This window comes from Tardiphaga sp. GW822-FHT04G09 (assembly GCF_058800725.1).
Window position 1 is genome coordinate 501,738 of sequence record NZ_JBXAMO010000001.1, and the last position, 57,671, is coordinate 559,408.

The window sequence follows — 57,671 nt, forward strand, 5'->3', positions numbered from 1 at the left end:
CGAAAGCCGCGCTGCGAGAGTTTCTCCGCGGTCGCCGGGCCGACGCCGTAGATAAAGCTGACGGGCCTGTCGGCGAGCATGGCCACGGCGTCGTCCTGATCGAGTGTGGCGAAGCCGCGTGGCTTGTCGAGATCGCTGGCGATCTTGGCGAGAAACTTGTTCACCGACAGGCCGACCGAGACCGTGATGCCGACAGTGCGCTCGATGTCGGCGGCGAATTTCGCCAGCACCTTGGCGGGGATCATGCCGTGCACGCGCTGCGTGCCGGACAGATCGAGAAAGGCCTCGTCGATCGACAGCGGCTCCACCAGCGGCGTTAACGCCTGCATGGCGTGACGGACCTCGCGGCCGACGCGGACATATTTCGCCATGTCGGGCCGCACCACGACGGCATCGGGGCAGAGATCGAGCGCCTTGAACATCGGCATCGCCGAGCGCACACCATAGGTGCGGGCGATGTAACAGGCCGCCGACACCACGCCGCGCTTGCCGCCGCCGATGATGACAGGCTGATCGACGATCGCGGGGTTATCGCGCTTCTCCACGGTCGCATAGAACGCATCGCAGTCGATATGCGCCAGCGTCAGCGCGGGCAGTGCGTGGTGCCGCACCAGGCGCGGCGAGCCGCAGGCGGTACAGCGCTTCACGCGAACATCCAGATCGACAAGGCAATCCCGGCAGAAGCAGCGCGGTCCGCTCAGCTCTGACGGGGAGGCGCTCACGTAAATTCCTGCCCGCGGGGATCGAGTGCCTGCCGCGCGGCGGCGATGGTGGTGGGGTCCAGTTGCGACGATGCCGAAAACGCTTTCACGGTCTCGTCATCGCGCAGCACGAAATCGAGCACGCTGACGAGGAACTGCGGGTCCTTTGCAGCCGACCGGAGGGTCTCCGGACCGATTCCGCTCTCGGAGAGGAACAGGCCCAGCCGATCGGGTTGCCCCGCGACAAAGGATAGCGCCTGAATCGCAACGATTTCAGCGACTTCGCTGGGGTGGCGCTTGGGCTTTTTCATCATGCGTGTTTGCCTTTCCGTAACTTATCGTCTCTATTTTGAATCATCATGCCCGAGTCACCGGGGCGATTCCAGTTGGTGGGATGCGCGCGGTACATGGGCACTTCGGCGGGTGGCCGAAGTGAATTCGGAAGTTCGCTTCGGAAATCGCAGTGCCGGTGACGCAGGGCAATCATGCCCCGCGCATACAAGACCGTTCAGTCGGGATTGGAGGGCGGGATGGCAAAAACCGTCCTGATCGTGGAGGACAACGAGCTCAACATGAAGCTCTTCCGTGACCTGCTGGAAGCCCATGGCTATCAGACAGTCGGCACGAGCAATGGCTATGAAGCGCTCGATCTGGTCCGCTCGCTCCGCCCCGATCTCATCCTCATGGATATTCAGCTACCGCAGGTCTCCGGTCTCGAAGTGACCGGCTGGATCAAGAAGGATCCTGCGATCAGCATGATCCCCGTCGTTGCCGTCACAGCCTTCGCCATGAAGGGCGACGAAGAGCGTATCCGCGAAGGCGGCTGCGAAGCCTATTTGTCAAAGCCCATTTCGGTCGGAAAATTTATCGAAACCGTTCGACGGTTCATCGGTTAGGGAGTTCCCTATGTCAGCGCGTATTCTTGTCGTCGATGACATCCCCGCCAACGTCAAGCTTCTGGAAGCCCGTCTCTCGGCGGAATATTTCGACGTCGTCACCGCGTCCAACGGCGCACAGGCGCTGGAAGTCTGTGCGCGTTCGGAATGCGACCTGATCCTGCTCGACGTCATGATGCCCGACATGGACGGCTTCGAAGTCTGCCGTCGCCTCAAAGCCAATCCGAAGACGCATTTCATTCCGGTCGTCATGGTCACCGCGCTGGATTCGCCATCGGATCGCGTGCGCGGGCTCGAAGCCGGCGCCGATGACTTCCTCACCAAGCCCGTCGCGGATGCCGTGCTGGTGGCCCGCGTGCGTTCGCTGACGCGTCTGAAGATGATGACCGATGAGCTGCGCATGCGCGCCATCACCTCGCTCGAGATCGGCGTACAGGCGCCCGAGCGCAGCGCCGTGGCCGATGCGGGCGTGGGCGGGCGCATCCTGCTGGTCGACGATCGTCCGTCATCCTATGAGCGGCTGGCGCCGATCCTGTCGGCCGAGCACACTGTCGATGTCGAACCCAATCCGACCGAGGCGCTGTTTCATGCCGCCGAGGGCAATTACGATCTGCTCATTGTCTCGCTCAGCCTAGAGAATTACGACGGATTGCGGCTGTGCAGCCAGGCGCGTTCGCTGGAACGCACGCGGCAGATTCCCATTCTCGCCATCGCCGATGCCGACAACAATCCGCGGCTGCTGCGTGGCCTCGAAATCGGCGTCAACGACTACCTCATGCGTCCGGTGGACAAGAACGAGCTCCTGGCCCGCGCCCGCACGCAGGTGCGTCGCCGTCGCTACACCGACCATTTGCGCGATAACGTGCAGAACTCCATCGAGGCTGCGATCACCGACGGGCTCACCGGTCTGCATAATCGGCGCTACATGGAAAGCCATCTGGAGACGCTGGCAGAGCAGGCGGCCAGCCGCAGCAAGCCGCTGGCGCTGATGATGCTCGACATCGACTTCTTCAAGTCGATCAACGACAATCATGGCCACGATGCCGGCGACGACGTACTCCGCGAATTCGCCGTGCGCGTCCGCAAGTCGATCCGCGGCATCGATCTGGCCTGTCGCTATGGCGGCGAGGAATTCGTCATCGTGATGCCAGAGACCGACATGCATGTCGCCAGCATGGTGGCCGAGCGTCTGCGCCGCTCGATCGCCGGCGAGCCGTTCTCCATCGACAAGGGCAACAAGCGCATCGAGGTCACGATCTCGATCGGGCTGTCGACGCTGGAGAAGAAGGGCGAGCCGATCGCCAACGTGCTCAAGCGTGCCGACGTGGCGCTGTATCGCGCCAAGCACGACGGCCGCAATCGCGTGGTCGCTGCGGCCGCCTAAGCCACTGTCACAGACGTGTTCGTGCCGACGGTTGCGACCATCGCGACGGCGGCGAGATTGGGCGTGATCCCGTATCGAAGGTCTGCGTGACCTGCCGGGCCGCGCAGTAAGCCGGGCGCGTCATGCGCGCGCGCAGATAGGCGTCGGCTTCTTTCGTCGGCAATTCCTTGTCGATCACGAGTTTGTCGAGCGCGCAGGCGAGGGCATCCGCGCCCGGCTTGGTGCCGGTGGCGTCGCAGGTCCAGCCGGAGAGGAACACAGCCCTGGTATCGAAGCGCGAGCTGAAGGCAAGGCACTGTTTCCAGCGGCCGTCAGTCTCGACGCGCGTTTCGACGGCATGGACAGGGCCGTAGCGCGTTTCCAGATCGAAGTGCGTGGAGAGCGTCTGGAAGCGCATGTTGCGCAAAAGCTTTGTGTCGCGCGGGTCGAAAGTCGGCCGCGTCTGGAGGCCGCCCGGGGGCGGGAACGCGATCGCCACGGTGAGATCGATCCCGCGATGATCAAGTGCCCCGTATTGCATGACCTCAACACGGCCAAGCAGTCCGCTGGTGATGATATCGGAGCTGACGGGTAACCGTGTGAAGCTGCCGTCAGCGATCCTGAAAGCTGGCTTGTCCTGGACCACCTGGACCCGATTGCCCCAGAGCCAGATCAACACGAAGGCGATGATCCCGAAGACAATCATTCCGAAAAAATAGAAGGCGTATCGGACGAAGACGCCGGCCAGCGACACCGCGGACGAGAGTTGGCCAGCCGTCGTTGAGTCGGTGTCGCGGAAAGACAAGGGATGCTCCCGATGCAAAATAATTGCGTCGAATGATACCTACTTGTCGCACGAAATGACGGGACTACCGTTTCAATTGCCGATCAATACCCGCCATAGTTGTGGCAGGGTAAATGCAGTGCTGCGCGGATTCTTAGAATTGGAGCGGTCGGGCCGAGCTTCTCGCTCAACCGCGCCCCGCGCCTTGCGGGGCGAGGCTAAAAGAAAACGGGGCCCGAAAGGACCCCGTTCAAAATCCGTCAGCAGTTGCAGTCAGCGCTTACTTGATCTTGGCTTCCTTGAACTCGACGTGCTTGCGCGCGACCGGGTCATACTTCTTCTTGACCATCTTGTCGGTCATGGTGCGCGAGTTCTTCTTGGCGGTGTAGTAGAAGCCGGTGTCCGCGGTGGAAACGAGCTTAATCTTGATGGTGACCGCTTTGGCCATGGTGAACCTCTGAATGTCAGGAATCGGGTGACAGCCAGAGCACTGGCCGTGTTGGGGCGCAACCTAGCCCCGAACGCCCCAAAGTCAAGGTTTTCCGGGGTGGTAAATCCGGGGATTTCCGGGTCCTAGCCCGGAAAGAAGCGGTTTTCGGGCCGCGGGAGGCCCAAATTCTCCCGGAGCGTCCGGCCTTCGTACTCCGTGCGGAAAATCCCGCGCTTCTGCAGTTCCGGGATCACCCGGTCGACAAAGTCGTTCAGCCCCTCCGGCAGATACGGAAACATGATGTTGAAACCGTCGGAGGCCTCGGTTTCCAGCCATTCCTGCATCTCGTCGGCAATGGTCCGGGGCGTGCCCACGAAGGCGGAGCCGCCATAGCCGCCGAGGCGCTGGGCAAGCTGGCGCACGGTCAGGTTCTCGCGCCGGGCGAGGGCGATGACGCGTTCCCGGCCGCTCTTGCTGGCATTGGTTTCGGGTATCTCGGGCAGCGGGCCATCTGGATCGAATCCGGAGGCATCGGTGCCGAGATTGATCGAGAGCGAGGCGATGGCGTTGGCGTAATGCACCTTGCTGTCGAGCAGCGCGCGTTTCTCCTTGGCTTCCTCGACGCTGTCGCCGACCACCACGAAGGCGCCGGGCAGGATCTTGAGGTGGTCGCGATCGCGGCCGAGCGCGGCCATGCGGCCCTTGATGTCGGCGTAGAGCTTTTGCGCATCGCCGATGGGGCCACCCCCGGTGAACACCGCTTCCGCTGTTTCGGCAGCGAGCTGCTTGCCGTCTTCCGATGCGCCGGCCTGCACAATGACGGGCCATCCCTGCACGGGGCGGGCGATGTTCAGCGGGCCGCGCACCGAGAGATACGGGCCCTTGTGATCGAGCACATGCATCTTCTCGGGGTCCATGAAGATGCCGCTCTCGACATCGCGGATGAATGCATCGTCGGCGAAGGAATCCCACAGGCCCGTGACGACGTCATAGAACTCACGCGCGCGCTTGTAGCGCTCGGTATGCTCCATGTGATCGTCCATGCCGAAGTTGAGTGCGGCATCGGGGTTCGAGGTCGTCACGATATTCCAGCCGGCGCGGCCACCGGAGATATGATCGAGCGAGGCGAAGCGGCGGGCGACGTGATAGGGCGCGTCAAAGGTGGTGGAGCCGGTGGCGACGAGGCCGATATTCTCGGTGACCGCAGCGAGTGCCGATAGCAGCGTGAACGGCTCGAATGACGTCACCGTGTGGCTGCGCTTCAGCGCCTCGACCGGCATGTTCAGCACCGCGAGATGATCGGCCATGAAGAAGGCGTCGAACTTGCCGGCTTCGAGCTTCCGGATCATCTGCTTCAGCAGCGGAAAATTGAAGTTCGCGTTCGGTACCGCGCCGGGATAACGCCATGCCCCGGTATGGATGCTGACCGGGCGCATGAAGGCCCCGAGCTTCAATTGACGCTTCGCCATCTGGAATTCCCCGTGATGCTGGTCGGGAACAGATAGGGACGCCAGCGCGTGCAGGTAGATGCTGCTCACGAGAAGATTATTGCGATTTGGAGATTGTCCGCAGAACCTCATCCTGAGGAGCGGCGTCTTCGCCGCGTCTCGAAGGATGGAGACGGGCGCTCATGGTTCGAGACGGCGCTAAAGTAGCGCCTCCTCACCATGAGGACGGAGCTCATCCCTTCTTCGGATTCAGCGTCGGGTCCATCGCGAATTGCGTTTCCAGATAGTCGATCATGACGCGGGTCTTTTGCGGCACGAAGCGGCGCGAGGGATAGACCGCGCTGATCGGCACCGGTTTCGGTTCGAACGCTTCGAGCAGCACGATGAGACGGCCCGTCTCGATCTCATCGGTGAAATGCCAGATCGGGACGAAGCCGATGCCGAGGCCGGACATCACGGCTTCGCGAACGCCCTCAGAACTCTGCGTGCGCACCGGTCCTGTGGCTTCGATGGCGATCGGGCCCTCAGGACTTTCGAAGCGCCAGGTCACGCCGGCGGTGAAGCGCGTATAGGGGATGCAGTCGTGACCTGCGAGGTCGGTGGGATGCGCCGGCATTGTCCTGCCGCGCAGATAGGACGGCGAGGCCACCAGGATACGGCGTGTCACGCCGATCTTTCTGGCGATCAGGTTCTGGTCGGTCACCACGCCGGATCGGATCGCGAGATCGATGCCGTCCTCGACGAGGTCGCTGAAGCCGTCATTCATCACGAGGTCGACATTGACGTCGGGGTAACGTGCCAGAAAGCCCTTCAGGTGAGGGATCACACGCAGCCGGCCGAACACCACGGGGAGGGCCAGTTGCAACGTGCCTGATGGTCTGGCCCGGCGTCGGCCAACCGCGCCCTCGGCCTCCGCAACGGCCTCCAGCGCCAGTTTGGCGCGCTCGTAGAAGCCGCGGCCGTCATCGGTCAGCGTCAGCCTGCGGGTGGTGCGGGTGAACAGACGGGTGCCGAGATGATCTTCCAGCGTGGCGATCTGCCGGCTGACCGTCGGCTGACTGGAATTCTGCTCTGCGGCGACACGGCTGAAGGACCCGGCCTCAACGACCCGGATGAAGGCTTGGAAGAGGGCGACAGTATCGGTCATTCATTCAAAATACGGATAAATGATATCCGATCAAGCCCATAACCACTCCACAGTGGATGGAGCATGTTCTCCTGGTCGGACGGCGATGGCGCCGCCCCCACATCAAATGGAGAGCATCATGACCCGCAAACTCGAAGGTAAGATCGCAGTTGTCACCGGTGGCAGTGCCGGCATCGGCCTGGCCGCCGCCCAGCGTTTCGTCGACGAGGGCGCCTATGTCTTCATCACCGGTCGCCGCCAGGCCGAACTCGACGCCGCCGTGAAGCAGCTCGGCCCGAAGGCCGTGGGCGTGAAGGCGGATGCTGCCAGGCTCGCCGATCTCGCGCATCTGTTCGATACGGTGAAGGCGGCCAAGGGCAAGATCGATGTGCTGTTTGCCAATGCCGGCGGTTATGAATTCAGCCCGTTCGGCCAGATCACCGAAGACGTCTATGACAAGTTGTTCGACATCAATGTGAAGGGCGTCCTGTTCACGGTGCAGCAGTCATTGCCGCTGCTGTCCGACGGCGCTTCCGTGGTTCTCACCGGGTCGGTATCGGGATCGAAGGGGATGGAGTCCTTCAGCGTCTACAACGCCACCAAGGCAGCGATCCGCTCGTTTGCGCGCAGCTGGACCGCGGATCTCAAGGCGCGCAAAATCCGCGTCAATGTGGTCAGTCCCGGACCGATCCAGACCCCCGGCCTCGATGTCTTCGCCAATGACGATGTGAAGGGCTATCTCAAGACCATCGTGCCGCTCGGCCGTCTCGGTACCGCGGACGAGGTTGCCAAGGCGGTGCTGTTCCTGGCATCGGACGACTCCAGCTTCGTTGCCGGTGCAGAATTGTTCGTCGATGGTGGCCTGGCGCAGATCTGACAATGGACTTTGTCCGACAGGAAGGCGCCGCGCATGCGGCGTCTTCCCGTGTCAGAAACTGTGCATGTGTGTGTTGGTGCGATACTCGCTCGCCATCAGTTCTTCGTTTTCAGCAACCTGAATCCACGAGATGGCAAGTTGTAGCAATGCGCGAACTTTCCGCGGGTCAGCTTCGACGCTTGCACGCTGGCTGAGTGCCGACGCCTTGCGACGATACTCCAATGACGTGCGGGCAAATGTCGAAGGCTGGCCTCCGGCGTCCAATTCATCTGTCCCACAACTGGGAATCCCATGAGCGAGAAGGTGGTAGCTGCTACTGCGTTGCACCAACTATCCCGCCAAGGAAACAGCAAAAATAGGCCGAACACGCGTGATCGGCTTATCTGATCTTCTCAAGCATCTCCCGGCAGCATGTCGAGTTGCATCTTGCCACTGTACCAGTGGAAGAAGGGCAGTGGCGCATCGTGACGCAACGGGCCAGTGGCGAGACGCTGCTGCAATTGATTGAGCACGTTCTTCGTCATTGCGTGCGCATCGGCGAGATGTGCGGAGCCAAGCTCGACCCAGACCAGTTCCACCAGTTCGGCATCCGCATGAATCACACCTTCGACGCGATGCGCGATGGCAGAGGCATCCGCCGTGAAGAAACGGGTATCGAAACGCTTGATGCGGCCGGGCGGTGTGATGGCGCGGGCGATCAGAAACAGGCCGGAGGGATCGGGCAGGAGACCGGCATCGCTGAAGGCTTCCCACGGGCCGGGGAGCTTCTTCGTCGTGCCGTCAACCTTGCGGCCGAGGCAGAGACCGGTTTCTTCGCAGGCTTCGCGGATCGCGGCGACAGCGAGCGAACGCGCGCGCGACGGCGGCGTCTTCGGGCTGCCCTTCATCAGGTTGGCTTCAAGCTCCGGCGGCAAAGGTGCAGCCACCGGAATCTTGTTGTCGGTCTTGTCGACACTGCCGCCGGGGAAGACGAACTTGCCGGGCATGAACACCACCTTGTCGTGGCGCTTGCCGACAAGCACTTTCGGAATCGGACCGGAGCGATCGACCAGCATCAGGGTCGCAGCGTCGCGCGGACGCTTATAGGGATGGTGGTCGGCTTCCTTGCCGATCTCGACTTTCTCGTTCATTCCGTCTCCTGAAATTCTTCTTATTACGTGCTGTTCAAGCAGACGGAGAATGTATCAGTCGGCCGGGCCGTCGCCAAATCCATGCATGCGGAATGCCCACTGCAATCCGACCACGGCGCCCTTGACCGGCTGCAACAACAGCAGCGACGCGATCAGTGTGATCGGTAGATAGATCGCAAGTTGCAGCGCGACCGATGGCGAATAGTTGGTCTCGATCCACAATGCGATCGGCACGACGATGTGACCGACGATGACGATCACGAGATAGGCGGGGAGATCGTCGGCGCGATGCGCGCTGAAATCCTGGCCACACTTGTCGCAGTGATCTGCGGTCTTCAGGAAGGCGCGAAACATCTTGCCTTCGCCGCAGTTCGGGCAACGGCAGGCGAAGCCGTGCTTCATCGCGGTCCAGACGTTGCGCTTGGCGGAGGAATCCAACGTCGCGCTCCAGATCTTCGGTGTGGTCAATGTCATCATGGCGTTACCCCTTTGTAGGCTTGCCGGGGTCGCGCCCGGAGCGAGCCTTGTCAGCTTTGGCAGCCTGCCGCGCATTGCGCCCGGGTTTGGCTTTCTTGGGTGCCTTCTGCTTCTTCGACATTTTGAACTTCGTCGTACCAGAAGGTTTGGCACCCGGATGACGCGGCCGGTCTGCAGCGTCATTGCTGCGGGCATGTTCGCGTCGGCGGCTCCGTGGGGCGGTATCGCCCTCGGAGAGCATTTCAAACCGCAAGGCACCAGCGACGGGGGCTGCCTCGACCAGACGGACGTCGACGACGTCGCCCAACCGGTGCATGGCACCGCTGCGTGTACCGACAAGGGCGTGGCGAGCTTCGTCATAGTTGAAGTATTCGGTGCCCAGCGTGCGGATCGGGATCAGGCCATCGGCGCCAGTCTCGGTCAATCGGACAAAGAGTCCAGCCCTGGTGACACCGGAGATCCGGCCCCGGAAGGTTGCGCCGATCTTGTCGGCCAGGAAATGCGCGATCAGGCGGTCGGATGTCTCGCGTTCAGCCTTCATGGCCCGGCGTTCGGTAGCGGAAATCTGCGCAGAAACCTCGCTCAGGGTTTCCATCGTTTCGGTGTCAGGCAATGCACCTTCGCCGAGACCGAGCGCGCGGATCAGTGCGCGATGCACGATCAGATCCGCGTATCGCCTGATAGGCGATGTGAAATGCGCGTAGCGCCGCAGATTCAGACCGAAATGTCCGTAATTCTCGGCGGCATATTCCGCCTGGGCTTGCGAGCGCAAAACCACTTCATTCACCAGCGGCTCGGAATCGTGACCTTTGACCTGTGACAGCACGCGATTGAATATCGCCGGCCGCAGCGCGCCCGCTTTCGCGAACGACATGTCGAGGGTCTTGAGGAATTCCTGCAGGTTGTGAACCTTCTCCACGGAAGGCTCATCATGTACCCGATAGATAAGCGGCAGACCCTTCTTTTCAAGCATCTCCGCTGCGGCCACGTTGGCCAGGATCATGAACTCTTCAATGAGTTTATGGGCGTCGAGACGCTCGGGCACCACGACACGATCGACGGTGCCGTCCTTCTTGAGCAGGATTTTGCGCTCGGGGATATCGAGGTCCAGCGGATCGCGTTCGTCGCGCGCGAGCTTTACCTGCGTGTAGGCCGCATAGAGCGGCTTCAGGATCGGTTCGAGCAGCGGGCCGGTGGTATCGTCGGGATGGCCGTCGATGGCGGCTTGCGCCTGCGCGTAATTCAGCTTCGCCGCCGAACGCATCAGGATGCGGTGAAAGCGGTGCGACTTCTTGCGTCCGTCGGCGCCGATTACCATGCGTACGGCCAGCGCGCCGCGCGGTTCGCCCGGTACCAGCGAACAGAGGTCGTTGGAAATGCGCTCCGGCAGCATCGGCACGACGCGGTCGGGGAAGTAGACCGAGTTGCCGCGGAGCAGTGCGTCACGATCGAGCGCAGAACGGGGACGCACATAGAAGGCAACATCCGCAATGGCGACGGTGACGATGTATCCACCTGCATTGTTCGGATCGGAATCGCGTTCGGCATAGACGGCGTCGTCGTGATCCTTGGCGTCCGGCGGATCGATGGTGACCAGCGGCACGTCGCGCCAGTCTTCACGTCCTTGCAGCGTCGCAGGCTGCGCGGCTTCCGCTTCCTTCAGCGCGTCGCGCGAGAACGCCTGTGGGATATCGTGCGAGTGGATCGCGATCAGGCTGACCGCTTTCTCGGAGGAGAGCGAACCGAGCCGTTCCTTCACCTTGCCGGAGCCGAGGCCATAGCCACGCGTGCGAATGAGATCGACGCTGACGAGATCGCCGTCCTCGGCGCCGTTGGCGTCTGACGCGGCGATGTTGAGTTCGCGACCGGCCTGCTTCTTGTCGACCGGGATCAATCGTCCTCCGCCATTGGGCAGCGCGCGATAGATGCCGAGCAGGCGCGTGCGGGCACCTTCGAGCACCCGTACGACGCGGCCCTGATAGCTGGCTAACTCGCCATCGTTCTCGATCTTCTCGATGCGCAGCAATGCGCGGTCGCCGACGCCGGCCGCGGTGCCGGGCAGGGGACGGCGCGGCGTGTGAATTCGGATTTTCGGCGCGACGCCGTCTGCCTCGTCCCATTCGACAGGCGTGGCAATCAACTCGCCTTCGGCATCCCTGGAGGTGATGTCCACCAGCACCGTCGGCGGCATCGCAGCAGGCTCGCGCACGCTGCGGCCCTTTTTGGCGATGGCGCCTTCGTCGGCGAGTTCGCGCAGCATGCGCTTCAACTCGACGCGGGCGGCGTTCTTCAGTCCGAATTCACGCGCGATTTCGCGGGTGCCGATCTTGCCGGGATACGCGCGAATAAACGCGACGATGGCATCCCTGGTTGGAAAGCTGCTGTCGCGTTTCTTGCTCACAATTATCCGTTCTATAGCGTTTTCAAGCGAAGTGGTTTCCGGTTCGCGCCAAGAAAACGCGTCAAAACAAAAAGACAGAGCCTTGGTTCTGATATCATCAGAACCGAAAAGGCTCTAGCCAGCGCTCTTCTTCGCGACCGTTTTCGCAGCCTTCTTCTTCGCAGGCGATGTCTTTGCCTTCACCGGCGCGCGTGCCTTGCTTGCCGCGGCCGTTTCAGCCTTCGGCTTTGCCGCGGCTTTCTTTGCAACAGCCTTCTTGGCCGCCGGCTTCTTCTCGGCTGCGTCGGCCTTCTTGGCGACAGCCTTCTTCGCCGGCGCCTTCTTGGCACCGCGCTTCGGCTTGATGCCGCCCTTGGCGACGCGCTCGTCGATCAGCGCGACGGCTTCTTCGAGGGTGATGGTCTCCTGCGTCTTGTCGCTCGGGATCGTCGCATTGACGCCGCCGGCGGTGACATAGGCGCCGTAGCGTCCACCCTTCACGGCGACGCCGCCGAGGGTCGGATGATCGCCGAGCGGCTTGCCGGGATCGGCGCCGAAGCGACGGCCTGACGGGCCCTTGGCGATCTTCTCGGCGATCAGCGTGACCGCGCGGTTGAGGCCGATATCGAATACCTCGTCGCCGGCCTCGAGGCTGGCATAGGTCTTCTCATGCTTCACGAACGGTCCGAAACGGCCGAGGCCTGCGGTGATCGGCTCGCCGCTCTCCGGGTGTTTGCCGATCTCGCGCGGCAGCGACAGCAGCTTCAGCGCCATATCGAGTTCGACATCGCTGGGCGATGTGTTCTTCGGAATGCCTGCACGCTTCGGCTTCTCGCCTTCCTCGTAATCCTTGGCGTCGCCGAGCTGGATATAGGGCCCGAAGCGTCCGGCCTTCACCGCAACTTCGAGACCCGACACCGGATCGGGACCGAGCACGCGATCGGCATTGGCGCCAGAGTCCGCGGCGAGCGGGCGCGTGTAGCGGCATTCCGGATAGTTGGTGCAGCCGACGAAGGCGCCGAACTTGCCGGCCTTGAGGTTGAGACGGCCGGTGCCGCAGGTCGGGCACTGGCGAGGATCGCCGCCATCTTCGCGCGGGGCGTAGATGTGTGGGCCGAGCATCTCGTCGAGGGCGTCGAGCACCTGCGCCACGCGCAGATCCTTGATCTCGTTCACGGCGCCGATGAAGTCGGTCCAGAAATCCTTCAGCACCTGCTGCCAGGAAATCTCGTTGTTGGAAATCCTGTCGAGGTTCTCTTCCAGCGCCGCGGTGAAGTCATACTCCACATATTTGGCGAAGAAATTTTCGAGGAAGGCGACGACGACGCGGCCCTTGTCCTCGCCATAGAGACGCTTCTTCTCGAGGCGGACATAGCCACGATCCTTCAGCACCTGCAGGATCGATGCATAGGTCGAGGGCCGGCCGATGCCGAGCTCTTCCATGCGCTTCACCAGTGATGCTTCCGAGAAACGCGGCGGCGGCTCGGTGAAATGCTGGGTGACGGCGAGGTTCTCTTTCTTCAGCGCTTCGCCTTCGTTCATGGCGGGCAGGCGGCGTGAATCCTCATCGTCGGCGTCGTCGTCCTTGCCTTCCTGATAGACCGCAAGGAAGCCGTCGAACTTCACGACCTGACCGGTGGCGCGCAGTTCCAGAATCCGCGATCCCGCCTTGGCGGCGATATCGACGGTGGTGCGCTCCATCTCGGCGGATTCCATCTGGCTGGCGATGGTGCGCATCCAGATCAGCTCATAGAGCCGCGACTGATCCGTATCCAGGCGGCCGCGCAGGCTTGCCGGGCGACGCGACATGTCGGTCGGGCGGATCGCTTCATGCGCTTCCTGGGCGTTCTTGGCTTTGCTCGTATATTGCCGCGCGGCGTCCGGCACATATTGCTTGCCGTAGTCTTCGCCGATGACAGAGCGCGCCTGCGTGATGGCGGAGGGATCGATCTGCACGCCGTCGGTTCGCATATAGGTGATGAGACCGGTGGTCTCGCCGCCGATGTCGATGCCTTCATACAGACGCTGCGCGATGCGCATGGTGTGCGCCGGCGCAAAACCGAGCTTGCGGCTGGCTTCCTGCTGCAGCGTGGAGGTCGTGAACGGCGCCTGCGGATTGCGGCGCGCGGGCTTGGCATCGACGGTGGAGACCGTGAAGTTGGCGGCTTCGATCGCCTTCCTGAAGTCTTCGGCTTCGGCACCGGTGCCGATATCGAGACGCTGGATCTTCTTGCCGTCGGCGCCGACCAGGCGGGCTTCGAAACTCTCGCCGCGCGGCGTGGCGAGCGTGGTCACCAGCGACCAGTATTCGCGCGGGATGAACTTCTCGATTTCCTGCTCGCGGTCGCAGACCAGGCGCAGCGCGACCGATTGCACGCGGCCCGCGGAGCGGGCACCGGGCAGCTTGCGCCACAGCACTGGAGAAAGCGTAAAGCCCACCAGATAATCGAGTGCACGGCGCGCCATATAGGCATCGACCAGCGCGCCATCGATCTCGCGCGGATTCTTCATCGCGTCGGTGACGGCCTGCTTGGTGATCGCGTTGAACACCACACGCTCGATCTTCTGATCCTTCAGCGCGCGCTTCTGCTTGAGGACTTCGAGCACGTGCCACGAGATCGCCTCGCCTTCGCGATCAGGGTCGGTCGCGAGGATGAGCTTGTCGGCGCCCTTGACGGCCTTGGCGATGTCGTTGAGCCGGCTGTTGGCCTTCGGGTCGATCTCCCAGATCATCTGGAAATTGGCGTCGGGATCGACCGATCCGTTCTTGGCCGGGAGGTCGCGGACATGGCCGAACGACGCCAGGACCTCATAGTCCTTGCCCAGATACTTGTTGATCGTCTTGGCCTTTGAAGGCGACTCGACAATGACGAGATTCATGTGATTCCAATAACTTAAAGGGGGAATCCGGCTTGGGTCTGCGAGAGTCGCGCCAGCCGTTTCGCGGCGAACATGGGTGCGAAGGGGTCCCGTGTCAAATCGTGAGTTGTTGATGGCCGTGGCTGCGGGCTCCGAAACAATTACCAAGGGCTGTAAAATGCAACCAATAACGGTATGATTTGATGCTTCGTTGCCGCTGATTTCACCCGGAATGCCGGGCCAGGGAATACCCATGACATCGCCACTTCCGGATGATCCTGCGCAGGGCGATGGCGGACCGGAGGAAGCGGCACTTTATATAAAGGGTGCGGTTCGCGACCTGTCGCTGATGGCACGCTGCCATCGCCATGACATGCTCGCTTACCTGCTGGACATGGCGCATTTGGAAACCGAGGAGATTTTGCGACCGGGCGGCCTTTGCAAGCCGTCAAGCCGTTGATGGCTCGATCCGGGTGTCGCCATAGCCGAGCAGCGAGCCGTCGGCTGCGTGCAGCTCCAACTTCTTGATCTTCTTGCCGTTCTTGCGATCCACCATGATCGTCGTGGGCTCGCCGGGCTGGAAGGAGAATTCCTCACCCCACTGGCGCAGTGCCACCATGATCGGATGCACGGCCTCGCCTTTCGGGGTCAGCACATAGTCCAGATAGGCGCTGCCGTCGGCCGCCGGCTCCAGCTTCAGGATGCCGTCCTCGACCAGCGCCTTCAGCCGTGCGGCGAGAATGTTCTTCGCCAAGCCCAGGCTTTTCTGGAATTCACCGAAGCGCCGTGCACCCAGCATGGCGTCGCGGATGATCATCATTGTCCAGCAGTCACCGATCACCTCCATGGATCGTGCGACCGGACAGGTCGAATCTTTCAGACTGGTTCGTTTGGCCATGCGACTTTCCGGGGCGGAAAAGAAATCCAGTGATCGGGGGACATGTGGTTGCATTATGAAACCATCCGCTCTAAATGTCCATGTGGTTTTAAAAAGCAACCACTTGATCATCAGGAGATCATCATGCGTTTGGCTAACAAGACGGCTCTCATCACGGGCGGCAATAGCGGTATCGGATTGACCACGGCCAAGCTGTTCGTGGCAGAAGGCGCCAAGGTTGCCATCACCGGCCGGGACAAGGCCAAGCTCGATGCCGCGGTGGCCGAACTCGGCGCGAATGCCATCGGCATCGTGGCCGACGCGACCGATATTGCAGCGACCGAGAAGGCGGTGGCTGAAGCCGTGGCGAAGTTCGGCAAGCTCGACATCGTGTTCGCGAATGCAGGCATCAGCGCGCACACGCCGGTGGGTGGCACCGCGCTCGATGTGTTCGAATCCGTGCTGAAAACCAACATCACCGCGGTGTTCTTCACCGTGCAGGCCGCGGTTGCGCATCTCAACGATGGCGCGTCGATCATTCTCAACGGCTCGGTGATCTCCGTGCTCGGCAATCCCGGCTATGCCGCCTATGCCGCGAGCAAGGCCGGCGTGCGCGCCATGGCCCGCGTGATGGCGTCCGAGCTGTCGCCGCGCAATATCCGCGTCAATGTCGTATCGCCCGGCGGCACATCGACACCGATCTGGGATCGCTCTGCGCCGACGCCGGAAGCAAGAGCAGCACTTGAAAAGCGCATCTCGATGACCATTCCGCTCGGGCGTTTCGGCAAGCCGGAAGAAGTTGCGAAGACCGTGCTGTTTCTCGCGTCGGATGATGCATCGAACATCCAGGGCGCTGAGATTTTCGTCGATGGTGGCGTGACGTCGTCGCCCGCTGGCGCACCGGCCTATCGTAGCTAGTGAGAGCACACCGTCATCCCGGGGACCGGCGGTCCGCGTAAGCGGACGGCGGGAGCCCGGGATCTCCATTGGTTGAAACTCACTTCGGGATTCCCAGCCACTCCAATTGGAGTGGCTGGGGTTTGCGTGCGCGAAGATGCGCCCGCGCCCCGGAATGACAGTGGTTACGCCGCGCGTAGATCCGTGGCCGCCTGCAGGGCATCGGCGATTGCTTTCTCACGATGCTCCGGCCCGGCACCGATGCCGTCGGCGGCGATGATTTCGATATCGGTCACGCCGATGAAGCCGAACACGCTGCGCAGATAGGTTTCGACGTGTTCGTAGACGGCGGCGGGTTTGCCGGCACTGTAGAAATTGCCACGCGATACCGCGATGATCACCCGCTTGCCACCGGCCAGGCCCTGGACGCCGTCAGGGCCATATTTGAAGGTCTTGCCGGCCACCGCGATGCGGTCGATCCATGATTTGAGCTGGGTCGGGATCGAGAAATTGTACATCGGTGCGCCGATCACAACGACATCGGCGGCCAGGAACTCCTCCAGCACAGCATTGCCTTCGGCAACCTCAGCCTGGATCGCCGCATCGGCCGGGGCCCCTTGCGCCGCGGCAAGATGGGAACCGGACAGATGGCTCAACGGGGCAGCCGCGAGATCGCGGTAGATAATGTTCAGGCCGGGGCTGGCCTTGCCCAGCCGGTTGACGATGGCCGCCGTCACCTGACGGCTGACGGAGTTCGGGCCAAGCACGCTGGAATCGAGATGAAGGAGTTTCATATGGTCGCCTCATGGTATAAGTTTGTAACTGACGCTACATGAGTGACTGTCCGAAACTGCGCAAGAAGGCACAATTTTGAAACCCGAGCACAAAAAGGTGCCTGCTTTGCCGCCCGTTCCGCCGGGGCACAACGCCAACGACTGCCGCGGCGTCGCGTCGGTGCTGGCGCGGGTCGGCGACAAATGGAGCGTGCTGGTGATCATGCTGCTCGGCGATGGCCCGCGGCGTTTCAACGAGTTGAAGCGCATGATTGGCGGCATCTCGCAGCGGATGCTGACCCTGACACTACGCGGGCTCGAACGCGACGGGCTGGTGACGCGCACGGTGTTTCCGACGGTGCCGCCGCGCGTGGACTACGAACTCACACATCTCGGCCACGGGCTGAGCGATCCCGTGATGAAGCTTGGCGCATGGGCCAAGGATCATCTCTCCGACATCGACACGGCGCGGAAAGACTTCGACGGGCGCAATTCGGAGGACTGAGTCCTCAGATCATCGACACCAAGCCTCCGCCATGACGCTCCAGCCGTCCGGCAAGCTCGAGCTCCAGCAGTACGATGCGCACCGTGGAGGCCGACGTGCCGGCGAGGCGGATGAGATCGTCGATGCCGACCGGGCTCGGGCCGAGCAGAGCGATGACGCGCGCGCGGTCGCTGTGATCCGGTTCGTCGAACGACGAGATGTCATCAGGTTCACGGCTCGGCAATTCGATCGGCCGCTCCATGATCGGCGTAACGGCATTGATCACGTCGGCCGCTTCGGTCACTAGCGCGGCGCCTTGCTTGATGAGGTCGTTGGTGCCGGCAGCGCGGGGATCGAGCGGCGAGCCCGGCACGGCGAACACTTCGCGCCCCTGTTCGGCGGCCATCCGTGCGGTAATCAGCGAGCCCGAGCGATGCGCCGCTTCGATGACCACGACGCCGAGGGCTGCGCCGGAGATCAGGCGGTTGCGGCGGGGAAAGTCGCGTGCACGGGGAACATGGCCGAGCGGCATCTCCGAAATCGCGCCACCGTTGTCCAGCAGGGCGAACAGCAGGTCCTCGTGTTCGGGCGGATAGATTTTGTCATGACCGCCGGCCAACACGGCGACCGTGCCGCTGGTCGCACTGGCGCGATGCGCGGCCTGATCGATACCGCGTGCGAGGCCCGACACGATCACGAAGCCGGCGTCGCCGAGATCGCGTGCCAGTCTCTCCGCGAATTTCAGTCCCGCACCGGACGCATTGCGAGAACCGACGATGGCAATCATCGGCCGCATCAGCGCATCTGCTTTGCCGCGGATGCCGAGCAAAGGCGGTGCGTCGTCGATACCCGCCAGACGCAGCAGATAGCCGGGCTCACCAGGCGCAACGAGCATGATGCCCATCTTGCGGCCGAGGTCGATTTCACGCTGCGCATCGTCCGCGCTGCAGATCCGGCCGGCGCGGGCCGCGCCGCCGCGGCGTGCCAGATCGGGCAATCGTTCCAGCGCAACGCTGGCGCTGCCGAAGTGATTGATCAGCGACCGGAACGTGCGCGGCCCCACATTGTCGCTGCGGATCAGCCGCAGCCAGTCGAGCCGCTGGGCGTCGCTGAGGTGTGTATTGCCCTGTGAGATGTTGTCCAAAGCCATGCCCCCGGAGGAAAGCATCTATCAACTTAAGGATGTATTCAATTGACATTCTCGCCTGAGGTGCGAGAGTAGGGGCGAGCCCGAATGGCTTGTGTTCAGTGATGGCAATGCTTTGGGACGTGAACAACTTTCAGCGGATCGGGGCGTCCAGCAACGCCGCCGTCGGGCGTGAGTTCGAAGAGGCGGCGCAGATTTTCTTTCACTCCGAAGGCGTGCAGCTGGCGCGCAATTTCGTCGTTCCCGTCGGCCATCGGCTGCAGAAGAACAAGCGCTTCGATCTCGGCAGCGACAGTCCCCGCATACTGGTGGAGTGCAAGTCCTATACCTGGACCGTGTCGGGCGGTACGCCGAGGGCCAAGATCAGGGGCATGAACGAAGCCATGCTGCTCTTCAGCGCCGCGCCGCGGGACTATCGGAAAATATTGTTCGTGCTCAAACACCTTCACCCGCATTCGAAGGTGAGTCTGATCTCGCACTACATCAAGAACAACGGCTACCTGATCAGCCGCGGTGTCGAGATCTGGGAGTTCGATCTCGACGCGAAGCAGGGCGCGCGGGTGTTCTGATGGCGACTACTTCTGCCCGATCTTGCCTTCGGTGCCGTTCAGCAGTCGCTTGATGTTCTCGCGATGCATGAACCACAGCAGCAGTGTCAGCACGGTGGCCAGCACGGCGAGCTGCGGGGCCTTGGCCCACCACAGGAAGATTGGCGTGATGGCACTGGCGGTCAGGGCCGAGAATGACGAGTAGCGCGAGGAGAAGGCGCAGGCGAGCCAGGCGAGGCAGAACACCACGGCGGCCGGCCAGTACAGGCCGAACATGATGCCAATATAGACAGCGACGCCCTTGCCGCCCTTGAAGCCGAGCCAGACCGGGAAGAGATGGCCCAGGAAAGCGAAGAGGCCCGCGATCATGGCCGGGACGGGACCGCCGACGCTGCCTGCGATGATGACCGCGACGGTGCCCTTGAGGGCGTCAAGCAGCAGCGTGGCCGCAGCAAGGCCCTTGCGTCCGGTGCGCAGCACGTTGGTGGCGCCAATATTGCCGGAGCCGATGGTGCGGATGTCCTGCGTGCCGGCGAGCCTGGTCAGCACCAACCCGAACGGAACCGAGCCAAGGAAATAGCCAAGCGCGGCAGCAAATAGGTAGAGAACAATCATCGGACCTCTGCTCTGAGACGCGCTCCGCGCTTTCGGTGCTTTAAGACACGCTTATCGCGTCAGACGTGCTCGTAAACGGTACGCCCGCCGACGATGGTGCGCGCGACCCGGCCTGTGAAACGGGCCTCGTCGAACGGTGTATTCTTGCATTGCGACTTCAGGTCTGCGGGATCCAGCACCCATGGCACGTCGGCGTCAATAACAATGATATCCGCGACGGCGCCCGGGCGCAGCGTGCCGCAGGGCAGGCCGAGCAGTTCGGCCGGGCGTGTCGACATCGCACGGATCAACTGGGTGAAAGTGAGCTCGCCATTGTGGATCAGCCGCAATCCCGCCGACAGCATCGTTTCGAGGCCGATGGCACCCGGCGCAGCTTCGGCAAATGGCAGGCGCTTGGTTTCGACGTCCTGCGGATTGTGATCGGACATGATGACGTCGATCAGCCCGGAGGCAACGGCCGCCACCAGCGCCCGGCGGTCTTCCTCGACGCGCAGCGGCGGCGACAGCTTGAGATATGACCGATAGGGCCCGATGTCGTTCTCGTTCAGCGTCAGGTGATTGATCGAGGCTGAGGCGCTCACGCGAAGCCCGGCATCGCGCGCCCGCTTCAGGACCTCGATGGATTCTGCGCAAGTCAACGATGCGGCGTGATAGCGGCCGCCCGTGAGAGCCACCAGACGCATGTCGCGTTCCAGCATCATGGCTTCGGCCGCCGTGGGAATGCCCATCAGGCCGAGCCGCGAGGCGCGCTCGCCTTCATTCATCACGCCTTCGCCGACGAGATCGGGGTCTTCCGTGTGATGCACGATCAGAACGTCGAAGTCGCGGGCGTAAGTGAGGGCGCGGCGCATCAGCTGCGCATTGGTGATGCTCTTGTCGGCATCGGTGAAGGCGACGGCGCCCGCGGCTTTCAACAGGCCAAGCTCGGTCATCTCCTTGCCCTGGAGACCCTTGGTGAGCGCGGCCATCGGGTGGATGTTGACGATCGCGGTGTCGCGGGCACGGCGCAGCACGAAATCGACGGTGGCGGAATTGTCGATGGTCGGCGAGGTATCCGGCTGGCAGATGATGGTTGTGATGCCGCCGGCTGCGGCGGCGCGGCTTGCGGATGCGAAGGTCTCGCGATGGCTGGCGCCGGGTTCGCCGACGAAAGCGCGCATGTCGACGAGGCCGGGGGCCACGACCTTGCCGGCGCAATTGATGATGTCGGTGCCTTCGGGCACCCCGGCCGCGCCGATGCCACGGCGGGCATCGCGGATCACGCCGTCGGCGATCAAGACGTCACCGACGCCGTCGAGATCGGTGGATGGATCGATCAGGTGCGCATTGGCAAGCAGGATGGGGCGGCGGTCTGTCAGCATGGCGTCACGCGTTCGGGAGGTTGCGCGCGAGCGCTTCGAGCACGGCCATGCGGACCGCAACGCCCATCTCGACCTGTTCACGGATCAGGGATTGCGCACCGTCCGCGACGATGGAGTCGATCTCGACACCGCGATTCATCGGGCCGGGATGCATCACCAGCGCGTCGGGCTTGGCGTAAGCGAGCTTCTTCTGGTCGAGGCCGAAATACTGGAAGTATTCGGCTGACGACGGCACGAAGGAGCCGTTCATCCGCTCGCGCTGCAGCCGCAGCATCATCACGATGTCGGCGCCGTTGAGACCTTCGCGCATGTCGCGCGCGACCTCGACGCCCATACGCTCGATGCCCGGCGGCAGCAGCGTGGAGGGCCCAACCACGCGCACCCGTGCGCCCATGGTGTTGAGCAGCAGGATGTTGGAACGCGCGACCCGCGAATGCAGCACGTCGCCGCAGATGGCGATGGTGAGGCCTTCGAGCCGGCCCTTGTTTCTGCGAATGGTCAGCGCGTCGAGGAGGGCCTGTGTCGGATGTTCATGGGCGCCGTCGCCGGCATTGATGACGGAGCCGTCGACCTTGCGCGCCAGCAGTTCGACGGCGCCGGAGGCGTGATGGCGCATCACGAGAATGTCCGGATGCATCGCGTTCAGCGTCATCGCGGTGTCGATCAGGGTCTCGCCCTTTTTGATCGAGGACGATGACACCGACATGTTCATGACGTCGGCACCGAGCCGCTTGCCGGCCAGTTCGAACGACGACTGGGTGCGCGTCGAATTCTCGAAAAACAGATTGATCTGGGTGCGACCGCGCAGCGAGGAGCGCTTCTTGTCGACCTGGCGGTTCAGCTCGACATATTCCTCGGACAGGTCGAGGAGGCCGGTGATGTCCGCGGCGGAAAGGCCCTCGATGCCCAGCAAATGCCGGTGTCCGAGGACGAAAGAGGATTTCGTGGCTTGGGTCATTAAAACGAAAGCTATAGGCAGAGTTGAAAAGCGGAGCAAGCGCGATTCGCCCGCTTTTCGGTTATCCCCCGGTCAGTCCGGTGGCAGGGTAAAGATGACGGGTACAAATCGCCGTAAAGTCGTCCGTTTGGATCGCGAGCCCGCTGATGAGACATTTTCCAGATCGACTGTTGGCGGTGATCTCGGCGGGGCTCTTGCTGGCATCGGGCGCCCTGCCTGCGCGGGCGCAAGACCTGCCTGACGATTTCGTGTTCCTGCGGGATATCGATCCCTCGATCCGGCAGGACATCCGCTATGCCGGCGTCAACAATTTCGTCGGCCGCAAACTGAACGGCTATGACAGCGCGGAATGTGTGGTGAAACGCCCGGTCGGCCTCGCTCTGCAGAAGGTGCAGCGCGAACTGATGGCGCAGAACCTGTCGCTGAAAATGCTGGATTGCTATCGCCCGGCGCGGGCGTCGCGTGACATGGTGGCATGGGCACGCGATGGCAACGAGACGCCGGCGCAGAAGCGCTATAATCCCTCCTTCAGCAAGGCGGATCTGTTCAGGCTCGGCTATATCGCCGAGCGCTCCGGCCATTCCACCGGCGCGGCGCTCGATCTGACGCTGGTCGACCTGCGTGCGCCTGCGTCCCCGGCATTCGATCCCAACAGGGCCTATGCAAGCTGCATTGCGCCGGAAGCGCAGCGCGCGCCCGAGGGCGGCGTCGACATGGGCACGGGTTACGATTGTTCCGATGCCAAGGCGCATACCGGATCGCGTACGATTTCACCCGCGCAGCGGCGCTGGCGGAATCTCCTGATGGTGGCGATGGGCAGGCAGGGCTTTGTGAATTACGCCAAGGAGTGGTGGCACTTCTCGCTGCCGGATATCGGCACCAAGGCGTATGATTTTCCGATCCGGAGATAAAAGCCCGCAGCCGTAGGATGGGTAGAGCGAAGCGAAACCCATCATTCCGTCTTTGCGACAAAATCGCCGATGGTGGCCCTCCGGCGCTTACGCGCCTGCGCTCTACCCATCCTGCGGTGCCTCGTATTGAGGCAAAATCCGGCGTAAAATGATTCGCAATATCGCCTTCAGCCGGAACTGATTCATGACCGACGCCACCTCTGCCATTCATGCGGTGCTCAACCAGTCGCCACCATTCGAGGACGTCAATCTGTTCGAGCTGGACCGGCCGCTCGTGGAAGCGGTTGCGATGAATGAGGGCTCGTTCGCCCATGTCGACCACGCCAAATTCGGTCAGCTCTGGGGATCCGCCGAGATGGCGCAGCGCGCGCGGCTGGCCAACGAGAATACGCCGAAGCTGCGGACGTTCGATGCGCGCGGCAACCGGCGTGATGAGGTCGAGTTTCATCCGGCCTACCACGAGCTGATGGCGCAGAGCATTGCAGCGGGAATTCACAATTCGACATGGACGCGTGACGGCAAGTCCGCGCGCGGCGCGTCCGAAGTGGCGCGCGCCGCAAAATTCTTCATGGCCGCGCAGGTCGAGACCGGACATCTGTGCCCGATCACCATGACACGCGCCGCCGTCGGCGCGCTGGCGATGCAGCCGGATGTGCTGGCGCAGGTGATGCCTGTGATTGCCAGCCGCGATTACGATCCGAGCTTTGCGCCTTGGTCGGCCAAGCGCGGCATGACGCTGGGCATGGGCATGACCGAGCGGCAGGGCGGCACGGATGTGCGGACCAACATGACGCGCGCGGTGCGCGACGGCGATGCGTATCGGATCAGCGGCCACAAATGGTTCATGTCGGCACCGATGTGCGACGCATTCCTGGTGCTGGCGCAGGCCGAGGACGGATTGAGCTGCTTCTTCATGCCGCGGTTCCGGCTCGACGGCTCGCTCAACGCGCTGAACTTCCAGCGCCTGAAGGACAAGCTCGGCAATCGCTCCAATGCCTCGTCGGAAGTCGAGTTCAACGATGCCTATGCATTGCGCGTCGGCGACGAGGGCAAGGGCATCCGCACCATCATCCAGATGGTGCAATTGACGCGGCAGGATTGCGCGACCGCGTCCGCCGGATTGATGCGCTCAGGCCTCGCTCATGCGCTGCATCACGCAAGGCATCGCAGCGTGTTCCAGAAACATCTTGCCGATCAGCCGATGATGCAAAGCGTGCTCGCCGACATGGCGCTGCATGTGGAAGCATCGACGGCGCTGGTGATGCGGCTGTGCCGTGCGTTCGATGTGGCACCGGAGGATTCGTCCGAGGCGGCCTATATGCGTTTCCTCACGCCGGTGGTGAAGTACTGGGTCTGCAAATCGGCGCCGGGCTTCCTTTACGAGGCCATGGAATGCATGGGCGGCAACGGCTATGTCGAGGAGGGCATTCTGGCACGGCATTATCGCGAGGCTCCGGTCAATGCGATCTGGGAAGGCTCCGGCAATGTGATGTGTCTCGATGTGCTGCGGGCGCTGTCGCGCGAAGGTGACGCTTCGACCGCGGTGCTGCAGGATCTGATGCTGGAGACGCGCGGACTGCCCGGCGCGGCTGACACTGCGGCCTTCATCATCCGCACCTTGCTGCGGCCCGACAGCGAGTGGGTTGCGCGGCAGGCGGTGGAATCGCTGGCGTTGCTGGCGGCCTGCGCCGCGCTGAACATGGTGCATCCGCCCCATGCTGAACTGTTTGCGCGGACACGCCTCGATGGTGCGCGCAACGCGATCTACGGCACCGCTGAATTGACCGAAGCTCAGGGTCGGGGACTGCTCGAACGGGCGTTGCCGCAGTGAGTACACTGGAGACATCGATCGCTCCCGTTGTCCCCTCGGATCTGCCGCCCGCGACGAAGCCGCCGCGGGTGTGGAAATTCTGGGGTACGAGCCTCTGGGGGCTGTTCGCCTTTGCAGCGATGTTCGTCGGTCAGCTGACCGTCGTCGCCTATTACCTCTTGATCAAGGATGCGCCGCTCGATGCGACGCTGCTGATCAAGGCCATGAGCAGCGGTACGACCATCGCCGCGTCCGTTCTCATGGGGCTTCCGGCCGTGTGTCTGGCGCTGTGGCTGGCGACGCGCATGGCGCGGCAATCCTTTGCTGACTATCTGGGACTGCGCGGCACCTCCTGGAAAAACTACGTCATCGGCACAGTGGCGCTGATCGCGCTGGTCGGCGCCTGGGAGCTGGTCGCAAAAGGCATGGGGCGCGATTCTGCGCCGACCTTCATGCTGGAAGTGCTGAAGTCGGCCCGTGCCGACGGCGCGCTGTGGCTGCTCGTCATCGCGTTCTGCGTCGGCGCGCCGATGACCGAAGAGTTCTTTGCGCGTGGCTTCCTCTATCGCGGCTGGTCGGAATCGTTCTTGCGGCCATTTGGCGCCATCGTGGCATCATCGCTGGTCTGGACGGCGATGCATCTGCAATATGACTGGTTCTTCTTCGTCGAGATTTTCACCATCGGCCTGCTGTTCGGCTATATGCGCCATCGCAGCCACTCGACATGGCTGACGATCTATCTGCATGGCCTCAACAATCTGGCGGCGACTGTTCAGACGCTGCTGATCGCGAACGGTGTGATATCGCCCTAGAGCATGATCCCGAAAAGTGGGCACCGGTTTTCGGGCAAGATCATGCTCAAAAAAGAAAAACCTATTCCGCCAGCGCAATGAAGACGGGCATGGTCAGGACCGCCAGCATGGTCTGGATGGTGAGGATCTGTGCCAGGAGTGCCGCATCGCCGCCCATCTGCCGCGCCAGAATGTAGCCGTTCGAGGCGGATGGCACCGCGGCGCAGCAGGTGACCACCGCGAGGTTTGTGCCGGACAGGCCGAAGGCGATGCCGAGGCCCATGGCGATCAGCGGCATCACGGCGAGCTTCAGAACGACCGTGAGTGCTGCAGCCATGCCAGGTCTGTGCAGGCCTTCGAGCTGAAGACCGGCGCCGACGATCAACAGACCCATCGCCAGCGAACAGCGCCCAAGCGCATCGAGGAATTCGTGGGCGGGCTTGGGAACCGGCAATCCGGCCAGGTTGATCGCGAGGCCGATCACGCAGGCCCAGATCAGCGGGTTCTTGGCGATGGTCAGCAGCAGCGCCGGCCAGGACAGGCGCTGCGGCGAGGCGTAATGCGCCAGCACCCAGACCGCCAGAATATTCAGCAGCGGGATCATCGCGACCATGCCGACGGAGGCCAGCGTGATACCGCGGTCTCCCCACAGATTGCCGGCAACCGATAGCGCCACGAAGGTCTGCCAGCGCGTCGCGCCCTGAAACAGCGAGGTGAAGGCGGGGCCGTCGAGCCCGATGGCCCGCGCCAGCAGCGGGCGTAGCGCCAGACACAGTGCAGACATCAGGATGACGGAGAGCAACAGCGCGCCGCCAACGCCTGCGATCGGCACCGAGGACAGATTGGCGCGCGCCAGCGTGTCGATGAGCAAAGCGGGGAACAGGACGTAGTAGACGAGCTGTTCCAGCCCGATCCACTCGATGTTCTGTTTCAGCAGCAAGCGCCGCAACGCGTAGCCGAGCACGATGAGCAGGAAGACCGGAACGAGGGCACCGAATACCGTGAGCATTGTCAGCGAATATCCGGCGTGCGCAGCAATGCGGCGAGGCGGTCGAGCGCGCCCTGAAGAATGAAGATCGCCGCATGCTCATCGATGACCTTGGCGCGTTTGGCGCGGCTGACATCGTTGGCGATCAGTTCGCGTTCGACCGCCGATGTGGACAGACGTTCATCCCAGAAGGCGATCGGCAGTTCGGTCAGTTTCGAGAAGTTGCGGGCGAAGGCGCGTGTCGATTGCGCGCGCGGTCCTTCGCTGCCGTCCATGTTGATGGGCAGGCCCAGCACGAAGCCGCAGATATTTCGCTCAGCGGCAAGCTTGATCAGGCGCGCGGCATCGGCCTTGAACGCGGTGCGCTCGACGGTCTCAATGCCGGTGGCGAGACGGCGATCGGGATCGGATACCGCGACACCAATGGTCTTGGTGCCGAGATCGAGACCGATCAGCGCGCCACGGGCGGGCAGATGTGCGGCGGCTTCAACAAGGGGAAGGATGACTGCGGGCATCGCCCCGCATAACACGCGGAGCCGCCGTACAAAATGCCGCACCGTAATTATCCCGTGCCGCAGCGGGCGGATTGGCGCGTCGCGCTCCGGGTTGGTACAGAAGCGGCCTGAGCCAGAAACGCGAGCCCCGATTATGGATCACCTCAGCCTGTTCGGACTGTTTGCAGTCAGCGCCATGCTGGTTTGTTACGCGCTGGAAGCGCGCAGCCATTGGTTCACGCTGGCCTTTGCCGGCGCCTGCGGGCTGGGATCGCTCTACGGCTTCCTGCAGGGCGCCTGGCCGTTCGGGCTGGTGGAGGCGATCTGGGCCGGCGTGGCGCTGCGCAAGTGGATGCTCATCCCCCGCGCAACCGCATAGCTCGCACGGGTGCAGCCGTGGTAACCTCGGCATGGCCCGGCAACGACGCGCGTGCCGATCCCCCAACATCATGTGAGCGCAACCATGTGGCCTGACCGTAGACTGATCGACCTGTTCGGCACCGAGTTTCCCATCGTGCAGGCGCCGATGGCCGGCGTGCAGGATGCCGACATCATGATCGGCGCCGCCGAGGGTGGCGCGCTGGCCTCGTTGCCATGCGCAATGATTTCCCCCGAGAAAGCGCGCGAGCAGATCAACATCGTGCGCCAGCGCGTCTCCGCGCCGGTCAACATGAATTACTTCTGCCACACGGCAGTGAACGCCGATCCCGCACGCGAGGCCAACTGGCGCAAACGGCTGTTGTCCTATTACACCGAATTCGGGCTCGATCCGAATGCAGACATCAATGCAGCCAATCGTGCGCCGTTCGATGAGGCGATGTGTGCGTTGGTGGAAGAGCTGAAGCCGGAAGTGGTCAGTTTTCACTTCGGGCTGCCGGATTCGGCGCTCCTGAAGCGCGTCAAGGCGGCCGGCTGTCGGGTGATTGCCTCGGCGACCATCGTCAAGGAAGCGCTGTGGCTCGAGGAGCGCGGTGTCGATGCGGTCATCGCGCAAGGCGCGGAAGCCGGCGGTCATCGCGGCATGTTCCTGACCGAGGATATCGCCACGCAGCCCGGCCTGTTCGCGCTGCTGCCGCAAGTGGTGGATGCGGTGAAGGTGCCGGTGATCGCTGCCGGCGGCATCGCCGATGGGCGGGGCATCGCGGCAGCCTTTGCGCTCGGCGCCGCGGGTGTGCAGATCGGCACCGCCTATCTGCGGACGCCCGAATCCAAGGTGAGCGGGCCGGGTCGTGCGGCTCTCGCCGGGGCGTCGGATGCCTCCACCGTCATCACCAATGTCATGACCGGCCGGCCGGCCCGGGGGGTCATCAACCGGGCGATGCGCGAGGTCGGGCCGGTATCGCCCGATGCGCCGGCGTTCCCGCATGCGGCCACCGCGCTGGGGCCGCTGAAAGCCGCCGCCGAGAAGCTCGGCCGGACCGATTTTACCAATCTCTGGGCCGGACAGTCGGTCGGAATGGGCAGCGAACGGCCTGCGGCAGAGCTGACGCGGTCGCTGGCGGCGGCCGCATTGGCACGGATGGCCGAATTGCGGGGCTAGGACGCTGAAAAGGCGGAGGTGTCCGCCGGTTGCGGCGCGAAACCTCCGTCTGCTATACGGCGGACTGAATTTTGCCCTGAGGCTTCTTATATGTCCGTCGATGCTGCCACCGTTCGCCGTATCGCGCATCTCGCGCGGATCGCGGTCACTGATGCCGAGGTTCCCCATCTGCAGGGCGAGCTGAACGCGATGCTGGCCTTTGTCGAGCAGTTGCAGGAAGTGAATGTCGACGGCGTCGAGCCGATGACCTCGGTGATGCCGATGGAGATGAAGAAGCGCGCCGACGTGGTCAATGACGGTGAGATCGTCGACGCGGTGACGGCCAATGCACCTGAGTCCGAGGATCACTTCTTCCTGGTGCCGAAAGTCGTCGAATAGATTCGAGACGGGATCACGCCATGTGCCTGCTTTGCGACGATGAAAAGTCCTATCAACTCTATATGGACTACCTCGACGAGATGGAACGTCAGGGGAAGGTCAAGGACGTCGACGCGGCCATGGATACCATTCTCGACAAGGTTCAGGCTGCACAGGAAGCCGAGGACAAACTCCGTCGCGCCTCCTTCAAGAACGACGCGCCTGAAAACGACAAGACGCTCTCTCCCTTCTTTTGCAGCCCGGTCAATAAATAGATGACAGATCTGACGTCGCTGACACTCGCCGAGGCGCGTGACGGCCTTGCGACCAAATCCTTCACGTCAGTTGAACTGACCGACGCGCATCTTGCAGCGATGGAAGCCGCGCGCGTGTTGAACGCCTATGTGCTGGAGACGCCGGAGCAGGCGCGCGCCATGGCGCAGGCCGCCGACGCGAAACTCGCCAAGGGTGAGGGCGGCTGGCTTGGTGGCGTCCCGCTGGGCATCAAGGATCTGTTCGCGACCAAGGATGTGCGCACCACTGCGTGTTCGAAGATCCTTGGCAATTTCGTGCCGCCTTATGAGTCCACGGTCACGTCGCAGCTGTGGCGCGATGGCGCCGTCATGCTCGGCAAGCTCAACAATGACGAATTCGCGATGGGATCGGCGAACGAGACCTCGTTCTTCGGTCCGGTGATAAATCCGTGGCGGCGCGACGGCTCGGGCGTCAATCTCGTGCCGGGTGGCTCGTCGGGCGGTTCGGCAGCGGCGGTCGCTGCAGGTCTCTGTCTCGGCGCCACCGCGACCGACACCGGCGGCTCGATCCGCCAGCCCGCGGCATTCGCGGGCATCGTCGGCATGAAGCCGACCTATGGCCGCTGCTCGCGCTGGGGCACCGTCGCTTTCGCGTCCTCGCTCGATCAGGCCGGCCCGATCGCGCGCACCGTGCGCGATACCGCGATCCTGATGCGCTCGATGGCCGGCTACGATCCGAAAGATTCCACCTCGGTTGATCGTGAAGTTCCGGATTACGAGGCGGCGATCGGCAAGTCCGTGAAGGGCATGAAGATCGGTATCCCCAGGGAATATCGCATCGACGGCATGCCGGCCGAGATCGAGAAGCTTTGGTCGGAGGGCGCGGCCCAGCTCAAGGCGGCAGGCGCCGAGCTCGTCGATGTATCGCTACCGCACACCAAATACGCGCTGCCGGCCTATTACATCGTGGCACCTGCCGAGGCTTCGTCGAATCTCGCGCGTTACGACGGCGTGCGTTACGGCCTGCGCGTGCCGGGCCGCAGCATCAACGACATGTATGAGAATACCCGCGCTGAAGGTTTTGGCGCGGAAGTGCGTCGCCGCGTGATGATCGGAACTTACGTTCTCTCCGCCGGCTATTACGACGCCTATTATCTGCGCGCGCAGAAGGTGCGGACGCTCATCAAGCGCGACTTCGAGGAGTGTTTTGCCAAGGGCATCCACGCAATCCTGACGCCGGCGACGCCGTCGGCGGCATTCGGCATCGGCGAGAAGGGCGGCGCCGATCCGATCGAGATGTATCTCAACGACATCTTCACGGTGACGGTGAACATGGCGGGTTTGCCGGGCATCGCGGTTCCCGCCGGCAAGGACGCGCAGGGATTGCCGCTCGGACTGCAACTGATCGGGCGTCCGTTCGACGAGGAGACGCTGTTCTCGCTCGGCGAAACCATCGAGCAGGCCTCGGGGCGCTTCACGCCGCCCAAATGGTGGGCCTGACATCATCATCCGCGTGAAGTGTTGCGCGTTTGACATTGCGTTTTGCGGTGCGCTTGGTCATGGTTTGTCCATGAGCATGGACCGTGCATGAGCACCGACGACGGGCTTCCGCCTTCCCAACAGGTCGACCAGATTCTGGGTTCCCCGAAGCTTGCAAAGGCGATCGAGAACGATCGCTACAAGCATCTTCTGGATCATGTTCCCGTTGCGCTCGCCATATCGCGCGGATTGGGCAGCGATCAGCAGGTCGTCTATATCAACAAGGCCTTTGAGCAACTGATGGCAATGGCGCCGGCCGATGTCGAAGGCCAGAGCTGGACCTGCCTCGACGGCTTTCTCAACGAAGACAATCAGAGCCAGACGCTGGGCGAAGCAATCCGCGACGGCGAGGATTTTCTCGGGGTTTTCCGGCCATCGGTGCCGATCGATCGGCTGGTGATCGTGCAGGCCTATGCCTCTGTGATCGAGAGCGATGACGGCGTCGAGAATTTTCGGATCGCCGCGCTGGTCGATGTCGGCGGCCGCGAACGCGCGCAGATCGAGCAGTTCGAAAACCAGATCCGCGACCGCGACACGCTGATGCGCGAGCTGCAGCACCGGGTGAAGAACAATCTGCAACTCATCACTGCGCTGGTGCGGCTCGAAGCCCGGTCCGCCGCAGAAGGCGAAGCAGTTGCGTTGGGACGGCTGGCAAGCCGCATCGACGCGTTGACCGTGTTGTACCGGACGCTGTCGGCCGAGGACGCCGCAGCAGACATCGATCTCGGCCAGTATCTGTCAGACATCGCCAATGCCGTGATGGCTGCCAGCGCGACGGAGGATATCACGCTCGATTCCCAGGTCGGCTATTGCCCGATGTCGATCAATGTCGCGATGCCGGCGGGTCTGCTCGTCAACGAGATGCTGACCAATGCGCTGAAATATGCCTTTGTGGGCCGCGCCGGCGGTCATATCAAAGTGATCTGCAAGCTGGAAGGCGGCCGGGTAACTGTGGTCGTCGCCGATGACGGCGTCGGCCTCGGCGAAGGCCAGGATTGGCCATCGCCGCGCAAGCTGGGCGCGCTGATCCTGCAGACGCTCAAAGAGAACGCGCCGAACGTGAAGTTCAATGCCGAGAGCATTCACGGGCAGGGCAGCTGGTTCACGCTGGTATTCGACGCCGCGGCGGGCAGTCAGCCGAATTAGGCTGAGGCCTCGCTGTTCGACTGGCCTGCAACAAGTCTCGCGAGAAGATTGCATGTCCACGCGATTCTCGCCGGCATCCTATGTGCGGCTCTCTCGATAGCTCCGTGTGACATCCGCCGCCCAGCCGGGTCGCGCTACCGTGTGACGCAGGTGGCTTGCCTTGTATTAACCATGATGCGGGCGCGGATGCTTCTATCTGCGCCGCCCTGCATAAATGCGTAATGATTTGGGCTATGGTTTGTTGAGCTTTCGGAATGTGCGGTGTTGCGGGGATCGGCTCCATCCTTCGGTCAGATCCGAGGGCAGGGGTCGACTGAAAGCGTGCGAACGGTAGATTTATGACTTGGGTGCGCTCTATCGGTGTTGTCGTCACGATCTGCACCCTGCTGATTGGCTGTGCGTCGGTTCATAATATTCCGATCAATATGCCGGCGACCGATAGCGGGCTGGCAAAGCTCAATGCCGGTTTTGATAGTTCCACGGCCACGGACGATGTTCTCGTCGGTCTCGCATTTTCCGGAGGCGGCACGCGGGCGGCGGCATTTTCTTTTGGCGTGCTCTCGGAAATGGAGCGGATCCCGGTTCGCGGCGCAGCGAGCTCGATGCTCGATCACGTTGATTTCGTGTCCGGCGTGTCCGGCGGCTCGGTGCTGGCGGCCTATTACGGATTGAAAAAGCGTGCGGCCTTATCGGATTTTCGCGAGCGCTTCCTGATCCGCAACGCGGAGGAGGGGCTTCAAACCAGCCTGTCGCTCGGCACTATCGGCCGCGCCTTCTCTGGTGGCGTCAATGACTCCGTTGGCTTCACCAAATGGCTCGATGCCAATCTGTTCGAGGGAGCGACGTTCAGTCAGCTCCGCGCAGGCCGGCCGCGGGTCTGGATCAATGCCTCGGATATCTACAACCGGGTCCCGTTCATCTTTGATGCGACGGCGTTCAGTGCGATCTGCAGCGACCTCACCACCTATCCGCTCTCCAACGCCGTAGCCGCGTCGGCCGCTGTGCCGATTGCGTTTGCGCCGGCGGTGGTTCAGGCATTCCCCGGCACTTGCACCGATCCGTTGCCGCCCTGGATCAAGCGTGTCGCCGCCGATCGCACCGCTTCGCCGATGTTGAGTTCCTATGCGAAGGCGATCATCCGCTACCGTGACGGCGCGGTGCCATACATCAAGCTGCTCGATGGCGGGCTTGTCGACAATTATGGCGTTTCCGGCCTCACCATCGCGCGCGAGTCATCGGAGACGCCCTATGGACCGATTTCGCCGCAGCAGGCGGTGAAACTGCGGCGCGCGCTGTTTCTGGTGGTCGATGCCAAGGCCGGCATCACCGGCGACTGGGTGCAGACGGTGGAAGGACCAAGTGGCGTCGATCTGATCAAGGCTGCGGTCGATACCACCATGGATGCCAGCGTCGGTGCCAGCTACACCGCTTTCGATCGCACCATGACGGAGTGGCAGAATTCGCTGGTGCGCTGGCGCTGCGGTCTGTCGGCGGCGGAGCGGGCGCGCTATGGCGCTCGCCCTGGCTGGAACTGCCGCGACCTCAAAATCTCCATCGGACGGTTAGGGTTCGATCAGCTCGAACCGGCTCGCGCTGCCGTTCTTGAGGCGGTCCCGACGCGTTTCTCGCTACCGCAGGCGCAGGTCGATGAGGTCATCACTGCGGGCCGCGACGCGCTTCGCGCCAATCCGACCTTCCGGTCCTTCGCCGCGGGCCTGTGACGCAGCGGCATCAGCGGGAAGCGCTGCCGATCCCGCTCGTCTTGAACTTCGCTGTTACGCGGCGTGATGGAGATTGAGCGGATTGCGATAGACCGCGTCGCGGATCTCGACCTTGCGCGACAGTAATCCGAACCGGAAGAACAGGTCGGCGGACTTCTGCTGATCGGTGACGAATTTGTCGTCGATCTGCCGGATGCCCCACGGCCGTTGCGCAATGTGCGCCTCCCATTCAGCAGCGCTCAGCGGACCACCGGCGACACGGGCAAGGATCGCCGCGGCCTCGGCCGGATTTTGCGCGATCCACAGATCGGTGTCCTGCAAGGCTCCGGCGACTGCCGCGATCACGTCAGGATTTGCCTCGGCGAAATCGCGGCGTGCGAAGAACACCGACGGATTGCTGACGAGATCTCCGGTGTTCGCGATCGCCCGGATGTCCTCCGCGCCGTCGCGCAAGCCGCCACCCGAAACCCAGGCATCGATGTCACCCGCCAGCAATGCCTTGCGTGACTCCGGCTCGGTGAGATCCAGGGGAACAATATCTTTCCACGTCAGGCCCGCCTGGTCGAGTGCGGTTGCCAGCAGCGCCTGCAACCATGAGCCAACGCCAAGCGAAACCGTCTTGCCGGCAAGATCGGCCACCGTCTTCACGGGGCTGTCCTTGCGTACGTAGATGCCGCCCACCGCGCGCGCTTCGGACGCCGCGATGTAGACGAGGGGGATACCCTTGGCTTGCGCTGCGATGGGGGGCGTCAGGCCTGTGCCGCCGATCTGGATCAGATTGGCGCCGACATATTCGACGGTGCGCGCACCGGCTGCGATCTTCACCCATTCGACGCTGCCGGCAATTTTTGCGAGCCGTTCTTCAAGCAACCTGTTCTGGCTGAGCACGAGAAGAGTGGGATTGTTGGCGTGAACGCCAACGCGAAGAACAAACGTCATTGGGATTCTCCTGACAGCAGCACGTTCATTTCAAACTACACTTCGTCGCGTTTTTTCGGTCGTTCGCGCATCAGTGATGGTCTATCGAAGTTTTTCGATGAGCTTCATTTTCATACAGGAGATAGCGATGGCTGTAACGACGCTACGTCAGCCGGCACGCGAGTTTGAAAAATCATCCTCTGTCGGCGAGCTCTGGTACACACGTTGTCCTGTGCCGACGGCATCCGGCATCGCACTTGATCTCGGGCTGCTGCGCGATGAATTCGCAAAATCCGGAATCGAGCTCAAGTCGATCCGGGATTCGGAAGACCCTCGCGTCAACATCTCGCATTTCGATCACTCGCTTCCAGGATTGTTTCGCGAAGGTGGCAACATTCCTGCCATCTGGGCGCGGTCGGAAGGGCGTGACACAGTCACTGTGGCGCTGACATGGATCGACGAATATCAGGCGATCGTGGTGCGCGGGGATTCAAGCATTCATTCTCTCGCGGACCTTGCCGGCAGAAAGATCGGACTGCCGCGGCAGCACGGCCAGCGTGTCGATTTCGCGCGCGCCATGTCGTTGCGCGGCATCGAGACCGGATTGCGGATCGCCGGGCTGTCGCTTGAGCAGGTCGAGCTCGTCGATGTGACCAGCGAGCAGCCGGTTTTTGTCACAGGCGCCGGTGTCGCCAACGGCCGTTTTCACGAACTCGAAAGTGCGGCGCTGCTGCGTGGGGATGTCGATGCCATCTATGTGAAGGGTGCGCCGGGGCTAGGCAGTGCGAAGACCCACGGGCTGCGGAGCCTGATCAATCTCGGGGCACTCGAAGACCCGTTGCTGCGCGTCAACAACGGCAATCCGCGGCCGGTGACGGTGGATCGGCGGACCGCCTTGGAGCGTCCGGACCTCGTGGCCCGCTATCTTGCGGTGCTGCTGCAGGCGTCGCATTGGGCCGAGGGGCATGCCTCCGAGGTGCTCGAGATCATCGGCAAGGAGGTCGGGCGTCCAGCTGAGGAGGCGCGCGCGGCCTATGGCAGCGATGTAGCGCATCACTTCGGTCTCGATCTGTCGGATATCAGGCGGCGCGGGCTGGCCGATCAAAAGGACTTCCTGCTGCGCCATGGCTTCATCGCACGGGATTTCGACGTCGGTGGCTGGATCAATCCGGAACCGCTCGCGCTTGCGCATGAACTCTTGAAGCAGGGCTGACCGGGAGAAAGCGGATGTCCATGGAAATCTACTGGTACCTGATCCCGCAGGACGGGCCTTATCCCTGGAGCGAGAAAGGGCGGCGGGTCGTCGATTACGATTACCTCGCCCAAATCGCGCGGGCGGTGGATCATCTCGGCTACACCGGCGCGCTGCTGGCGACGGGCGGCGGAGAGCATGATGCGTGGGTGCTGGGCTCTTCATTGATCCCCGTGACCAAGCGCATGAAATTCATCATTGCTGTTCATCCCGGCATCGTGGCGCCGCTGATGCTGGCGCAGAAAGCCGCGACCTTCGATCAGTTTTCGGACGGCCGGCTGATCCTCAACATGGTGACCGGCGAAAATCGTCAGATGCCGCCTTACGGCATCGAGCTCGAGCATGACGAACGCTATGCGCTGACCGACGAGTATTGGGGTGTCTGGCGGCGTCTGATGTCCGGCGAGATTGTCGATTACCACGGCAAGTACATGAAGCTGCGCGGTGCGCAGCTCAAACTGCCGGCGGTTCAGAAGCCTTACCCGCCGCTGTTCTTCGGCGGTTCATCGGAACCCGCACTGTCCGTCGCAGCGCGCCACGCCGACACCTATCTGACATGGGGCGAACCGCCGCCACTGGCCGCGGCGAAAATCAAATCGGTTCGCGAACGCGCCGAGGCACTAGGCCGGAAAGTGAAGTTCGGCATTCGTCTTAATCTGATCGTCCGCGAGACGAAACAGGAAGCCTGGGACGCCGCACAGTGGCTGCTCGACCGCATGGACGACAGTGTGGTCGCGGGCGCGCAGGAGCGCAATCTGGCATCGGATTCGGTCGGCCAGCGGCGCATGCGGGAGATCGTCGGCGGCCGGAAGCCAAAGCACGCGCGCGATCTGGAAATCTATCCGGACCTGTGGGCCGGCTTCGGTCTGGTGCGGAACGGACCCGGCACCGCCATCGTCGGAGATCCCGAAACCGTCGCGGCCCGCATTCTCGAATATCGCGACATCGGTTTCGACACTTTCATCGTGTCCGGCCAGCCTCTGCTGGAGGAAACCTATCGGGTTGCGGACCTGCTGTTGCCGCTCCTCCCGTTCGATCGCGGCAACCGGCGTGAAACCGCGCATGCGATCGGCCCTTACTTCAACGCTGCACGAGGCTGACGATGTCACTGTCCACTGCAATCCGCGCCGCCGCTGTCTCGCTTCTTGTCGGAGTGGGCGCGGTATCGACGAGCTGTGCGGCCGAACCCGGCGCGGCGCCCCTGACGCTTCGGATTGGCTATCTGCGCGGACCTGAGCCGCTGTCGGTCAGCCGGTTGCGCGGCACGCTTGAAAAGCGTCTTGCCGCCAAGAACGTGAAGGTCGCCTGGGTCGGCCCGTTCATCGCCTATGCACCAGCCGCCGAGGCCCTGAATGCCAATGCGATCGACGTGACGATCGGCAGTTCGAGTGCAGCGATATCGTCCATTGTCGGCACGGCGCCCATCTCGCTCTTCGCCTATCAATGGGACACGGGCGATTCATCCGGAATCCTCGTCAAGAACGGATCCGACATCAAGACCGTCGCGGACCTCGCCGGCAAGACCGTCGCCGTCAACCGTGGCGGAACGGGCGACTATCAGCTGACCAAGGCGCTGGAGAAAGCCGGCATATCGTCGTCGTCGGTCAAGCGTGCCTATCTCACCCCGGTCGACTCGTCCGCCGCCTTCATCAACGGCCATGTCGATGCGTGGTCGGCCTGGAGCACCTTTTTTCCGACGGCGCTGATTGAGCAGGACGCCCGTGTCATTGCGCAGGCCAAGGATTTCGGATCACAGAATGCCGTCGTCTATGCGGTTCGGACGTCGTTCGCCGAGGCTCATCCTGATCTGCTGAAAGATATCGTCGACGAACTCCAGGCTTCGGCGCGATGGGCGCAGCAGAACCGCGATGAGGCCGCTCAGCTCTGGGTTCGGGAGCTCAAACTGACCCCGGCAGTCGCCACCCGCGTCGCCGGTTATGAAATCAGCGAACCCGTTCCGGTCGGGGAAAGGGAACTCGGTGCGCTGGAAAGCCTCAACGAGTGGTTGGTGAACAGCAAATTGCTGCCGAAGCCGGCTGCGATCAGGGATCACATCGTTCCGGTCGGTCGCTAGCTTCGGCGATGGATGCGCGGGGCGTCGCTGGCGCGCCGCGCGAGGGGCTGGAAAGCGCAGCAGGGGGTTTTCCCGCGCCCGTCATCGCGGTAGAAACCGCCCCATGAACGCACCTGTCAAACCTTCGAAGCTCATCAAGGGCGCCACCGGCGACTGGGAAATGGTCATCGGTCTGGAGATTCACGCCCAGGTCAATTCCCGCGCCAAGCTGTTCTCCGGCTCCTCCACGGAGTTCGGTGGATCGCCGAACAGCCACGTGTCGCTGGTCGACGCGGCCATGCCGGGCATGCTGCCGGTCATCAACGAGGAATGTGTCAAGCAGGCGATCCGCACCGGCCTCGGGCTGAAGGCACAGATCAACCGGCGCTCCACCTTCGATCGGAAGAACTATTTCTATCCGGACCTGCCGCAGGGATACCAGATCAGCCAGTACAAGTCGCCGATCGTCGGCGAGGGTGAGGTGACCGTCGAATTGTCCAACGGTGAAACCATCACCGTTGGTATCGAGCGGCTGCATCTCGAGCAGGACGCCGGCAAGCTGGTGCACGACCAGAGCCCGACGCAGTCCTTTGTCGATCTCAACCGCTCCGGCGTCGCGCTGATGGAGATCGTCTCCAAGCCCGACATGCGCTCAAGCGAACAGGCGCAGGCCTATGTGTCGAAGCTGCGCACCATCCTGCGCTATCTCGGCACCTGCGATGGCGACATGGAGAAGGGCAACCTGCGCGCCGACTGCAACGTCTCCGTCCGCAAGCCCGGCGATCCCTATGGCACCCGCTGCGAGATCAAGAACGTCAATTCGATCCGCTTCATCGGCCAGGCCATCGACTATGAAGCCCGGCGCCAGATCGGAATCCTCGAAGACGGCGGTTCGATTGATCAGGAGACGCGGCTTTACGACCCCAACAAGGGCGAGACCCGGTCGATGCGCTCCAAGGAAGAGGCGCATGACTACCGCTATTTCCCCGATCCCGACCTGCTGCCGCTGGAATTCAGCGAGGACTATGTCGCAGCGCTGAAGGCCGAGCTGCCGGAACTGCCGGATGAGAAGAAGGCGCGTTTCATCAGCGCGTTCGGCCTGTCGGCCTATGACGCCAGCGTGCTGGTCAGCGAGCGGGAGAGCGCGGAATTCTTCGAAACGACGCTCGATGGGCTCAAGGACAAGGGGCGCGACGGCAAGCTGGCCGCCAATTGGGTGATCAACGAGCTGTTCGGCCGTCTCAACAAGGAAGGGCAGGACATCGCGTCGTCGCCGGTATCGGCGGCGCAGATGGCTGCCATCGTCGATCTGATCGGGGAGGGAGTGATCTCCGGCAAGATCGCCAAGGACCTGTTCGAGATCGTCTGGCTTGAGGGCGGTGACCCGCGCGCGCTGGTCGAAGAGCGCGGCATGAAGCAGGTGACGGACACCGGCGCCATCGAGAAGGTGGTCGACGACATCATCGCAGCCAATCCCGACAAGGTCGCGCAGGCGCAGGCCAAGCCGGCACTGATGGGCTGGTTCGTCGGTCAGGTGATGAAGTCGTCGGGCGGCAAGGCCAATCCGCAGGTCGTCAACGACCTCCTCAAGAGCAAGCTCGGCATCTGACGATTGCCTTTCGATGACGACCGCGGCGCCGCCTCGAGCGGCGCCGTTTTCGTTTTGGCGGAGCTCGTTGACGCGTCGTCATGAACGCGATGCACGGCGTGCGGAGACGGAATCAGATCCCGAATCGGCGCACTGTCAGCCGACAAAAAGTGCGGTTGTGGCCAGCACCGATAAGTCGCGAACGCGTTTTCTGAAAAAATATTTTCATTGCCAAAAATCCCGACTCAGAGTCCCCGGCGCCGGTTTTTGGCGCCCGACTCACGTTCGGGGACGGCAGAAGTTTGTGTAGTTGTTTGATAGTACGAATTGCGGGCGCTCGGAAAAAATAAGTACTTTCTGCAATCTTGACATTTGTGGACGCAGCGTTTCCGGGCATTTCTCGCATCGCCGCGCGAGCCGGATTTCAAGTTGTGACTGGGCCCGTGGGGGAAGTGGCGCGTTGCGCCCATCAACACTTCCTTAAGCGAGAGACTGTTCTTTTGAAATCGTTGGTGTATTCGGGATGAAGTGCATCTCGATTCCCGAGTGCACGCAGCGATCAAGTCATCTCTTTATTGGAGGGCAACATGGCCAAGAAAGCTACGAAGAAGGCAGTCAAGAAGACCGTCAAGAAGGCAGCAAAGAGCGCTGTGAAGAAGACCGCGAAGAAGACCAAGAAGGTCGCCAAGAAGAAGTAACTTCTTCTGCCACGATCGACGCCGGTGGCAACGCCGGCGACGTCGCAGGGGCCTCGACGGCAATTTGCTTCTCGAAGCGGATATTCATCGCAGCTCTGGTCGACGAAAGAGGGTGTCGGCGAGACATCAGGTCAAACGGCTGGACCGTCACTCCGGGGCAGGGCTTGCTCTTCCCGCGAACCGGTCCGGCAAGAAAGCCGGTCATTCAGTGATTGGCGTTCTTTATTCGGTGCGGATCATTGGTCCGCAGTTTCATCGGTGGCTTCGGCCACATGAGATATGATCCTGACGTGTTGCCGACGCCCTCGTTTTTGCCGGTGCGGTTCATTCCCGGCGCCTCGAATTTCCCAATCCCGAATATCTTTGTTTCCTCGCTTGGACGCCTCCTGCGTTGGCATCGCCGCGCTCGCTGACCAGGCGTTTAACGTCCGCGGTCGCTCACGCTGCCGCGATGGTTACGGTATCCCAAAGCGGCAAGGTAAACCGAATTCGGCGAAAACGCAGAAAACCCGCATAAATGCTGGGTTTTCGGCGGTGCGCGAGCCAGTTTTGGCGCCGGCTCTTCAGATTTCGTTCATCGCGATGCTTAAACTGCTCTTCAAATTTGATCGGTCATATTGATCCCAACAAGCCGGCAAACGGTGGTTGGGATTGCATCAAATAATGGACAGGGGCCGCGCTCGGAGCAGGGCGGCAAAACCAAAAAAAGGAATGACCGATGTTTCAGGGACAGATTGATTTCGAAGCTGCGACGCCGATCGCAGAAACCGCCATCCAGGACGTGCTGTTCGAACGCGGCCTGTACTGGGCATCGGGCCGCTCGGGGATCGTTGACCTCGTCGCAGCGCACAAGTGGTTCAACCTCGCGGCCCTCAAGGGGCGGGTCGATGCGATCCCGATGCGCCGCGAAGTCGCCGAGATGATGTCGGATACCGAGATCGCCGCCGCGCAGCGCGATGCCCGCGCCTGGTTGTCGACGATCCACTAATTCGACGGCGTGCCCGTCCTGACGATCGCCGTAGAGGCGATCGACGTCCCGGCTGCCATGCGACTCGCTCAGGCTTGGGAGCGAGCCGTCATGGAGAGCGCAGCGATATCGGATACCGCGATCCGCCGAAATTCGTGTGCACCTGCACCGTCAAATCTGCAGACGCTACTTCCTGACCACGCCCACCGACATCTCACTGTCATGCTTGTCACATAGGTACGTGTCTCGGCGTTAGTGTACCCCCAGAAGCAAAGCGAGAATCTGATGCCCGCGCCATATTTTGCGCATTGGGGCGTTGTGTTCCGCTTTACGATAGGGGGAGCGTTGTTGCTTTCTTCAGCTGATGCGCAGGCCAGCGAAGCCCGACGCTTCGACATTGCAGCGCAGCCGCTCGCCAGCGCCTTGGTCGAATTTGCCGACAAAACGGGTATGGCTGCGTTGGTCGATGCCGAGCTTGCCAGCGGAAAGCGATCAACTTCTGTCACGGGGCGCCTGATTCCGCAGGATGCTCTGCGTATTCTTCTCGCAGGGACGGGACTTTCGTTTCGTCGTGCCGGGGATACTGCCTTCACGGTCGGTCCGAATGCGGCGGATTCGGTCATGGGCGATGGTCATGCCGGAAAGCATCGTCGTGTGGAGTTTGAGACCTATTTCTCGCTTATGCAGAGCGTGATCGAACACGCGCTTTGCGACAATGCAGATATTCGGCCGGGTCCTTACCGGTCGGTCGTACAGGTGTGGATCGGTGAGGCCGGAGCGGTCGATGCGGTTCATACGGTCGGTTCGAGCGGCGACGAGACCCGCGATGCGCGCATAACGGACACGATCAAGGGCGCAAGAGTTGCGCGGCCTCCGGCGGATATGCCGCAGCCGGTCACCGTCGTTCTGCACCGGCGCAACACCGATGCGATATGCGTAGCCCGATCCGCGGTCCCACGATGACCGAGACGGCGACTATCCGGATGCGGACCATTTTCGAGGCCAAGTATCAGCGGTTTCGCGAACGGCTGCGGCGTCGGCTGGGCTCCGATGCCCTTGCCGTCGAAGTGCTGCACGAGACCTGGCTGCGGCTGGAGCGGATCGGCGAGATCAGTACGATTCACAAGCCGGAGTCATATCTGTTTCGGATGGCACTGAACGAGGCTGCGGATCTGCGGCAAGCCGACAGCCGCAAGCTCTCACCGTCCGAGATCGAGGTCGTGCGCCATATGATGGACGAGACGCTCGATCCCGAACGCATTGCCGACGCACGGCGCGAGCTCGAGGAGCTTGCCGCTGCGCTGAACGAGCTGACACCCCGTCGCAAAGCGATCTTCCTGCTCGCGCGGGTCCATGAAATGAAACATGCTGACATCGCGGCGGAATTCGGTATTTCTCCGCGGATGGTCGAAAAGGAGCTTGTGCAGGCCTTGCAGCACTGCTCGCAACGCCTGGGAAGAAAAGTCATTCGCCGGTTCGGTCCCGGCCTGCCAAAAGAGTCATAGGGGCAGGCATGGGCAAGGACATCACTCCAATGACAGATGTGAGCGGACATCAGGCGCTTGAGCGCGAGGCCCAGGAGTGGCTCGTGCGCCTGACGTCCGGGGAGGCCACCGCCGGAGATCTCCGCGCTTTGAAGCAATGGTGTGCCCGCAGTCCGGTTCATGCGCGGGCGTTCGCCGAGGCCAATCTGCTGTGGGACAGCCTGGGAACGGCGGCGCGTCTTCCCGCCGCGTCGCGGTCGCCCGGACAGATGCCGTCACGCCATGCGGGACATTCACGGCGCTGGTTCCTGGGGGGAGCGATCGCAGCCTCGGTTGCGGGGGCCGGCTATGTGATCGCGCATCCGCCGCTGGAGCTATGGCCGTCACCCCAGGAGCTGGCCGCCGATTATCGCACGCGCACCGCAGAGCGCCGTGAGATCGCGATGGGCGACGGAGTGACGATCGAACTCAATACCCGCAGCAGTCTGAATGTCGTTCAGAAGCCGAACGAGCGGCAGATCGAGCTGGTATTGGGCGAGGCGACGATTTCCGTCCCGCACCAGCTGCCGACGATGTTGACGGTCCTGGCCGGCGGCGGAGCGGTTCATGCCTCCGATGCGCAATTCAATATACGCTGCGATGCCGGCCGCTCGGTGGTGACCTGTCATCGCGGCATGGTTGCCGTCGATTATGCCGGGACGTCCACAAGTCTTCGCGCAGGCCAGCAGGCTTCCTATGCCGACGGGACGGTGGGCGCGCCGGTTGTTGTCGATCCTGCCGTGGTGACGTCATGGCGCGTCGGTCAACTGGTGTTCCGGCAGACGCCGCTCGTCGAAGTTATCGAGGAGGTCAATCGCTATCGGACTGGCCGCATCATTCTCATGAATGAGACGCTCGGCCGCCGTCCCGTCGAGGCGCGCATCCCGATCGATCGGGTCGACGACCTGATCGCGCTCGTCAGGGAAGCCTATGGCGCCAGGGTGACATCGCTTCCCGGCGCCATCGTCGTGCTGTCCTGACCGATCCCGCCCGTATTGTTATTTGCGAAATTTTTGTGACGCGGTTCAGTCCCGCGCTGCCTCGGACCGTCTTAGGGGCAATCAGAAGAGATCAGGTACAGGGCGTTGAAGTCATTTGCGATTGGCATTGCGGCGATAGAGCTGCCGGTGCTGGGCGTGGATATTGATGTTCCTCTCTTTGGTCCCTTCCATCGAACGGTCTCGGTTCGACTTCGGTCGCGCCGTATGAGGGGCAATCATGGCGTCGAACATCAATAAACTTCAGGCTCTCTCGCGCTATGGCGCATTGCTGACCACGGTCAGTGCCGCTGCGCTCCTGATGTCGATGCCATTGGTCCATGCCCGTTCGCTGAACGGCAGCGGCGGCGGTGTGGTGTCGGCGCCGAACATCGCCTCCGATGCTGCCGCGCTGGCGGCGCAGCAGGCCGCGGCTGCAGGGCGGCAGTCGCAGGATTCGTTGGCGCGCGCCGCGCGCGCGGTGCAGGACATACAGGCGCTGCAGGCGGCGGCACGTGCTGCAGCGGCGACGCGGCAAACGTCCATGACGGCGCCGGTCAATGTGCCGAACGGCCTCGGCGCCGGTGGCCTGCTGCCGAATATGCCGGCGGGCTGGAGCGGCGCGGATGCGCCGACCCAGGGCGTCGATGCGAGCGGCCAGACCCAGGTCGGCATCCGGCAGACCACGCAACAGGCGATCCTGAACTGGCAGTCGTTCAATGTCGGCGCGCGCACCACGCTGAGTTTCGACCAGCAGGGGAATGCCAACTGGGTCGCGCTCAATCGCGTCAACAACGCCACGGCGCCGAGCCAGATCCTCGGCACCATCAAGGCCGATGGCCATGTCTATGTGATCAATCCAAGCGGCATCATTTTCGGCGGCAGCAGCCAGGTCAATGTCGGCTCGCTGATCGCATCGACCGCGGGCATCACCGACAGTCAGTTCCTCGCCAACGGCATCTACAGCACCCAGACCGGCAACATCTATGCGCCGAGCTTCACCGTTGCGGGAGGCAAGGTGGTGGTCGAGGCCGGCGCCGCGATCAGCACCCGTGCACCCTCGTCGGTGACGTCGGGCGGCGGCACCGTGCTGCTGATCGGATCGCAGGTCGAGAATGCCGGCAGCATCGCCACCCCGAAGGGGCAGACGCTGCTCGCCGCCGGCGACGACTTCATCCTGCGCCGCGGCTTCGGCACCGAGGGCAATGCCGCATCGACGACGCGCGGCATCGAACTATCGCCGGTGATCGGCGTCGGCAGCCAGAGCGGCGGCGTCAGCAACAGCGGCCTGATCTTCGCCCAGCAGGGCGACATCACGCTGGCCGGCCGGACGCTGGCGCAGGACGGCGTGCTGCTGGCCTCCAGTTCGGTCAATACCCGCGGCACCATCCATCTGCTCAACGCGGCGGCGGACCGCCAGGGCAGCGTCACGCTGGGCGCCGGCAGCGTCACCGCGATCCTGCCCGAACTCGACAGCAGCGAGACCGCGCTGGACAGCCAGCGCGACGCGCTGGTCGCATCGTCGGCAGCGGCCAATCTGCTGCGCGCCGGCAGCGCCACCGGCGCGTTCGACAATCTGTCGCTGCTGGCGGACCGCCAGGACCAGTCCCGCATCGAGATCGTCACCGGCGGCGTGGTCAATTTCCGCAACCAGTCGCAGACCATGGCGCAAGGCGGCCAGGTCGCCGTCAGCGCCGGCACGCGGGTGTTCACCGAGACCGGCGCCAGCATCGACGTCTCCGGCGTGCGGGGCGCCGTGCGGCCGATGGCGGCCAACCAGGTGCTGGTCAATATCCAGGGCAATGAACTCCGGGACTCGCCGGTCAACCGCGACAGCGGCGCGCTGCTCAACAAGAATGTCTGGATCGACATCCGCGATCTCGTGCTGGTGCCGGCCGGCACCGGCGGCTATGCCGGCGATCGTTACTACACCAAAGGCGGCCTGCTCGAACTCGGCGGTTACCTCGCCAACACCGCCCATACCATCGGCGAATGGACGGCGCTCGGCGGCAGCATCACGCTGGCAGCGCCGGAAGTTATCGCGCAGCAGGGCGCCAGGTTCGATATTTCCGGCGGATCGGTCAGCTATGACGGTGGCCGGATCTACGCGACGCGGCTGATCGGCACCGACGGCCGCCTCTACAGTTTCGACAACGCGCCCGCCGACATGAAGTTCGTGGCGGCGGCCGGCGGCTTCGTGCGCATGCATAACATCCAGGGCAAGGTCTCGGATCAGCTCACCGAGGTCTGGACCTCGCCATTATCGCGGTCCTCAACCTGGCGCTATGAGGCCGGCTATACCGTCGGCCGCGATGCCGGCCGGCTCAACCTGTCGACGCCGACCGCGGTGTTCGAGGCCGATATCATCGCTGACACGGTTGCCGGGGAACGGCAGACGACGAAGCGTGCCAATGGCGTCAGCGATGGCTACAAGCTCGCCCAGTCCACCGTGGCGCAGAACGGCACGCTGGCGCTCGGCAAATACGACGCCACGGGCCGCGTCGATCTGTACGCCAGCGACGTGCGCATTTCCACTGTTGCGAATGTGACCGCGGGTCTTGCGAATGGCGCGACAGCAGCATTGCCGGCGGAGCGCGGCAACACCGTCTGGCTCGATGCCGATCATCTCAACGCGCAGAAGCTCGGCGGCCTCGATCTCGGTACCCGCGGCGCCATCACCGTCGATGCATCGCTCGAACTCGCCAATGGCGGCAAAGTCAATCTGATCGCGCCGGTGATCGATATCAAGGCCGACATCACCGCGCGATCGGGCAGCGTCAACGCGACCAATGTTTTCGTGGCATCGAATGCCGGCGGCCTCGCGGCCCCGCTGACGCTCGCAGGGGCCTCCACACTAACCATTCATGGTGGTGCGACCATCGATCTGCGTGGTGGCTGGACCAACCAGCTGCAGGACGGAGCGGCCAGTGAGCTCGCTTATCTGGACGGTGGCGCGCTGTCGCTGACCTCCACGCACGATATCGCGGTAGAAGCTGGCAGCCTGATCGACGTGTCCTCTGGTGCGGCGTTGCTGGGTAACGGATCGATCAAGGGAGGTCGCGGCGGCGACGTGACCCTGTCGGCGGATATCGACGGATTTAGCGTCGCCGGCGGCGGATCGCTCAGGCTGGCAGGTGCTGTCTCGGGTTATGGTTTCAGCGGCGGCGGTACGCTCAAGCTTGAATCAGGATCAGCCGTGATGATCGGCAGTCCGGCTGCACCCGGCTCGGCGCTCGTGCTCGATGTCGAGCGCTTCAAGTCTGGCTTCTCCAGTTACGACATCAACGGCCATGCCGGCCTTTCGGTCGTTGCAGGAACGGTGCTTGATGTCACGGTTCCGGTCTACGCGCTGGTCGCTCCCGGACAGGAAGGCGTCGCCGGCGCTGGTGGCCGCGAATTGTGGACGCCGCCGCTCTATCTGGCACCGTTCCCGTCGAACAAGATTGTCCAGCGCGCGGGCGCCGATCTCGTTCTGCGTTCGCAGCGTCAGTTCGAGGGCGGTGACATCGCGATCGGCGCCGATGCGCAGATCACGGTGGATGCCGGACGCAGCATCAGCCTGATCGGCGGCGGCACCAGCCAGATCACCGTCGATGGCGCGCTGCATGCCAAATCCGGCAAGATTGCCATCGATATCGTGACGGCGCTGACCTCTGCGGCGACGTCGCCGTCAGCAAGGGAGAATAATCGCTCGATCTGGATCGGCGAACGGGCGGTGCTCGATGTCGCCGGCATTGCGGTAACTGCGATCGACGGTCGTGGCCGTGGTTCCGAGAAAGTACTCGACGGCGGCGCCATCACCATCGGCGGGAACATCGACTGGGAGACGACGGGAGCATCGACGACGGCGCCTGATATCGCGGTGATCATCAGATCGGGTGCATTGCTCGATGCGTCCGGCACCCATGCGGTGATCGACGTGCTGGGACCGAACGGTTTCGTGGCAACCGATGTGGCCAGCAATGGCGGCACGATCGTGCTCAAATCGTCGCGCAGCCTGTATCTCGACGGCATGATGCGGGCGCAGGCCGGCGGTGCCGGTGCGGCGGGCGGCACGTTGGCGATCGCGCTGGAGACTCCGGTGCTTAGCGTGAACGCGGCGGCGGATGATGCCGTGCGCGTGCCGCGCGAATTTATCGTCTCGCAGATCCATCGCGGCAGCGGTCTTGCTGCCGATCTCGTGCCCAACGCGGCCGATCCGGCGCTGCGCTACGGTACCGGCCGGCTCGGCGCCAATCAGGTGGCCGATGGCGGCTTCGGCACGCTGTCGCTGCTGGTCAACGGCATTCTCAGTTTCGACGGCGACGTCACTTTGTCGGCGGCGCAGAGCCTGCGGATCTATGCCGGCAGCTATGCGCTGACCGAGACCGCGGCGAGCAATTCAAACGTGTCGTTGAACACGTCCTACCTGCGCCTGGCGGGCGCCACCCGAATACCGGGCGACTTCCAGATCATGCCAACGGTGACCTGGCGCAAGGGCCCCTCAAGCCGCAGCAGCGATGCGCGGTTCTCCGTCACGGCCGATCTTGTCGAGATCCGCGACCGCGTCGGCTTCGGCGCGCGCGGCACCGTCGCGATGAAGTCGGGCGCACTGGTGACGATGGATCGCCGTGGCTTCGGCCATGTGGACGTCACCAGCCGCGGCGACGTGCGGTTGCTGGGCGGCAAGTCCGGCATGGGGCTCAGCGGCGCCACCACCACCGAACTGGCGTCGCCCGGCGACCTGACGCTGACGGCAGCGCAAATCTATCCGGCCAGCGACGTCAACGCGCAGTTGCTAGCGGGCGCGACCAGCGGCGCTTATGCGGCAGGCCGCGTATTGACGATCAACGGCTACGGTACCGCCGTTGCAGCTCCGCAATCGGTGTTCGGAACGCTCGCGCTCGGCGGCGATACTATCCTGCAGGGCGGCGTTGTCCGCGCCCCCATGGGCAATCTGATCCTCGGCTCGGATAACCGCGGCAACAGTACCGCACGCGCGAGTCTGCTGTCCCTGCTGCCAGGCAGCGTGACCTCGGTCAGCGGTGCCGGCGTGATGATGCCCTATGGTGGCACCACTGATGGCGTGTCCTACAGCTACAACGGCACGGCGATCAAACCGCGTGCGCTCGGTACCAGCAGCATCAGCCTGAACGGTGACAGCGTGATTGGCGAAGCCGGCGCACTGCTCGACCTGTCCGGTGGTGGCATGCTGACGGGGGCCGGCTTCATCAGCGGCCGCGGTGGTTCCGTGGACGTGCTGCGCACCCCGTTCGTCAATGCCAATCCGACGTTCCCGCTGAGTGCTGCCGGCAACAGCGTCTATGCGATCGTGCCGTCTTTCGGCGACGCCTATGCGCCGGTTACTGCCGATGCCGGAGCGGGCAATCCGCTGGTCGGCCAGCAGATCACGCTGACGCAGGATGCTGGCGCCCTCAAGGCCGGCACCTATACGCTGCTGCCATCCACCTATGCCTTGATGCCCGGCGCGTTCCGCGTCGGGATCGGCAAGACCGGTGCGGTGGTCGGCAATACGGCGACGCTGGGCAATGGCAGCACGATCAGCGCCGGCTATCTCGGCATCGCCAATACGGCGATCCGCAATACGCTGCCAAGCCAGTTGATCATCACTTCGGCGGCCACGGTGCGCGGCCATTCGACCTATAACGAGACGGGCTACGACGCCTACACCGTCGCCAACGCGGCGAGGCTCGGCGGCATGCGCGGACAGATCGCCGCCGATGCCGGCACGCTGAGGCTCGAATACTTCTATTCGAGACCGAAGCCCGGAGTGTCGATGTTCAAGTTCGACGGCACGGCGCTTTTCAATCCGGAAGCAGGCAGTGCCGGCTTCGGCGGCACCACCTCGGTGGTGGCGCAATATATCGAGATCCTTGGCACTGGCGCGGCGCCGACGGCCGGCTATACCGGCCTGTCGATTCACGCCGACGATCTCAATGCGCTCGGCGCGCCGCGGCTGCTGGTCGGCGGTGCTCTTCAACTCGATTATGCCGAGAATTTCGCGAGCTTCAAAGCGCAAGCCAATGTCGTCGACCTGCGGAGTGGCGCGCATCTGACGGGCGCCGAGATATTCCTGATGTCCTACGCAACATGGGGCGGCATCACGATCGAGCAGGGCGCGTCCATCGACACGATCGGACGTGGCCGCGCGGTCTATGACTCCACCAACGGCATTGTGTTCAATGCGAGCACGGCTGGCGTGGTGGCCGTTTCCAACGGACTGATCAATCTGCTGCCGCCGGTGGCAGAGGGATTTTCCTCTCCAGGTCCGATCCGCATCGGCGAATGCGCCGGCGGCGGCTGCAGCGGGATCACCTCGATCCTTACCGAAGGCACGCTGGCAATCGCCACCGACAAGGCCTTCACGCTGACGCCGCAGACGGTCTATGGCGCCAGGAATCTGGCGCTGGCGGTATCGTCGGTCAATCTCGGCAGCGACGCGGCCCTGCAGCAGGCGACCGCGAACGGACAATTGCCGGCGGGTCTGTCGCTCAATCAGGGCATTCTCAACACTTTGCTGGCGGGCAACGCAGCTGCCAACGTGCCAAAGGTCGAAACGCTGACGATCACGGCGCGGGATTCCGTCAATATCTTTGGTTCGGTGGTGCTCGATACCTTCGATCCCGCGACCGGAAAATCCTCGATTGCCCAGCTGGTGATAGGCACGCCAGCGATCTATGGCTATGGCAGCGCGGGGGATCGCGCCGTCATCACGACCGAACAATTCGTCTGGACGGGGCTTGCGCAGAAGCCGTCGCGATATCTGTCGGAAGGTTATGCGCCGAATACACCCGGCGCCGTCATCGGCGGCCTGCTGGGGAGCAGCACGCTCGATATCAACGCGAAGAATATCATTCTCGGATATGCCAGCGGCACCCAGCCGATCGCGATCATGCCGGCGGAGCGTCTGGCGCTCGGCTTCGGCGCGATCAACCTGACAGCGTCCGAAAGCGTCACGTCGAATGCCAAGGGAATGCTCAAGGTCTACCAGCAGCAGGGCAGCTACGATGCCGTGACCGGCTACCAGTATTCCGGCGGCAACCTGAGCATCACTGCGCCGGTGCTGACCGGCATCTCGGGATCGGACAATGCGATCACCGCAGGCGGCACCATCGCCGTGCTGGCGCCCACCGGCGGCGCGACCGGAACGTCCACGAGCCTGGGCGCGCAACTCAGCCTGTCAGCGCAAAATATCCGCATCGACGGTGCCATCGCACTGTCCTCGGGCAAACTGACGTTGAACGCCACTGGCGACATCCTGCTGGACGATCGCTCGCGTATCGATCTGGCCGGCCGCAAGCTCTCCTACTTCGAGGTTAATCGCTACAGCGCTGGCGGCCGGTTGGTGATGGCCAGCACCGGCGGCAACATCACGCAGACGGTGGGCTCGATCATCGACGTTTCGGCAGTGCTGAACAATGCCGGCTCCATCGAAGCCATGGCGCTCGGTACGGGAGGCGGGCAGGTCGCGCTCGGAGGGACCATTCTCGGCAGCAGCAGCGGGTGGTATGATGCAGGCGGCACCTTTGTCCCCGCCGCGGGATCGGAAATTACGGTCCGTGCGCAGGCGGTGAGTGATTTCGCGGGACTGAATGCCCGTCTCACCAATGGTCAGGTCTTCGGCGCGCGGCGCTTCCAGATCAAGCAGGGCGACATCGTCATCGGCGACGAGATGCGTGCCCGCAACGTGGATATCACGGCCGATGGCGGCAGCCTGACCGTCAACGGCAGCATCGATGCCAGCGGCTTCGAGGTCGGTACGATCCGCCTTGCGGCGCGCGACAACCTGATCGTCAACGGCACGCTCGATGCGCATGCCACCGGCATCCGCCGCGACAGCTATGGCAAGATCATCGACAGTCCGAACCGGGCCATCGTCGATCTCACCACGCGCGACGGAACGCTGACCCTTGGCAGCGCCGCACGGATCGATCTGCGCTTCGGCGCATCCGACGCGGCGCATCACGACGGCGTGGCGCGCGGCACGCTGACGCTGAACGCGCCCCGTATCGGCGGTAACGATGTGGCGGTCGATGTCGTGGGCACGCCGACGATCCTCGGCGCCAAGACGATCGCGGTGCATGGCTTCCGGACCTACGACGATGCGCCGATGGCGCCCACGCCGGATGCTGCGGGACAAACCACGCAGCTGATCACGCAAGACTATCTCAACACGATCGACGGTCACAGCCGAACCTATATCGATGCGGCTCTCGCCAACGGAGCGCTGGCGGCGCGCCTCGCCGGTCTCGGCAACTATCACCTGCGTCCGGGTGTCGAGATCGTCAGCAACAGTGCCGTCAATCCAGACGGCAATCTGACCGTGCTCGGCGATATCGATCTGTCGAACTGGCGCTATGGTCCGGATTCCACGCCTCTCAGCGCAGCCCGGCGCGGCTTCGGCGAACCGGGCGCGCTGGTGCTGCGCGCGGCCGGCAACCTCCATGTCTATGGCAGCATCACCGACGGCTTCGCACCGCCGGCTGCCACGCCGGCGGACAAGGGCTGGTACCTGTCGGAATTGAGCCTGACACAGTTCGACAGACACATTGCCTATGGTGCCGACATCACCATCCCCATCGATGGCGTCGTGCTGGATATCGGCACCGTGTTTCCGATGAAGGCCGCTTTGAACTTCGATATCTCGGTTGCCGCCATGACTCTGCCGGTCGGCACGACGCTGCCGGTGGATGCGGTGCTGACGGGAAGCTATACATTCGGAGCCGGTACCGTGCTGTCCGCGAATGTCTATAATGCCGATGGCAGCATCCGGGCTGCGGCCGGCACCGTGTTGACAGCCGATCTCGTCGCCGATGCGGGCATGAAGCTTGGCGCGGGCACGCCGCTGCGCGCCGCTGCCGAGGTCGCGGCGCTGGTCTGGCCGAAGAACGTCGTATTGCCGGTCGCCATGAAGACGGTGGTGCAGACCACGCTGGCGCGCGGCTCTGTCATTCCGTCGGGAACGAATGTCCAGTTACCGGGCGATTCTGCTGTGGATCTGCGGCCGGGCGCCGCGCGCAGCGATAACTGGGCAGTTGCGCCGATGCTGCCCGAAGGCACGACGAGCTGGAGCATACAGCTCACGGCCGGTGCGGACCTCGCCTCGGCGGATCGCCGCGCCACCAATCCGTCGTCCCGTGGTTCGATCATTCTCGCCGACACACATTCCAACCTGACCACGGCAGTCGTGCAGGCTGGTGGCGATTACTATGCGTGGACGCAAGAAGCCGCCGATGCCGGGCTTGGAAATGCAGGCGACCCGGTCGGCGATCTCAGCATCTACTGCGATATCGCTCCGACCTTGTGCGTTTTCGTCAGCACCCCGATCCGCGACGTGACCGCCGTGGACTATCTGTCGCCTGCATTCAGCGTGGTCCGCACCGGAACCGGAGACCTCGGCATGGTGGCCGCTGGCGACCTGCGGATGAATTCGGCCTTCGGCGTCTACACCGCCGGAACGCAGTCCGCCGCGATTCTGGACGGTGCCGGCAACAACCCCTTCAACCTGCCGCGTGGCCAGAGTGTCAACGGGGTTTTGCCGGCGATCTATGACGCCGCGGCAGGCACCTATCAGGCCTGGTATCCCGAGCAGGGTGGCAATCTCGACATTCGCGTCGGCCGCGATCTCGTCGGCGACGTCTGGGGGCAGATGACGCAGAACAACGTGAATAGCTCTGGCGTGGGCAACTGGCTGTGGCGACAGGGCACTGGCAGCGCGGTCACCGATTCATCCGGCATCGCAACTGCATGGTGGATCAATTTCGGTGCCTATACGTCATCGCCGATCAACGGCCTGCCTGAACTGCCCTTTATGGCCGGCTTTACCGGCTTCGGCACACTCGGCGGCGGCAACATCACCATCAACGCCGCGGGGGATGCCGGCATCATCACGCCGCGAGGGGATGTTGTTTTGGCAGCTGCGCCGCGCAGTCAGGCGCTGGTTGTTGCGGTGGGCAGCACCGGACGTGTCGATGCATCGGGCAATCTGACATTGACCGGCGGCGGCGATCTGCAGATCAAGATCGGCGGCGTGCTGAACCCCAATCTCGACGCGGTTCAGTTCGCGAGCAGCCGCTTGTCGAACAGCCAGAATACGGGCCTCAACGGTACGCTGACCAACTTGCGCGGTCTGACGACCCTGTCGGCCACGGCAGTTGGCGGCATCAATCTGCTGTATCGCGCCAACCAGATCACGCTACGCGGCTTCGACGGCGACCGCACGGATGTGCGTCCCGTCGATCCCTTCACTTCGACCGTCGCCAACAGCCAGGGCGGCATCGAATTGTTGCCGGGCGATTCCGCGATTTACCTGAACACGTCGGGCGATCTGGTGCTCGGCACCGCGTCCGACCCCGGCCGTGTCTTCACCAGCAATCTCTCGAAGCTCACGGCCAGCGGGACGGCGACCATCGGCCAGAGCTGGTTCTCGCTCTGGACCGACCATACGGCCATCAATCTGTTGTCCGCAGGCGGCAACCTGACGCCGGGCACCGATGCGGTCATCAAGCCGGACACCGCTGCGAGAAGCAATTTGGGCAACGCCGATACCGGCAATAGGGCCGATACGGCGATCGTCTATCCATCGATCCTGCGCGCCGTCGCCGGCGCTGGCAGCATCTACTACGGCAACGGGGCCAGCGGCGCATCGACGCCGGCGACCGGTTCGATCCTGCTGGCACCGTCTGCCAGGGGTGCGCTGGAATTGCTCGCGGGCACCTCGATCTATGGCGGCGGCTACACGATCGGCATGTCGGGTTCGGACGCGCCGCTTCCGACCCCGTTCCGTGCGGCCTTTGTCGGCTATTCGGCCGATGGCCGCGCCGCGTTTTCCAATACCAGTCCGCAGGGATCGCTGGTCGATTCCCAAGGAAAATCGGTCGTCGGTGTGCCCGACACATATCCGCTGTTCGCCTTCGGCCCCGATACCATCGGCACGACCTCGCTGCACGCCGGCGATCCGTCATCGGCATTGTTCTATGCGGCCAATGGCGACATCGTCGGATTGTCGAGCGGCACGATCCGGACCTTCGAGCCGGTCACGTCTGCAGGCCGCACACAATTGACCTGGTATCGCAGCGGCATCGCGACGCGGGTGCGCGCCAGCGGCGACATCATCAATCCCAACCTGGTGATCGTGAACAACAACAGCGACGACGTCTCGCTGCTGCAAGCCGGCCGCGACATTACTTACGCCAATGTGCAGGTCGCAGGGCCAGGCACATTGGCGGTGATGGCCGGGCGCAATCTCGATCAGGCAGACCAGGCTTCGGTCACCTCGATCGGGCCGCTGGTCGCAGGCGACAACCGGCCCGGCGCCTCCATCGCGATGATGGCCGGTGTCGGCGTCAATGGACCCGACTACGCCAGGCTCGCGGCGCTCTATCTCGATCCCGCCAATCTGGCGACGGCCGGCGTGCCGCTTGCCCACCAGATCGGCAAGGTCGTCAAAACTTATGAAGGCGAGTTGATCGCCTGGCTCAAGGAGCGGGGCAACGTCGCTGGATCGGTGGAGGAGGCGCGCGCGACTTTTGCCGCACTGCCGCCGGAGCAGCAACGCATCTTCCTGCGCCAGGTGTATTTCGCCGAGCTCACCGCAGGTGGCCGCGAATACAACGACGCGGCCAGTTCGCGCTACGGGTCATACCTGCGCGGTCGCCAGATGATCGCAACGCTGTTCCCGGACCAGGATGCCCAGGGCAATCCAATCGCGCGCCGCGGCGACATCACGATGTTTGGCGATGCTGGTGTGCACACCAATTTCGGTGGCGATATCCAGATGCTGGCACCGTCCGGCAAGGTCGTGGTCGGTGTCGAAGGCACGTTGCCGGCGGGCACGTCGGGCGTCGTCACGCAAGGTCGGGGCGACATCCAGATCTACAGCCAGGGCAGCGTGCTGCTCGGCCTGTCGCGCATCATGACGACCTTCGGCGGCAACATTCTCGCGTGGTCGGCATCGGGTGACATCAACGCCGGCCGTGGCGCCAAGACTACCGTCCTCTACACACCGCCGAAACGCGTCTACGACAACTACGGCAACGTGACACTGTCTCCGCAGGTGCCATCGGCCGGCGCCGGCATCGCCACGCTCAATCCGATCCCGGAAGTGAAAGCGGGCGATATCGACCTGATCGCGCCGCTTGGCACGATCGATGCGGGCGAGGCGGGCATCCGCGTGTCGGGCAATATCAACCTCGCCGCATTGCAGATCGTCAACGCGGCCAACATCCAGGTGCAAGGTGCATCGTCTGGCGTTCCGACCGTACAGGGACCCAGCATCACCGCAGCCCTTTCCACCAGCAATGCAACGGCGGCGACGCAGCAGACGGCTACGCCGCAGCAGGCCGCCAATAGCAATCCTTCGGTGATCATCGTCGAAGTGCTGGGCTATGGCGGGGGAGGCGATCAGAAAGGCGATGAAGAAAGGAAGCGCGACCAGCGCGATGAACGCCGCTCGCAAAATCCGGGCAGCCCCGTCCAGGTGATCGGCGCGGGTGCGCTCGAGCAGGCTGCCATCGATCAACTGACGCCGGACGAACGCCGTCGCTTGGTTCGGTAAGAGGGAGAGATCTCGCAATGTGGCCGGCGAGCGTCAGGCATGATGCTCGTCGCGACATCGTCTTTCCGGCTGTTCGCTGTCGCCGATCACGCGAGTGAGCAAGATTGTCCGCTCTTGGCCGCTGGTGTTGAAACACGCCTGCACGGGAGGGCCGCTGCGCGTAGCCAGAAAGCCGAGCGATCATTATTCGCCGCGCGCGACGGGAAACGCTTCGGCCGATGATTGTTACGCTCAGATCAGCGGAAAGCGCGCTCGCTTCGGAAGCTACGCCGGCATTTTTTTGCATGGCGCTGCAACCAACCCGGTCCAAAAATGTTGCGCATTTGCTGGGTGGCCATCCATAGGAGCGCATCCATGTGTGATTACAGCCTGCACGCGGTCGCTACCCGTCCCGCGGAGGTGGCGGATAGGTTGGTGTCGACCAAATTTCCTTCCACGACAACTCGGGGGTTCGCAAGCTGCGACGATCTTCACGTCGCAGTGTGTCTTCGTCCCGGTACCGAACTCGCCTTTGAACACGACGTCCGGGTCGATGGGTGGGTGTTTCGCCGGAATGTGGGCGATCGACTGGCCCGTTTTCGCCAAATCGACGTAGGCCAATCTCACCATCATCATGACGCGCTCGAATTCTCGAACGGCAAGATCGTTCTCGTCACAGATCTCAAGCCCGGACAAAGGGCGATCGTGCTGCAACTGCCTGTTAGTCAGGCAACCGAAAAGCCAGGCAGGACGGAGCCTGCCGCGCCGCAAGAAGTCGCCCGGATTCCCTGACGCGCAACATTTGCGGGCCCGCCGGAGCAACCCGGCGGGTTTTTCAACGGTTCTCGTGCTGACTCTGGCTACCCGGACGCACTGCTCGTAGCCCCGATTTTTTCCAAGGAGTTTCGCGTAAGTCGCAACGCTCCCTTTTCACTGCCAATCTTTGTAAGCCGACCGGCGGGCTTCAAGATGGAGGTCGCAATTCTTCAAAAGCTGGGCGAACGATCTGCTGCATTGCCTTTGCTGCCCAATCTTCATTGAAGGCAGCAATCGCAGATCTTGCGTCAGTCTGGCGCTCGCTCAGCCTCCCGAGGCTGTGCGTCGAGCGCGACAGCGTCGATTTTAAGAATATCGAGCAATATCAATAGAATATAAGAAAAATGGCGGAGCCGGAGGGATTCGAACCCTCGATACCCTTGAGAGGTATGCCGCTTTAGCAAAGCGGTGCCTTCAGCCACTCGGCCACAGCTCCATCATTGCTGCATATGCCCGACACCGTCGCGAGCCGCAAGCGCCAGATCGCGGTCTGCGGCGTATGTTCGCAAAAATCGGACACGTCTGATGTGGATGACTCTTTATAATCTTGCGATGCCGCTCCCGCCGATGGTGCATTTGCTGCGGGAATAGTGGGCCCGGAGGCGTTTATCGATTGCCATCCGGCGTCGCGCATTTGCCGGCAAATTTATCGCTGGGCAGAT

At 63.0% G+C, this 57,671-nt stretch carries 47 protein-coding genes and 1 tRNA gene (1 of these 48 only partly in view); 27 read left to right on the forward strand and 21 right to left on the reverse strand.

Annotated elements, in window-relative coordinates:
- Positions 1-728, reverse strand: the 5' portion of a protein-coding gene (locus AC1RLZ_RS02430; protein WP_493187525.1) for a DNA polymerase IV. It extends 586 nt beyond the left edge of the window; the window shows 728 of its 1,314 coding nt (coding positions 1-728); it begins with the start codon at positions 726-728; its stop codon lies beyond the left edge, outside the window.
- A complete protein-coding gene (locus AC1RLZ_RS02435; protein WP_371425045.1) occupies positions 719-1,012 on the reverse strand; it encodes a DUF3572 domain-containing protein in 294 nt (97 codons plus the stop codon). The genes AC1RLZ_RS02430 and AC1RLZ_RS02435 overlap by 10 nt, the downstream gene beginning before the upstream one ends.
- Positions 1,013-1,231: 219 nt before the next feature.
- On the opposite strand from AC1RLZ_RS02435, the gene AC1RLZ_RS02440 reads away from it, so the two are divergent.
- Entirely contained in the window at positions 1,232-1,597 is a 366-nt protein-coding gene (locus tag AC1RLZ_RS02440; protein ID WP_068732379.1) for a response regulator, read from the forward strand.
- 10 nt (positions 1,598-1,607) lie between these two features.
- Positions 1,608-2,981, forward strand: a complete 1,374-nt coding sequence (locus AC1RLZ_RS02445; RefSeq protein WP_493187323.1) for a PleD family two-component system response regulator — start codon at positions 1,608-1,610, stop codon at positions 2,979-2,981.
- Positions 2,982-2,988: 7 nt separating this feature from the next.
- Here the strand turns inward: AC1RLZ_RS02445 and AC1RLZ_RS02450 are convergent, their stop codons facing one another.
- The 4 genes from AC1RLZ_RS02450 to AC1RLZ_RS02465 form a co-directional block, all read right to left on the reverse strand.
- Positions 2,989-3,765 (reverse strand): MBT domain-containing protein, encoded by a 777-nt coding sequence (locus AC1RLZ_RS02450; RefSeq protein ID WP_493187324.1) that lies wholly within the window; start codon positions 3,763-3,765, stop codon positions 2,989-2,991.
- A 259-nt stretch (positions 3,766-4,024) separates the two neighbouring features.
- Complete coding sequence (gene rpmG / locus AC1RLZ_RS02455) at positions 4,025-4,192, reverse strand: 50S ribosomal protein L33 (protein ID WP_211908954.1); 168 nt, start codon at positions 4,190-4,192, stop codon at positions 4,025-4,027.
- A 125-nt stretch (positions 4,193-4,317) separates the two neighbouring features.
- On the reverse strand, positions 4,318-5,643 hold the full coding sequence (locus tag AC1RLZ_RS02460) for an LLM class flavin-dependent oxidoreductase (protein WP_493187325.1): 1,326 nt from the start codon (positions 5,641-5,643) through the stop codon (positions 4,318-4,320).
- Positions 5,644-5,854: 211 nt separating this feature from the next.
- Positions 5,855-6,769 carry a LysR family transcriptional regulator gene (locus AC1RLZ_RS02465; RefSeq protein WP_493187326.1) on the reverse strand — a complete coding sequence of 305 codons (915 nt, stop codon included), beginning with the start codon at positions 6,767-6,769 and terminating at the stop codon, positions 5,855-5,857.
- Positions 6,770-6,887: 118 nt separating this feature from the next.
- Between AC1RLZ_RS02465 and AC1RLZ_RS02470 the strand changes: the two genes are divergently transcribed.
- On the forward strand, positions 6,888-7,625 hold the full coding sequence (locus tag AC1RLZ_RS02470; RefSeq protein WP_493187327.1) for an SDR family oxidoreductase: 738 nt from the start codon (positions 6,888-6,890) through the stop codon (positions 7,623-7,625).
- Positions 7,626-7,676: 51 nt separating this feature from the next.
- Here AC1RLZ_RS02470 and AC1RLZ_RS02475 read toward each other — a convergent pair whose 3' ends face one another.
- The 5 genes from AC1RLZ_RS02475 to topA all read right to left on the reverse strand — a co-directional run bounded on the left by AC1RLZ_RS02475 (position 7,677) and on the right by topA (position 14,492).
- Positions 7,677-7,889 (reverse strand): hypothetical protein, encoded by a 213-nt coding sequence (locus tag AC1RLZ_RS02475; protein WP_493187328.1) that lies wholly within the window; start codon positions 7,887-7,889, stop codon positions 7,677-7,679.
- Positions 7,890-8,017: 128 nt separating this feature from the next.
- Positions 8,018-8,755 carry an NUDIX hydrolase gene (locus AC1RLZ_RS02480; RefSeq protein WP_493187329.1) on the reverse strand — a complete coding sequence of 246 codons (738 nt, stop codon included), beginning with the start codon at positions 8,753-8,755 and terminating at the stop codon, positions 8,018-8,020.
- A gap of 54 nt (positions 8,756-8,809) precedes the next feature.
- Positions 8,810-9,232, reverse strand: a complete 423-nt coding sequence (locus AC1RLZ_RS02485; RefSeq protein WP_493187330.1) for a DUF983 domain-containing protein — start codon at positions 9,230-9,232, stop codon at positions 8,810-8,812.
- Positions 9,233-9,236: 4 nt separating this feature from the next.
- Positions 9,237-11,633 (reverse strand): ribonuclease R, encoded by a 2,397-nt coding sequence (rnr, locus tag AC1RLZ_RS02490; RefSeq protein ID WP_493187331.1) that lies wholly within the window; start codon positions 11,631-11,633, stop codon positions 9,237-9,239.
- 114 nt (positions 11,634-11,747) lie between these two features.
- Entirely contained in the window at positions 11,748-14,492 is a 2,745-nt protein-coding gene (topA, locus tag AC1RLZ_RS02495; RefSeq protein ID WP_493187332.1) for a type I DNA topoisomerase, read from the reverse strand.
- A gap of 232 nt (positions 14,493-14,724) precedes the next feature.
- Between topA and AC1RLZ_RS02500 the strand changes: the two genes are divergently transcribed.
- Positions 14,725-14,931: a hypothetical protein gene (locus AC1RLZ_RS02500; RefSeq protein WP_493187333.1), complete on the forward strand. Its 207-nt coding sequence runs from the start codon at positions 14,725-14,727 to the stop codon at positions 14,929-14,931.
- On the opposite strand, the gene AC1RLZ_RS02505 is transcribed toward AC1RLZ_RS02500, so the two are convergent.
- Entirely contained in the window at positions 14,920-15,369 is a 450-nt protein-coding gene (locus tag AC1RLZ_RS02505) for a winged helix-turn-helix transcriptional regulator (RefSeq protein WP_493187334.1), read from the reverse strand. The two genes, AC1RLZ_RS02500 and AC1RLZ_RS02505, sit on opposite strands and share 12 nt — an antisense overlap.
- Before the next feature lie 123 nt (positions 15,370-15,492).
- Between AC1RLZ_RS02505 and AC1RLZ_RS02510 the strand changes: the two genes are divergently transcribed.
- Entirely contained in the window at positions 15,493-16,266 is a 774-nt protein-coding gene (locus AC1RLZ_RS02510; protein ID WP_371422782.1) for an SDR family oxidoreductase, read from the forward strand.
- Between the two features lie 164 nt (positions 16,267-16,430).
- On the opposite strand, the gene AC1RLZ_RS02515 is transcribed toward AC1RLZ_RS02510, so the two are convergent.
- The gene (locus AC1RLZ_RS02515) at positions 16,431-17,039 is read right to left on the reverse strand and encodes an FMN-dependent NADH-azoreductase (RefSeq protein WP_493187335.1); all 609 of its coding nucleotides are present in this window, start codon (positions 17,037-17,039) and stop codon (positions 16,431-16,433) included.
- Positions 17,040-17,136: 97 nt separating this feature from the next.
- On the opposite strand from AC1RLZ_RS02515, the gene AC1RLZ_RS02520 reads away from it, so the two are divergent.
- The gene (locus AC1RLZ_RS02520) at positions 17,137-17,523 is read left to right on the forward strand and encodes a winged helix-turn-helix transcriptional regulator (protein WP_371422780.1); all 387 of its coding nucleotides are present in this window, start codon (positions 17,137-17,139) and stop codon (positions 17,521-17,523) included.
- Between the two features lie 4 nt (positions 17,524-17,527).
- On the opposite strand, the gene dprA is transcribed toward AC1RLZ_RS02520, so the two are convergent.
- Complete coding sequence (dprA, locus tag AC1RLZ_RS02525) at positions 17,528-18,646, reverse strand: DNA-processing protein DprA (RefSeq protein ID WP_493187336.1); 1,119 nt, start codon at positions 18,644-18,646, stop codon at positions 17,528-17,530.
- A gap of 125 nt (positions 18,647-18,771) precedes the next feature.
- Between dprA and AC1RLZ_RS02530 the strand changes: the two genes are divergently transcribed.
- A complete protein-coding gene (locus tag AC1RLZ_RS02530) occupies positions 18,772-19,218 on the forward strand; it encodes a hypothetical protein (RefSeq protein ID WP_371422778.1) in 447 nt (148 codons plus the stop codon).
- 6 nt (positions 19,219-19,224) lie between these two features.
- Here the strand turns inward: AC1RLZ_RS02530 and plsY are convergent, their stop codons facing one another.
- Genes plsY through AC1RLZ_RS02545 form a run of 3 tightly spaced genes read right to left on the reverse strand, consistent with a single transcriptional unit; the run spans position 19,225 to position 22,131 of the window.
- On the reverse strand, positions 19,225-19,812 hold the full coding sequence (gene plsY, locus AC1RLZ_RS02535) for a glycerol-3-phosphate 1-O-acyltransferase PlsY (protein ID WP_371422777.1): 588 nt from the start codon (positions 19,810-19,812) through the stop codon (positions 19,225-19,227).
- A gap of 59 nt (positions 19,813-19,871) precedes the next feature.
- Complete coding sequence (locus AC1RLZ_RS02540; RefSeq protein WP_371422776.1) at positions 19,872-21,173, reverse strand: dihydroorotase; 1,302 nt, start codon at positions 21,171-21,173, stop codon at positions 19,872-19,874.
- Positions 21,174-21,177: 4 nt separating this feature from the next.
- Entirely contained in the window at positions 21,178-22,131 is a 954-nt protein-coding gene (locus AC1RLZ_RS02545; RefSeq protein ID WP_371422775.1) for an aspartate carbamoyltransferase catalytic subunit, read from the reverse strand.
- A gap of 146 nt (positions 22,132-22,277) precedes the next feature.
- On the opposite strand from AC1RLZ_RS02545, the gene AC1RLZ_RS02550 reads away from it, so the two are divergent.
- The 3 genes from AC1RLZ_RS02550 to AC1RLZ_RS02560 all read left to right on the forward strand — a co-directional run bounded on the left by AC1RLZ_RS02550 (position 22,278) and on the right by AC1RLZ_RS02560 (position 25,664).
- Positions 22,278-23,042, forward strand: a complete 765-nt coding sequence (locus AC1RLZ_RS02550) for a M15 family metallopeptidase (RefSeq protein WP_493187337.1) — start codon at positions 22,278-22,280, stop codon at positions 23,040-23,042.
- Positions 23,043-23,226: 184 nt separating this feature from the next.
- On the forward strand, positions 23,227-24,873 hold the full coding sequence (locus tag AC1RLZ_RS02555) for an acyl-CoA dehydrogenase family protein (protein WP_493187338.1): 1,647 nt from the start codon (positions 23,227-23,229) through the stop codon (positions 24,871-24,873).
- The gene (locus AC1RLZ_RS02560) at positions 24,870-25,664 is read left to right on the forward strand and encodes a CPBP family intramembrane glutamic endopeptidase (protein ID WP_493187339.1); all 795 of its coding nucleotides are present in this window, start codon (positions 24,870-24,872) and stop codon (positions 25,662-25,664) included. The genes AC1RLZ_RS02555 and AC1RLZ_RS02560 overlap by 4 nt, the downstream gene beginning before the upstream one ends.
- Positions 25,665-25,725: 61 nt before the next feature.
- Here the strand turns inward: AC1RLZ_RS02560 and AC1RLZ_RS02565 are convergent, their stop codons facing one another.
- Both AC1RLZ_RS02565 and ruvX read right to left on the reverse strand, forming a co-directional pair.
- Positions 25,726-26,652, reverse strand: coding sequence for an AEC family transporter (locus tag AC1RLZ_RS02565; RefSeq protein WP_493187340.1), 927 nt, complete (start codon positions 26,650-26,652; stop codon positions 25,726-25,728).
- A 2-nt stretch (positions 26,653-26,654) separates the two neighbouring features.
- Positions 26,655-27,146 carry a Holliday junction resolvase RuvX gene (gene ruvX / locus AC1RLZ_RS02570; protein ID WP_089263773.1) on the reverse strand — a complete coding sequence of 164 codons (492 nt, stop codon included), beginning with the start codon at positions 27,144-27,146 and terminating at the stop codon, positions 26,655-26,657.
- Positions 27,147-27,279: 133 nt separating this feature from the next.
- Between ruvX and AC1RLZ_RS02575 the strand changes: the two genes are divergently transcribed.
- The 7 genes from AC1RLZ_RS02575 to AC1RLZ_RS02605 all read left to right on the forward strand — a co-directional run bounded on the left by AC1RLZ_RS02575 (position 27,280) and on the right by AC1RLZ_RS02605 (position 33,682).
- Positions 27,280-27,504 (forward strand): hypothetical protein, encoded by a 225-nt coding sequence (locus AC1RLZ_RS02575; RefSeq protein ID WP_493187341.1) that lies wholly within the window; start codon positions 27,280-27,282, stop codon positions 27,502-27,504.
- 84 nt (positions 27,505-27,588) lie between these two features.
- Positions 27,589-28,665, forward strand: a complete 1,077-nt coding sequence (locus AC1RLZ_RS02580; protein ID WP_493187342.1) for an NAD(P)H-dependent flavin oxidoreductase — start codon at positions 27,589-27,591, stop codon at positions 28,663-28,665.
- A 90-nt stretch (positions 28,666-28,755) separates the two neighbouring features.
- Positions 28,756-29,043, forward strand: coding sequence for an Asp-tRNA(Asn)/Glu-tRNA(Gln) amidotransferase subunit GatC (gene gatC / locus AC1RLZ_RS02585; protein WP_093761362.1), 288 nt, complete (start codon positions 28,756-28,758; stop codon positions 29,041-29,043).
- Positions 29,044-29,063: 20 nt separating this feature from the next.
- Positions 29,064-29,297 carry a hypothetical protein gene (locus AC1RLZ_RS02590; RefSeq protein ID WP_371422766.1) on the forward strand — a complete coding sequence of 78 codons (234 nt, stop codon included), beginning with the start codon at positions 29,064-29,066 and terminating at the stop codon, positions 29,295-29,297.
- Positions 29,298-30,776, forward strand: a complete 1,479-nt coding sequence (gene gatA, locus AC1RLZ_RS02595; RefSeq protein WP_493187343.1) for an Asp-tRNA(Asn)/Glu-tRNA(Gln) amidotransferase subunit GatA — start codon at positions 29,298-29,300, stop codon at positions 30,774-30,776.
- An 87-nt stretch (positions 30,777-30,863) separates the two neighbouring features.
- Positions 30,864-31,961 carry a sensor histidine kinase gene (locus tag AC1RLZ_RS02600; RefSeq protein WP_493187344.1) on the forward strand — a complete coding sequence of 366 codons (1,098 nt, stop codon included), beginning with the start codon at positions 30,864-30,866 and terminating at the stop codon, positions 31,959-31,961.
- Positions 31,962-32,299: 338 nt separating this feature from the next.
- On the forward strand, positions 32,300-33,682 hold the full coding sequence (locus AC1RLZ_RS02605; RefSeq protein WP_493187345.1) for a patatin-like phospholipase family protein: 1,383 nt from the start codon (positions 32,300-32,302) through the stop codon (positions 33,680-33,682).
- A 54-nt stretch (positions 33,683-33,736) separates the two neighbouring features.
- On the opposite strand, the gene AC1RLZ_RS02610 is transcribed toward AC1RLZ_RS02605, so the two are convergent.
- A complete protein-coding gene (locus AC1RLZ_RS02610; protein WP_371422762.1) occupies positions 33,737-34,621 on the reverse strand; it encodes an aliphatic sulfonate ABC transporter substrate-binding protein in 885 nt (294 codons plus the stop codon).
- Positions 34,622-34,748: 127 nt separating this feature from the next.
- On the opposite strand from AC1RLZ_RS02610, the gene AC1RLZ_RS02615 reads away from it, so the two are divergent.
- From AC1RLZ_RS02615 to AC1RLZ_RS02660, 10 genes are all read left to right on the forward strand, one after another.
- Positions 34,749-35,813 (forward strand): ABC transporter substrate-binding protein, encoded by a 1,065-nt coding sequence (locus tag AC1RLZ_RS02615; protein ID WP_493187346.1) that lies wholly within the window; start codon positions 34,749-34,751, stop codon positions 35,811-35,813.
- A gap of 14 nt (positions 35,814-35,827) precedes the next feature.
- Positions 35,828-36,952, forward strand: a complete 1,125-nt coding sequence (locus tag AC1RLZ_RS02620) for an LLM class flavin-dependent oxidoreductase (protein WP_493187347.1) — start codon at positions 35,828-35,830, stop codon at positions 36,950-36,952.
- Between the two features lie 2 nt (positions 36,953-36,954).
- Complete coding sequence (locus AC1RLZ_RS02625) at positions 36,955-37,926, forward strand: aliphatic sulfonate ABC transporter substrate-binding protein (RefSeq protein WP_493187348.1); 972 nt, start codon at positions 36,955-36,957, stop codon at positions 37,924-37,926.
- A 103-nt stretch (positions 37,927-38,029) separates the two neighbouring features.
- Entirely contained in the window at positions 38,030-39,514 is a 1,485-nt protein-coding gene (gene gatB, locus AC1RLZ_RS02630; protein WP_493187349.1) for an Asp-tRNA(Asn)/Glu-tRNA(Gln) amidotransferase subunit GatB, read from the forward strand.
- Positions 39,515-40,909: 1,395 nt separating this feature from the next.
- Complete coding sequence (locus AC1RLZ_RS02635; RefSeq protein WP_371422757.1) at positions 40,910-41,179, forward strand: hypothetical protein; 270 nt, start codon at positions 40,910-40,912, stop codon at positions 41,177-41,179.
- 264 nt (positions 41,180-41,443) lie between these two features.
- Positions 41,444-42,121: an STN domain-containing protein gene (locus AC1RLZ_RS02640; RefSeq protein WP_493187350.1), complete on the forward strand. Its 678-nt coding sequence runs from the start codon at positions 41,444-41,446 to the stop codon at positions 42,119-42,121.
- Positions 42,122-42,141: 20 nt separating this feature from the next.
- Positions 42,142-42,663: an RNA polymerase sigma factor gene (locus AC1RLZ_RS02645; protein ID WP_493187351.1), complete on the forward strand. Its 522-nt coding sequence runs from the start codon at positions 42,142-42,144 to the stop codon at positions 42,661-42,663.
- Between the two features lie 29 nt (positions 42,664-42,692).
- The gene (locus tag AC1RLZ_RS02650) at positions 42,693-43,661 is read left to right on the forward strand and encodes a FecR family protein (protein WP_493187352.1); all 969 of its coding nucleotides are present in this window, start codon (positions 42,693-42,695) and stop codon (positions 43,659-43,661) included.
- Between the two features lie 238 nt (positions 43,662-43,899).
- Positions 43,900-56,214 carry a filamentous hemagglutinin family protein gene (locus AC1RLZ_RS02655; RefSeq protein WP_493187353.1) on the forward strand — a complete coding sequence of 4,105 codons (12,315 nt, stop codon included), beginning with the start codon at positions 43,900-43,902 and terminating at the stop codon, positions 56,212-56,214.
- Positions 56,215-56,568: 354 nt separating this feature from the next.
- On the forward strand, positions 56,569-56,985 hold the full coding sequence (locus tag AC1RLZ_RS02660) for a hypothetical protein (RefSeq protein ID WP_493187354.1): 417 nt from the start codon (positions 56,569-56,571) through the stop codon (positions 56,983-56,985).
- Between the two features lie 369 nt (positions 56,986-57,354).
- Here AC1RLZ_RS02660 and AC1RLZ_RS02665 read toward each other — a convergent pair.
- Positions 57,355-57,445 (reverse strand) — tRNA-Ser (locus AC1RLZ_RS02665).
- Positions 57,446-57,671 lie beyond the last annotated feature (226 nt).

Coding starts and splice junctions, on each gene's coding strand:
- AC1RLZ_RS02435 (WP_371425045.1), bottom strand. CDS start 1,012: ATGAAAAAGCCCAAGCGCCACCCCAGCGAAGTCGCTGAAATCGTTGCG.
- AC1RLZ_RS02440 (WP_068732379.1), top strand. CDS start 1,232: ATGGCAAAAACCGTCCTGATCGTGGAGGACAACGAGCTCAACATGAAG.
- AC1RLZ_RS02445 (WP_493187323.1), top strand. CDS start 1,608: ATGTCAGCGCGTATTCTTGTCGTCGATGACATCCCCGCCAACGTCAAG.
- rpmG (WP_211908954.1), bottom strand. CDS start 4,192: ATGGCCAAAGCGGTCACCATCAAGATTAAGCTCGTTTCCACCGCGGAC.
- AC1RLZ_RS02460 (WP_493187325.1), bottom strand. CDS start 5,643: ATGGCGAAGCGTCAATTGAAGCTCGGGGCCTTCATGCGCCCGGTCAGC.
- AC1RLZ_RS02465 (WP_493187326.1), bottom strand. CDS start 6,769: ATGACCGATACTGTCGCCCTCTTCCAAGCCTTCATCCGGGTCGTTGAG.
- AC1RLZ_RS02470 (WP_493187327.1), top strand. CDS start 6,888: ATGACCCGCAAACTCGAAGGTAAGATCGCAGTTGTCACCGGTGGCAGT.
- AC1RLZ_RS02480 (WP_493187329.1), bottom strand. CDS start 8,755: ATGAACGAGAAAGTCGAGATCGGCAAGGAAGCCGACCACCATCCCTAT.
- AC1RLZ_RS02485 (WP_493187330.1), bottom strand. CDS start 9,232: ATGATGACATTGACCACACCGAAGATCTGGAGCGCGACGTTGGATTCC.
- topA (WP_493187332.1), bottom strand. CDS start 14,492: ATGAATCTCGTCATTGTCGAGTCGCCTTCAAAGGCCAAGACGATCAAC.
- AC1RLZ_RS02500 (WP_493187333.1), top strand. CDS start 14,725: ATGACATCGCCACTTCCGGATGATCCTGCGCAGGGCGATGGCGGACCG.
- AC1RLZ_RS02505 (WP_493187334.1), bottom strand. CDS start 15,369: ATGGCCAAACGAACCAGTCTGAAAGATTCGACCTGTCCGGTCGCACGA.
- AC1RLZ_RS02510 (WP_371422782.1), top strand. CDS start 15,493: ATGCGTTTGGCTAACAAGACGGCTCTCATCACGGGCGGCAATAGCGGT.
- AC1RLZ_RS02515 (WP_493187335.1), bottom strand. CDS start 17,039: ATGAAACTCCTTCATCTCGATTCCAGCGTGCTTGGCCCGAACTCCGTC.
- plsY (WP_371422777.1), bottom strand. CDS start 19,812: ATGATTGTTCTCTACCTATTTGCTGCCGCGCTTGGCTATTTCCTTGGC.
- AC1RLZ_RS02540 (WP_371422776.1), bottom strand. CDS start 21,173: ATGCTGACAGACCGCCGCCCCATCCTGCTTGCCAATGCGCACCTGATC.
- AC1RLZ_RS02545 (WP_371422775.1), bottom strand. CDS start 22,131: ATGACCCAAGCCACGAAATCCTCTTTCGTCCTCGGACACCGGCATTTG.
- AC1RLZ_RS02550 (WP_493187337.1), top strand. CDS start 22,278: ATGAGACATTTTCCAGATCGACTGTTGGCGGTGATCTCGGCGGGGCTC.
- AC1RLZ_RS02555 (WP_493187338.1), top strand. CDS start 23,227: ATGACCGACGCCACCTCTGCCATTCATGCGGTGCTCAACCAGTCGCCA.
- AC1RLZ_RS02565 (WP_493187340.1), bottom strand. CDS start 26,652: ATGCTCACGGTATTCGGTGCCCTCGTTCCGGTCTTCCTGCTCATCGTG.
- ruvX (WP_089263773.1), bottom strand. CDS start 27,146: ATGCCCGCAGTCATCCTTCCCCTTGTTGAAGCCGCCGCACATCTGCCC.
- AC1RLZ_RS02575 (WP_493187341.1), top strand. CDS start 27,280: ATGGATCACCTCAGCCTGTTCGGACTGTTTGCAGTCAGCGCCATGCTG.
- AC1RLZ_RS02580 (WP_493187342.1), top strand. CDS start 27,589: ATGTGGCCTGACCGTAGACTGATCGACCTGTTCGGCACCGAGTTTCCC.
- gatC (WP_093761362.1), top strand. CDS start 28,756: ATGTCCGTCGATGCTGCCACCGTTCGCCGTATCGCGCATCTCGCGCGG.
- AC1RLZ_RS02590 (WP_371422766.1), top strand. CDS start 29,064: ATGTGCCTGCTTTGCGACGATGAAAAGTCCTATCAACTCTATATGGAC.
- gatA (WP_493187343.1), top strand. CDS start 29,298: ATGACAGATCTGACGTCGCTGACACTCGCCGAGGCGCGTGACGGCCTT.
- AC1RLZ_RS02600 (WP_493187344.1), top strand. CDS start 30,864: ATGAGCACCGACGACGGGCTTCCGCCTTCCCAACAGGTCGACCAGATT.
- AC1RLZ_RS02605 (WP_493187345.1), top strand. CDS start 32,300: ATGACTTGGGTGCGCTCTATCGGTGTTGTCGTCACGATCTGCACCCTG.
- AC1RLZ_RS02610 (WP_371422762.1), bottom strand. CDS start 34,621: ATGACGTTTGTTCTTCGCGTTGGCGTTCACGCCAACAATCCCACTCTT.
- AC1RLZ_RS02615 (WP_493187346.1), top strand. CDS start 34,749: ATGGCTGTAACGACGCTACGTCAGCCGGCACGCGAGTTTGAAAAATCA.
- AC1RLZ_RS02620 (WP_493187347.1), top strand. CDS start 35,828: ATGTCCATGGAAATCTACTGGTACCTGATCCCGCAGGACGGGCCTTAT.
- AC1RLZ_RS02625 (WP_493187348.1), top strand. CDS start 36,955: ATGTCACTGTCCACTGCAATCCGCGCCGCCGCTGTCTCGCTTCTTGTC.
- gatB (WP_493187349.1), top strand. CDS start 38,030: ATGAACGCACCTGTCAAACCTTCGAAGCTCATCAAGGGCGCCACCGGC.
- AC1RLZ_RS02635 (WP_371422757.1), top strand. CDS start 40,910: ATGTTTCAGGGACAGATTGATTTCGAAGCTGCGACGCCGATCGCAGAA.
- AC1RLZ_RS02640 (WP_493187350.1), top strand. CDS start 41,444: ATGCCCGCGCCATATTTTGCGCATTGGGGCGTTGTGTTCCGCTTTACG.
- AC1RLZ_RS02645 (WP_493187351.1), top strand. CDS start 42,142: ATGCGGACCATTTTCGAGGCCAAGTATCAGCGGTTTCGCGAACGGCTG.
- AC1RLZ_RS02650 (WP_493187352.1), top strand. CDS start 42,693: ATGACAGATGTGAGCGGACATCAGGCGCTTGAGCGCGAGGCCCAGGAG.
- AC1RLZ_RS02655 (WP_493187353.1), top strand. CDS start 43,900: ATGGCGTCGAACATCAATAAACTTCAGGCTCTCTCGCGCTATGGCGCA.
- AC1RLZ_RS02660 (WP_493187354.1), top strand. CDS start 56,569: ATGTGTGATTACAGCCTGCACGCGGTCGCTACCCGTCCCGCGGAGGTG.